General features: G+C 72.0%; 53 protein-coding genes (2 of these 53 cut by a window edge). 27 read left to right on the plus strand and 26 right to left on the minus strand.

The genetic code is table 11. The annotated features are described in order from the left end of the window. A protein-coding gene (locus tag OG948_RS25580) for an SDR family NAD(P)-dependent oxidoreductase (protein WP_406298694.1) crosses the window boundary here: on the minus strand, nt 1–3,101 show its 5' end (the start). It extends 4,078 nt beyond the left edge of the window; 3,101 of the gene's 7,179 nt are visible here — the first part of the coding sequence; its start codon is at nt 3,099–3,101; the stop codon falls past the left edge of the window. 468 nt (nt 3,102–3,569) lie between these two features. Between OG948_RS25580 and OG948_RS25585 the strand changes: the two genes are divergently transcribed. After that, on the plus strand, nt 3,570–4,457 hold the full coding sequence (locus OG948_RS25585; RefSeq protein WP_406298695.1) for a LysR family transcriptional regulator: 888 nt from the start codon (nt 3,570–3,572) through the stop codon (nt 4,455–4,457). Nucleotides 4,458–4,532: 75 nt separating this feature from the next. Here the strand turns inward: OG948_RS25585 and OG948_RS25590 are convergent, their stop codons facing one another. Then, complete coding sequence (locus tag OG948_RS25590) at nt 4,533–6,320, minus strand: beta-galactosidase (RefSeq protein ID WP_406298696.1); 1,788 nt, start codon at nt 6,318–6,320, stop codon at nt 4,533–4,535. Between the two features lie 351 nt (nt 6,321–6,671). On the opposite strand from OG948_RS25590, the gene OG948_RS25595 reads away from it, so the two are divergent. The 4 genes from OG948_RS25595 (at nt 6,672) to OG948_RS25610 (ending at nt 10,920) form a co-directional block, all read left to right on the plus strand. Further along, the gene (locus OG948_RS25595; protein ID WP_406298697.1) at nt 6,672–8,081 is read left to right on the plus strand and encodes an ABC transporter substrate-binding protein; all 1,410 of its coding nucleotides are present in this window, start codon (nt 6,672–6,674) and stop codon (nt 8,079–8,081) included. A 196-nt stretch (nt 8,082–8,277) separates the two neighbouring features. Continuing rightward, a complete protein-coding gene (locus tag OG948_RS25600; protein WP_406300339.1) occupies nt 8,278–9,144 on the plus strand; it encodes a carbohydrate ABC transporter permease in 867 nt (288 codons plus the stop codon). Then, on the plus strand, nt 9,141–10,055 hold the full coding sequence (locus OG948_RS25605; protein ID WP_406298698.1) for a carbohydrate ABC transporter permease: 915 nt from the start codon (nt 9,141–9,143) through the stop codon (nt 10,053–10,055). Before OG948_RS25600 ends, OG948_RS25605 begins: the two co-directional genes overlap by 4 nt. A gap of 46 nt (nt 10,056–10,101) precedes the next feature. Then, entirely contained in the window at nt 10,102–10,920 is an 819-nt protein-coding gene (locus tag OG948_RS25610) for an AraC family transcriptional regulator (protein WP_406298699.1), read from the plus strand. On the opposite strand, the gene OG948_RS25615 is transcribed toward OG948_RS25610, so the two are convergent. Next, nucleotides 10,911–11,756 carry a ribonuclease BN gene (locus OG948_RS25615; RefSeq protein ID WP_406298700.1) on the minus strand — a complete coding sequence of 282 codons (846 nt, stop codon included), beginning with the start codon at nt 11,754–11,756 and terminating at the stop codon, nt 10,911–10,913. The two genes, OG948_RS25610 and OG948_RS25615, sit on opposite strands and share 10 nt — an antisense overlap. Before the next feature lie 26 nt (nt 11,757–11,782). Then, nucleotides 11,783–13,012 (minus strand): hypothetical protein, encoded by a 1,230-nt coding sequence (locus OG948_RS25620; RefSeq protein ID WP_406298701.1) that lies wholly within the window; start codon nt 13,010–13,012, stop codon nt 11,783–11,785. A 255-nt stretch (nt 13,013–13,267) separates the two neighbouring features. Between OG948_RS25620 and OG948_RS25625 the strand changes: the two genes are divergently transcribed. Together OG948_RS25625 and OG948_RS25630 are read left to right on the plus strand one after the other, a co-directional pair. After that, entirely contained in the window at nt 13,268–13,768 is a 501-nt protein-coding gene (locus tag OG948_RS25625) for a hypothetical protein (protein WP_406298702.1), read from the plus strand. 87 nt (nt 13,769–13,855) lie between these two features. Then, nucleotides 13,856–14,341, plus strand: coding sequence for a DUF1269 domain-containing protein (locus tag OG948_RS25630; protein ID WP_406298703.1), 486 nt, complete (start codon nt 13,856–13,858; stop codon nt 14,339–14,341). Between the two features lie 46 nt (nt 14,342–14,387). Here the strand turns inward: OG948_RS25630 and OG948_RS25635 are convergent, their stop codons facing one another. Continuing rightward, on the minus strand, nt 14,388–16,031 hold the full coding sequence (locus tag OG948_RS25635; RefSeq protein ID WP_406298704.1) for a tetratricopeptide repeat protein: 1,644 nt from the start codon (nt 16,029–16,031) through the stop codon (nt 14,388–14,390). A gap of 18 nt (nt 16,032–16,049) precedes the next feature. Beyond that, on the minus strand, nt 16,050–17,012 hold the full coding sequence (locus tag OG948_RS25640) for a DMT family transporter (protein WP_406298705.1): 963 nt from the start codon (nt 17,010–17,012) through the stop codon (nt 16,050–16,052). 207 nt (nt 17,013–17,219) lie between these two features. Between OG948_RS25640 and OG948_RS25645 the strand changes: the two genes are divergently transcribed. Next, nucleotides 17,220–17,987: a rhomboid-like protein gene (locus OG948_RS25645; protein WP_406298706.1), complete on the plus strand. Its 768-nt coding sequence runs from the start codon at nt 17,220–17,222 to the stop codon at nt 17,985–17,987. Here the strand turns inward: OG948_RS25645 and OG948_RS25650 are convergent. Beyond that, nucleotides 17,978–18,454: a hypothetical protein gene (locus tag OG948_RS25650; protein WP_406298707.1), complete on the minus strand. Its 477-nt coding sequence runs from the start codon at nt 18,452–18,454 to the stop codon at nt 17,978–17,980. The genes OG948_RS25645 and OG948_RS25650 overlap by 10 nt on opposite strands. Nucleotides 18,455–18,801: 347 nt before the next feature. Here OG948_RS25650 and OG948_RS25655 point away from each other — a divergent pair, with 347 nt between their 5' ends. The 6 genes from OG948_RS25655 to OG948_RS25680 all read left to right on the plus strand — a co-directional run bounded on the left by OG948_RS25655 (nt 18,802) and on the right by OG948_RS25680 (nt 25,167). Then, nucleotides 18,802–19,005: a cold-shock protein gene (locus OG948_RS25655; RefSeq protein WP_020554660.1), complete on the plus strand. Its 204-nt coding sequence runs from the start codon at nt 18,802–18,804 to the stop codon at nt 19,003–19,005. 379 nt (nt 19,006–19,384) lie between these two features. Next, nucleotides 19,385–20,950 (plus strand): DEAD/DEAH box helicase, encoded by a 1,566-nt coding sequence (locus OG948_RS25660; protein ID WP_406298708.1) that lies wholly within the window; start codon nt 19,385–19,387, stop codon nt 20,948–20,950. A gap of 243 nt (nt 20,951–21,193) precedes the next feature. Next, nucleotides 21,194–22,423 (plus strand): Ig-like domain-containing protein, encoded by a 1,230-nt coding sequence (locus OG948_RS25665; RefSeq protein WP_406298710.1) that lies wholly within the window; start codon nt 21,194–21,196, stop codon nt 22,421–22,423. Nucleotides 22,424–22,843: 420 nt separating this feature from the next. After that, complete coding sequence (locus OG948_RS25670; RefSeq protein ID WP_395869548.1) at nt 22,844–23,299, plus strand: tellurite resistance TerB family protein; 456 nt, start codon at nt 22,844–22,846, stop codon at nt 23,297–23,299. A gap of 117 nt (nt 23,300–23,416) precedes the next feature. Continuing rightward, nucleotides 23,417–24,007 (plus strand): hypothetical protein, encoded by a 591-nt coding sequence (locus OG948_RS25675; RefSeq protein WP_406298711.1) that lies wholly within the window; start codon nt 23,417–23,419, stop codon nt 24,005–24,007. Further along, on the plus strand, nt 24,004–25,167 hold the full coding sequence (locus OG948_RS25680) for a PrsW family intramembrane metalloprotease (protein ID WP_406298712.1): 1,164 nt from the start codon (nt 24,004–24,006) through the stop codon (nt 25,165–25,167). Before OG948_RS25675 ends, OG948_RS25680 begins: the two co-directional genes overlap by 4 nt. 430 nt (nt 25,168–25,597) lie before the next feature. Here the strand turns inward: OG948_RS25680 and trxA are convergent, their stop codons facing one another. After that, the gene (trxA, locus tag OG948_RS25685) at nt 25,598–25,966 is read right to left on the minus strand and encodes a thioredoxin (protein WP_406298713.1); all 369 of its coding nucleotides are present in this window, start codon (nt 25,964–25,966) and stop codon (nt 25,598–25,600) included. Between the two features lie 265 nt (nt 25,967–26,231). Between trxA and OG948_RS25690 the strand changes: the two genes are divergently transcribed. Then, a complete protein-coding gene (locus OG948_RS25690; protein ID WP_020554669.1) occupies nt 26,232–26,492 on the plus strand; it encodes a hypothetical protein in 261 nt (86 codons plus the stop codon). 56 nt (nt 26,493–26,548) lie between these two features. On the opposite strand, the gene OG948_RS25695 is transcribed toward OG948_RS25690, so the two are convergent. From OG948_RS25695 to OG948_RS25715, 5 genes are all read right to left on the minus strand, one after another. Continuing rightward, the gene (locus tag OG948_RS25695; RefSeq protein ID WP_406298715.1) at nt 26,549–27,493 is read right to left on the minus strand and encodes a hypothetical protein; all 945 of its coding nucleotides are present in this window, start codon (nt 27,491–27,493) and stop codon (nt 26,549–26,551) included. Nucleotides 27,494–27,678: 185 nt separating this feature from the next. Further along, entirely contained in the window at nt 27,679–28,491 is an 813-nt protein-coding gene (locus tag OG948_RS25700; protein ID WP_395869538.1) for a serine hydrolase domain-containing protein, read from the minus strand. An 11-nt stretch (nt 28,492–28,502) separates the two neighbouring features. Beyond that, nucleotides 28,503–29,036, minus strand: a complete 534-nt coding sequence (locus OG948_RS25705; protein ID WP_406298716.1) for a hypothetical protein — start codon at nt 29,034–29,036, stop codon at nt 28,503–28,505. A 162-nt stretch (nt 29,037–29,198) separates the two neighbouring features. After that, a complete protein-coding gene (locus OG948_RS25710) occupies nt 29,199–29,684 on the minus strand; it encodes a (4Fe-4S)-binding protein (protein WP_406298717.1) in 486 nt (161 codons plus the stop codon). A 43-nt stretch (nt 29,685–29,727) separates the two neighbouring features. After that, entirely contained in the window at nt 29,728–30,033 is a 306-nt protein-coding gene (locus OG948_RS25715) for a GNAT family N-acetyltransferase (protein WP_402229549.1), read from the minus strand. 229 nt (nt 30,034–30,262) lie between these two features. On the opposite strand from OG948_RS25715, the gene OG948_RS25720 reads away from it, so the two are divergent. Together OG948_RS25720 and OG948_RS25725 are read left to right on the plus strand one after the other, a co-directional pair. After that, nucleotides 30,263–31,084 carry an SDR family NAD(P)-dependent oxidoreductase gene (locus OG948_RS25720; protein ID WP_406298718.1) on the plus strand — a complete coding sequence of 274 codons (822 nt, stop codon included), beginning with the start codon at nt 30,263–30,265 and terminating at the stop codon, nt 31,082–31,084. 179 nt (nt 31,085–31,263) lie between these two features. After that, nucleotides 31,264–31,941 carry a restriction endonuclease gene (locus tag OG948_RS25725; protein WP_395869528.1) on the plus strand — a complete coding sequence of 226 codons (678 nt, stop codon included), beginning with the start codon at nt 31,264–31,266 and terminating at the stop codon, nt 31,939–31,941. A 162-nt stretch (nt 31,942–32,103) separates the two neighbouring features. On the opposite strand, the gene OG948_RS25730 is transcribed toward OG948_RS25725, so the two are convergent. From OG948_RS25730 to OG948_RS25740, 3 genes are all read right to left on the minus strand, one after another. Further along, complete coding sequence (locus OG948_RS25730; RefSeq protein ID WP_406298719.1) at nt 32,104–32,316, minus strand: zinc ribbon domain-containing protein; 213 nt, start codon at nt 32,314–32,316, stop codon at nt 32,104–32,106. Between the two features lie 22 nt (nt 32,317–32,338). Continuing rightward, nucleotides 32,339–32,659, minus strand: a complete 321-nt coding sequence (locus OG948_RS25735; protein WP_395869524.1) for an antibiotic biosynthesis monooxygenase family protein — start codon at nt 32,657–32,659, stop codon at nt 32,339–32,341. Nucleotides 32,660–32,773: 114 nt separating this feature from the next. Continuing rightward, complete coding sequence (locus OG948_RS25740; RefSeq protein ID WP_406298720.1) at nt 32,774–35,068, minus strand: collagenase; 2,295 nt, start codon at nt 35,066–35,068, stop codon at nt 32,774–32,776. 454 nt (nt 35,069–35,522) lie between these two features. On the opposite strand from OG948_RS25740, the gene OG948_RS25745 reads away from it, so the two are divergent. From OG948_RS25745 to OG948_RS25755, 3 genes are all read left to right on the plus strand, one after another. After that, nucleotides 35,523–35,828, plus strand: coding sequence for a hypothetical protein (locus OG948_RS25745; RefSeq protein WP_406298721.1), 306 nt, complete (start codon nt 35,523–35,525; stop codon nt 35,826–35,828). A gap of 247 nt (nt 35,829–36,075) precedes the next feature. Continuing rightward, entirely contained in the window at nt 36,076–37,593 is a 1,518-nt protein-coding gene (gene adh / locus OG948_RS25750) for an aldehyde dehydrogenase (protein WP_406298722.1), read from the plus strand. Further along, nucleotides 37,593–38,033 carry a DUF779 domain-containing protein gene (locus OG948_RS25755; RefSeq protein WP_406298723.1) on the plus strand — a complete coding sequence of 147 codons (441 nt, stop codon included), beginning with the start codon at nt 37,593–37,595 and terminating at the stop codon, nt 38,031–38,033. The genes adh and OG948_RS25755 overlap by 1 nt, the downstream gene beginning before the upstream one ends. Nucleotides 38,034–38,088: 55 nt before the next feature. Here the strand turns inward: OG948_RS25755 and OG948_RS25760 are convergent, their stop codons facing one another. After that, the gene (locus OG948_RS25760; protein WP_406298724.1) at nt 38,089–39,405 is read right to left on the minus strand and encodes a prenyltransferase/squalene oxidase repeat-containing protein; all 1,317 of its coding nucleotides are present in this window, start codon (nt 39,403–39,405) and stop codon (nt 38,089–38,091) included. A 96-nt stretch (nt 39,406–39,501) separates the two neighbouring features. Next, on the minus strand, nt 39,502–40,542 hold the full coding sequence (locus OG948_RS25765) for an MBL fold metallo-hydrolase (RefSeq protein ID WP_406298725.1): 1,041 nt from the start codon (nt 40,540–40,542) through the stop codon (nt 39,502–39,504). 310 nt (nt 40,543–40,852) lie between these two features. Between OG948_RS25765 and OG948_RS25770 the strand changes: the two genes are divergently transcribed. Beyond that, nucleotides 40,853–42,316 (plus strand): aldehyde dehydrogenase, encoded by a 1,464-nt coding sequence (locus OG948_RS25770; RefSeq protein ID WP_395869508.1) that lies wholly within the window; start codon nt 40,853–40,855, stop codon nt 42,314–42,316. Nucleotides 42,317–42,398: 82 nt separating this feature from the next. Continuing rightward, on the plus strand, nt 42,399–42,629 hold the full coding sequence (locus OG948_RS25775) for a ferredoxin (protein ID WP_406298726.1): 231 nt from the start codon (nt 42,399–42,401) through the stop codon (nt 42,627–42,629). Nucleotides 42,630–42,764: 135 nt separating this feature from the next. Here OG948_RS25775 and OG948_RS25780 read toward each other — a convergent pair whose 3' ends face one another. Then, on the minus strand, nt 42,765–43,370 hold the full coding sequence (locus tag OG948_RS25780; RefSeq protein WP_020554687.1) for a TetR family transcriptional regulator: 606 nt from the start codon (nt 43,368–43,370) through the stop codon (nt 42,765–42,767). 197 nt (nt 43,371–43,567) lie between these two features. Between OG948_RS25780 and OG948_RS25785 the strand changes: the two genes are divergently transcribed. The 4 genes from OG948_RS25785 to OG948_RS25800 all read left to right on the plus strand — a co-directional run bounded on the left by OG948_RS25785 (nt 43,568) and on the right by OG948_RS25800 (nt 49,152). Continuing rightward, the gene (locus tag OG948_RS25785; protein WP_406298727.1) at nt 43,568–44,983 is read left to right on the plus strand and encodes a glycosyltransferase family 4 protein; all 1,416 of its coding nucleotides are present in this window, start codon (nt 43,568–43,570) and stop codon (nt 44,981–44,983) included. Between the two features lie 65 nt (nt 44,984–45,048). Beyond that, complete coding sequence (locus OG948_RS25790) at nt 45,049–45,816, plus strand: class I SAM-dependent methyltransferase (protein ID WP_406298728.1); 768 nt, start codon at nt 45,049–45,051, stop codon at nt 45,814–45,816. Then, nucleotides 45,813–46,946, plus strand: coding sequence for a prenyltransferase (locus OG948_RS25795; RefSeq protein ID WP_406298729.1), 1,134 nt, complete (start codon nt 45,813–45,815; stop codon nt 46,944–46,946). The genes OG948_RS25790 and OG948_RS25795 overlap by 4 nt, the downstream gene beginning before the upstream one ends. A 382-nt stretch (nt 46,947–47,328) precedes the next feature. Further along, nucleotides 47,329–49,152, plus strand: coding sequence for a serine/threonine-protein kinase (locus tag OG948_RS25800; RefSeq protein ID WP_406298730.1), 1,824 nt, complete (start codon nt 47,329–47,331; stop codon nt 49,150–49,152). A 69-nt stretch (nt 49,153–49,221) separates the two neighbouring features. Here OG948_RS25800 and OG948_RS25805 read toward each other — a convergent pair whose 3' ends face one another. The 7 genes from OG948_RS25805 to OG948_RS25835 form a co-directional block, all read right to left on the minus strand. Beyond that, complete coding sequence (locus tag OG948_RS25805) at nt 49,222–50,235, minus strand: LLM class F420-dependent oxidoreductase (protein WP_406298731.1); 1,014 nt, start codon at nt 50,233–50,235, stop codon at nt 49,222–49,224. A 258-nt stretch (nt 50,236–50,493) separates the two neighbouring features. Further along, nucleotides 50,494–51,390: a hypothetical protein gene (locus tag OG948_RS25810; RefSeq protein ID WP_406298732.1), complete on the minus strand. Its 897-nt coding sequence runs from the start codon at nt 51,388–51,390 to the stop codon at nt 50,494–50,496. Between the two features lie 180 nt (nt 51,391–51,570). Further along, the gene (locus tag OG948_RS25815; RefSeq protein ID WP_406298733.1) at nt 51,571–52,581 is read right to left on the minus strand and encodes a hypothetical protein; all 1,011 of its coding nucleotides are present in this window, start codon (nt 52,579–52,581) and stop codon (nt 51,571–51,573) included. A 111-nt stretch (nt 52,582–52,692) separates the two neighbouring features. Then, complete coding sequence (locus tag OG948_RS25820) at nt 52,693–53,724, minus strand: hypothetical protein (RefSeq protein ID WP_406298734.1); 1,032 nt, start codon at nt 53,722–53,724, stop codon at nt 52,693–52,695. 240 nt (nt 53,725–53,964) lie between these two features. After that, nucleotides 53,965–55,068: an N-acetylmuramoyl-L-alanine amidase gene (locus OG948_RS25825; RefSeq protein WP_406298735.1), complete on the minus strand. Its 1,104-nt coding sequence runs from the start codon at nt 55,066–55,068 to the stop codon at nt 53,965–53,967. Beyond that, complete coding sequence (locus OG948_RS25830) at nt 55,058–56,350, minus strand: hypothetical protein (RefSeq protein WP_406298736.1); 1,293 nt, start codon at nt 56,348–56,350, stop codon at nt 55,058–55,060. Before OG948_RS25830 ends, OG948_RS25825 begins: the two co-directional genes overlap by 11 nt. 323 nt (nt 56,351–56,673) lie before the next feature. Then, a complete protein-coding gene (locus tag OG948_RS25835) occupies nt 56,674–57,312 on the minus strand; it encodes a class I SAM-dependent methyltransferase (protein ID WP_395869485.1) in 639 nt (212 codons plus the stop codon). Nucleotides 57,313–57,507: 195 nt separating this feature from the next. On the opposite strand from OG948_RS25835, the gene OG948_RS25840 reads away from it, so the two are divergent. Beyond that, nucleotides 57,508–57,671, plus strand: the start of a protein-coding gene (locus OG948_RS25840; protein ID WP_406298737.1) for an acyl-CoA dehydrogenase. The gene runs 2,041 nt beyond the window's last position; 164 of the gene's 2,205 nt are visible here — the first part of the coding sequence; it begins with the start codon at nt 57,508–57,510; its stop codon lies off the right edge, out of view.

Below are 57,671 nucleotides of genomic sequence, written 5' to 3' on the forward strand. Positions count from 1 at the left end.
AGGCCGGCCGCGCACTTGGTGTGCCCGATCTGAGACTTCACCGAGCCCACCGCGCAGGCCCCGGGGGTCGCGCCGTGTTCCGCGAACACCTGGGTGAGCGTGTCCAGTTCGGCGCGGTCGCCGACCACGGTGCCGGTGCCGTGCGCCTCGACCAGGCCGACCTCGGCCGGTGAGACGCCGGCCGCCCGATACGCGCGTTCCAGCGCCCGCCGCTGGCCCTCGGGGCGCGGCGCGGTCAGCCCGAGCGAGCGGCCGTCGCTGGACCCGCCGACGCCCTTGACCACCGCGTACACCCGGTCCCCGTCGCGTTCGGCGTCGGCGAGCCGCTTGAGCAACACGCACACCGCGCCCTCGCCCAGCGCGATCCCGTCCGCGTCGGCGTCGAAGGTCGCACACCGCCCGGACGGCGACAGGGCGCGCACCGAGGCGAACATCAGGAAGTCGTTGATCCCGTTGTGGGTGTCCACGCCACCGCACAACACCAGGTCGCTCGACCCGGTGTTCAGCTCCTTGCAGGCCAGGTCCAGCGCCGCCAACGAGGCCGCGCACGCGGCGTCCACGGTGTAGTTGACGCCGCCCAGGTCGAGCCGATTGGCGATCCGACCGGCGATCACGTTGGCCAGGACACCCGGGAAGGAGTCCTCGGTGGGGGAGGGCAGTTGCCGATCCAGGTCGTCGGGCAGATCGCCGAACCAGCCCGGGAACAGCGCGCGGAAGCCGTACGCGCCGGCCAGATCGGTACCCGCCTCGGCGCCGAAGATCACCGATGTGCGCTCGCGCGCGAAGGTCCGCCCCGGCCCGTAGCCGGCGTCCGCCAGCGCCCCCGACGCGACGTGCAGCGCGAGCAGTTGGGCCGGTTCGATCGAGGCCAGCGAGGCGGGCGGGATGCCGTACCCGGTCGCGTCGAACCCGATCGCGGGCACGAAACCACCCCACTTGGACGGGGTCCGCCCGGCCGGGACCGCTCCGGGGCCGGCGCCCTTGACCGAACCGCGCGCGGTCGCGCCCGGCTCGGAGCTCGGCGCGAAGTAGCGCTCCACGTCCCAGCGTTCGCGCGGCACCTCGGTCACCGCGTCGACGCCGGCCAGGATGTTGCGCCAGTAGCTCGCCAGGTCCGGGGCACCCGGGAGCACACAGGCCATGCCCACGATCGCGACATCCTGCGGCCGGGGTGCGGCCGATCGCGGCGATCCGCCCAGCTCGCGCACCCGGCGGGCCAGCCACTCGGTCGACCCGATGGTGATCTCGTGGTGCAGCGTGGCGACGTCGGTCGGCGCCGATCGCAGCACCGCGGCCTGGCCCAGCATGAACATCCCGTCCCGACGCTGCGCGTCCGCGTCCACCGCGACCAACTCGCCCGCCTCGCGCCGCAGACCCTTGCTGGCGATCCGCAGGCGGCCCAGGTTGAGCTGCTCCAACTCGGCCCAGACCTGCCGAGGCGGCACGCCACGCGCCTCCAACTCACGCCGACTGTCCTCGAACGTGGTCACGAACGGCGTGCCGGCGCAGCGAGTCGCGTGTCCGGGCGCGGTCCGCACCAGCGTGGTCGACGCGCACTCGAGCGCCGCGGCCTGGAAACCGGGCAGGATCGCGCCACCTTCCACCGCCTCGCGGGTGAACAGGTACGCGGTGCCCATCAGCACGCCGACCGAGGCGCCCAGCTCGACCAGCGGGGCCGCCGCCGCGGCGACCATCGCGGCCGAACGCGCGTCGTGGATCCCGCCCGCGAACAGCACGTCGAACCCGGCCGCGCCGCCGTGCCGTTCGGCGTACGACAACAACTCGTCCAGTTGCGCCTCCCACAGCGGGAAGCTCGCGCGCGGCCCGACGTGCCCGCCGCACTCGGTGCCCTCGAAGACGAACCGCCGGGCACCCTCGCGCAGGAACTGCGCCGCCAGTCCGGGGGAGGGCACATGCAGATAGGTGCGGATCCCGGCGGCCTCCAAAGGCGCGGCCTGCCCCGGGCGCCCACCCGCGATCAGCGCGTACGGCGGCCGGGCGGCGAGCACCGCGGCGAGCTGTTCGTCGCGCAGTGCCGGCGGCGCGAAGCCGAGCAGGCCCGCGCCCCACGGCAGGTCGCCGAGGGCCTCGGCGGTCTCGGCGAGCAGCGCGCCCACCTCCGGGCCGCGCAGCAGGGACAGCGCAAGGAAGGGCAACCCGCCCGCCCGGGCGACCGAGTGCGCGAACGCGGCCCGATCGCTGACCCGGGTCATCGGCCCCTGCACCGGCCTGGGACCCACGCCGCGCCGGGCGGCCGAGGCCACGTGGTCCACGATCGCCTCGCGCACCGCGTGCAGCACCCGGCCGGCCGTGCCGTAGCGGTCGGCGAGGCGGCCCGCCAACGCGCCGTCCTGGCCGACCGGGAGCAACTCCCGGCGCAGTCCGCCCGCGCCCGACACGGCGGCCGGATCGCCCGCCTGCCCGGCCAGCCGCGCGATCGGCAGGTCCGGACGCCGATAGACCCGGTGGCCCCGGATCACCACGGTCTCGCTGCCGTCCATCGCGCGCACCGCCGCCGCGACGTCGGCGGGCACCGTACTCTCGGCCACCAGGGCCAGTTGGGTGTCGAGCAGCACCCCGGCGGCCCCGCCCGCGACCGCCGCCGCGGCGGTGTGCGGACCGATGCCCCCGGCCGCCCACACCGGGACCGACACCCGCTCGTCCGCGAGTAACTGCTGGAGCAGCACGAACGTGGTCAGCTCGCCGCACCGTCCACCGCTCTCGGCGCCGCGCGCGATCACCCCCTCGGCCCCGGCCGCGACCGCCGCGTGGGCCTGTTCGGCAGAGGTGACCTCGACCAGGACCCGCCGCCCCGGCCCGATGGTCCCCGGTGCCCACGGCGCATCGGGGGCCAGCAGCACGACGTGCACGTGCGCGGGTAGTTCACCCGGTTCCAGCGGACAGCCCACCGGTACCCGGACCCCGAAGGAGGGGACCGCCGACGCCTCGGCCAACTCGCCGAGCGCCGCGTCGCGATCGCGGCCGAGGTCGAGCACCCCGAGCGAGCCGGCCCGGTGCGCGGCGATCACGAGTCGGGCGTTGGGACGACCAAAGGGGCTCACTGCGAGGACCTGATCGCGACGCGGGGACTGCGACGTCATGGGGGCGTGCCTCCGTTCGGTAACCGTGCGGCAGGATGAACGGTGCGGTGGAAGGAACACGCGAACCCGGCTTCGGGCACGGCGAATCGCGGCGTGCACGCCGATGCCGAAAAAACGCGCCCCGCATCCGAAAGCGGTATGAGGTCGAAAAATCGGCCGTAGCCGAATCACTGCGCCGTATCGTCGGTTTCCGGCAACGAGGAGTCAACGACGGGTCGGCCGCGGCGATTTGCCCGGACAGGCTCCGGCAGGTCCGGCTCGGGACCCCGTTCACCCAAGCGGGACACGGGCCGAGCGCCCCGCCGGACCGACCCGGGCACGGTCTCGGCAAAATCGATCCTTGCCCGCTCGGCATACACCGATGCCCTGGAGATTCACCCGACCCACCCACACCACCGTTCCGTGAACGGGAATTGGCCGGTTTCGCACCCTGCCGGTATGGGTGGTGTGACCGTTATGGTACGGCGCGTGACCCTCCAGCAGCTCCGCTACCTCGTCGCCGTCGCGAACTTCGGCACCATGACCGCCGCCGCCGAAGCCCTCTACGTCGCCCAGTCCGCGCTGTCCCGGGCGCTCAAGGCACTCGAACACGAGTTGGGCGCCGAACTGTTCGTGCGCGAAGGCCGGACGGTGGGACTGACCGCCGAGGGCTCCCGGGTGGTCCGGCTCGCCCGGACCGTGCTCGACACCGTCACCGCGATCGAGGACATCGGCCGGGTGGCCGGCCCGGTCTCCGAGCCGACGCTGACCGTCGCCACCACATCCACGCTCGCGATCGGCCGCGTGGCCCGACTGGTCGCGGCGTTCGCGGGGGAGCACCCCGAGGCGCCGATCGAGGTGACCCGGCACGACGCGCGCGGCGCGGTGCTGGCCGCGGTACGGGCGGGCACCGCCGAGATCGGGGTGGCGGACGCGCCCGGGCCCGGCGACCTGCGCACCTATCGGCTGGCCGACGCCGAGGTGGTGCTCGTCTCGCCGCCGGACACGCGGCTGCCGGACCCGGTGCCGTGGAGCGCGTTGGACGGCCTCCCGATGGTGCTCCCGGAGCGCGGCAGCGAGCGGCGCTCGCAATTCGAGGCGATGTTCGCCGAGATGGGCGTGCGGCCGATCGGCGCCTGCGAGCACAACGACCGGGTCAACTGGGTCGCCGGCGTCCTCAACGGCGAGGGCTCGCTGATCTGGTACCGGGACGTGGCCGAGGACGTGTTCGGCGACTCGGCCGTGATCCGCTCGCTCGACCCGCCGCTGCGCCGCGGCATCATGCTGGTCTGCAAGGAGAACGCCCGCACCCGCTCGGCGCGACTGTTCGTCGACCTGGCCCGCCGAGCCGGCCACAGCGAACCGGACGCGGACTGAGGCCCGCCGCACGATCGGCGGCTCCGGGCCGGCGCGAGCCGCCGGTGGGCCCACCCGGCGGGCGACCGCGTCCGCCTATTCGATCGGCGCCGCCGCGGGTTCGCCGAGGTCGGGCGTGTCCGTGAAGGTGACCTGCGCCCCGCCGGGGCCGTGCAGTTCCAGCACGGTCACCGTGTTCGCCCCCGCGCGCAGCACCGGCGCCGGAACGTACAACGTGCGCTGCGGACCGGCGCTCCAGTAGCGGCCGAGCAGGAAGCCGTTGATCCAGACCAGCCCCTTGGTCCACCCGTCCAGCCGGACGAAGGTGTCCCCGACCGCCTCCACCTCGAAGGTGCCCGAGCGCAGCACCGGTACGCCCGCCGGGATCGGCCCGGCGGCGTCCGGCAACACCGGCCCGCCCGGCGCGTCCAACGGCAGCGGGTACATCTGCCAGCCGAACAGGTTCTGCCGCTCCAACCGCACGCCGCGGGTGATGCCCTTGCGGTCGTGCAGGCCGGGCCCGTAGTTGATCCGCCCGCAGTTCTCCACCAGCAGGTCCAAGCGCGCGCCGCCCGCGGGAATGGCGAGTTCGCACGAGGCCGAGCCGCTCTCGCCGCGGTCGAGCACCGCGATCGGCACCCCGTCCAGGAACACCTGCGCCCGGTCGGCGAGCCCGTCCACGTGCAGCGGCGCCGCCTCGCGCGGGCCGCTGACCCACGTGCGGTACAGGACGAAGCCGTACGCCTGGTCGAGTTCCTCCATGGTCAGCGTGCCGGGCGAGTACACGGGCGTGGACAGGTCCTCGACGTGCGCGAGCAGCGCCGCCACCGAGGGCAACGCGACCTCGCCGAGCTTGATCCGGGGCGGCAGGGCCGGCGGCGGTTCGGCCGGCAGCGGCGCGTAGCGCCCGATCACCTCGCGAAGGGCCCAGTACTTCTCGGTGAGCTCGCCCGCCTCGCCGATCGGCGCGTCGTAGTCGTAGCTGGTCACCGTCGGCTGGTAGACGCCCTCGACCTCGTTGGCGCCGTTCATCAGTCCGAAGTTGGTGCCGCCGTGCGCCATGTACAGGTTGACCGACGCGCCGGCCGCGAGCATCTCGTCCAGGACGCCCGCCGCGTCCGCCGCGTCCCGCACGTGGTGCGGGTCGCGCCAGTGGTCGAACCAGCCGTTCCAGAACTCCATGCACACCGGGGGCCCGTCCGGCGACCAGCGGCGCAGCGTCGCGAACGCCTCGTTCGCGCGCGAGCCGAAGTTCACCGTGGGCAACACGCCGGCCACGGTCCCGCCCTGGAGCATCGGTTCGGTGGGCCCGTCGGAGGTGAACAGCAGCCCGCTCGCGCCGCGCCGGCGCAGCCCCTCGACCAGGTGCCGCAGGTAGGCGACGTCGTTGCCGTAGCTGCCGTACTCGTTCTCCACCTGGAGCGCGATCACCGGGCCGCCGTGCTCGGCGAGCAGCGGCTCCAGCAGCGGCATCACCGCGTCCAGGTAGCGGTCCACCGCGGCCAGGTACGGCGGGTGGGCGCACCGCAGCCGCATCCCCGGATCCTTGAGCAGCCACGCGGGCAGGCCGCCGAACTCCCACTCCGCGCAGATGTAGGGGCCGGGCCGGACGATCGCCTTGAGCCCGTGCCGCTCGGCCGCGCCCAGGAATGCGACCAGGTCCTTGCCGCCGGTGAAGTCGAAGTGCCCCGGGGTGGGTTCGTGCACGTTCCAGGCGACGTAGGTCTCGACCGTGTTCAGGCCCATGCCGCGCAGCCGGGCGAGCCGGTCGTCCCACTGCTCGGGGTGGACACGGAAGTAGTGCAGGGCGCCGGAGAGCATGCGAAACGGCTTGCCGTCGAGGGCGAAGCCGTCTCGAGTCGAGACGAGGCTGGGGGTGGTCAAGACGCTCCTCGGGCAGATCCGTGCGGTGGGTCCGAACCATCCTGCACGAGGCGTGTCACCCGAACTTGAACTCTTCTGCGCGTCGTCGTGGACTTTTCCGCACCCATCGACTCGTCATTGTGAGGCTCTCACCTGGATGAATGCTCTCTGGATTCACGCGCCTTGCCATCCGGTGACCACATACTTGGACTTTTCTTGTTGATCACCTCGACAAAAGCAGGAGTGCGGCGGCAACCCGTTGACGCCTCGTCGAGCAGGGCACATGATCGGCGGCCAGACAGCCTCCACTGCCTCCGACCACGCGCCGGGCTCCGTCGGGCCCTGCTCGTCTCCCGAAGGGACGGCCACCTCATGTGGGGTAGCACCCGCGCTTCGCGCTCCTCGTTGGGCTCCGCTTCGCGCTCTTCGCGCCGAGGCCGTCAGACGGCCCGCCGCGCCGCCATCGCGGTCACCATCGCGGCCCTGACCACGCTCACCGCCTGCGGTTCCGACTCGGACTCCGGCGACAAGACCGACAAGGCGGCACAGGGCGACAAGTCGTCCGGGGGCCAGGGCGGCGGCACCGCCCAGCTCGACTTCTGGGGCTGGAACCCGGCCTACGACAAGGCCGTGACCGCGTTCAACGCCGCACATCCCGACATCCACGTCAACTACAACAAGGTCGAGCCGGGCTCCAAGGGCGGCTACGCCAAGATGCTCGCCGCGGTGAAGGCGAACAACGCGCCGTGCCTGGCGCAGATGGGCTACGAGACGTTGCCCAGCTTCCTGGTCGAGGGCGCCCTCCAGGACGTGGACAAGGAGGCCGCGGCGCTCGAGTCGAAGTACTCGGCCGGCGCCTGGTCGCAGATGAGCGTCGCGGGCAAGACCTACGGGATCCCGGTGGACACCGGCCCGGTGGCGATGTTCTACCGCACCGACGTGTTCGCCAAGCACGGTCTGACCCCGCCCAAGACCTGGGACGAGTTCGCCCGGCAGGCCGACAAGGTGCACGCGGCCGACCCGGCGGTGGCCTACTCGGCGTTCGGCGGCAACGATCCGTGGTGGTACGCGGGCATGGCCTGGCAGAACGGCGGTAGCTGGTTCAAGCCCGAGGGCGAGACCTGGAAGGTCTCGCTCACCGAGCCCGGCACGCAGAAGGTCGCCCAGTACTGGCAGCAGTTGCTGGACAAGAAGGTCGTCTCGTCCGACCCGACCTTCACCCCCGACTGGTACAAGCGGTTCAGCGACGGCAGCGTGGCCGGCTTCGTCGGCCCGGTCTGGTTCACCGCGCTGCTGGAGGAGAACGCCAAGGACGCCGCGGGGAAGTGGGCGGTCGCGCCGATGCCGCAATGGGACGCGTCCGGCAAGGCCACCGGCAACATCGGCGGCTCCGGCACGGCCGTGCTCAAGGGCTGCAAGAACACCAAGGCCGCGGTCGCCTTCGCGGACTGGATGAGCAGCGACACCGCGAGCCTGACCACGCTGGTCAAGGACGCGGGCATCTACCCGGCCGCCACGTCCGGCGCGAGCCTGGACGTGATGCAGCAGCCGTCCGCGTACTTCGGCAACACGAAGATCTACGACATCTTCAAGGAGTCCGCCGCCCAGACCCCGGCCGGCTGGCAGTGGGGGCCCACGATGACCCAGGTCTCCGCCGACCTGACCGACCGGGTCGGCAAGGCCGGTGCGGGCAACGGCAAGATCGCCGACGCGCTGACCAGCGTCCAGGGCAGCACGATCAAGGCCATCCAGGACAAGGGCCTGAAGGCCGCCGCGGGCTGACCCGCCGTCACACCCCGACGTCGCGGGCGGTTCGCACCGTGTCCCGCCGTCCCGCGTCACCTCGCGCCGACGGCGGGCACGCCGCCGTCGGCCCCACGCACCCACCCACCGGTTCCATCCAACCGAAGCATCCACCGGGAGCCCGCCCTTGAGCGCACCGATCCCGCGGCGCAAGCGCCGGCGGTCCGCACCCCTGATCTTCCTCGCGCCGTTCGGCGTGCTGTTCGCCGCGATGTACGCGGTGCCCGTCGGCTACGCGATCGTCGAGAGCCTGCACAAGATGCGGCGCTCCGGCCTGGGCCTGACCCCGCCGAAGCGGGTGTACGCGGGCTTCGAGAACTACACCAAGGCGCTGCACGACGACGCGCTGTGGCGCGGCGTGGGTCGGGTGTTGCTGTTCGGCGTGGTGCAGGTGCCGGTGATGCTCGGCCTCGCGCTGGTGCTCGCGCTGCTCCTGGACGCGAAGTCGGCCCGGCTCAAGGGCTTCTTTCGCACCGCGTACTTCCTGCCCTACGCGATTCCCGGCGTGATCGCCACCATCTTGTGGGCCTTCCTCTACATGCCCCGCTCCAGCCCGGTGGTGAGCATGCTCGACGCGGTCGGCCTGCCGTCCGACTTCCTCGGCGAGGACGCGGTGTTGTGGTCGATCGCCAACGTGGTCACCTGGACCTGGACCGGCTACAACATGCTGGTCATCTACTCCGCGCTCCAGGCGATCCCACAAGAGCTGTACGAGGCGGCCGAGTTGGACGGTTGCGGGCCGTGGCGCACGGCGTGGCGGATCAAGGTGCCGCTGGTGGCCCCGGCGATCGCGCTCACCACCGTGTTCTCGGTGATCGGCACGCTCCAGCTCTACACCGAACCGCGCGTGTTGCGACCGCTGACCTCGTCCGTGGACGCGGACTACACCCCGATCATGTCCGCGTACCACAAGGCCGTCGAGAACAACGACTACGGCCAGGGCGCCGCCGTCTCGGTGCTGCTCGCCCTGGGCACGTGCGTGTTGTCCTTCGCGGTCCTCAAGCTCTCCGCCCGGCTCACGAACGGCAGGTCCTCGCTGTGACGACGCTGACCACCCCGCCCGCGAGCCCGGTTCGCGAACGTACGCCGCGACCCGCGACCAAGGTGGGCAAGGGCCGTACCACGCCCATGCGTTCGCAGGTGCTGACCACCTCGTTCCTGTTCCTGGTGGCCACCTACTTCCTGATGCCGGTGTGGTGGCTGCTGGTCTCCTCGACCAAGTCCTCCAGCGACGTGTTCGGCAGCAACGGCTTCTGGTTCGCCGATTGGAACCTGGGCGCCAACCTGCGCCAACTCTTCACCGAGGACGGCGGCATCTTCCTGCGCTGGATGTTCAACTCGGTGCTGTACGCGGTCGGCGGCGGCGTGGTGGCCACCCTGCTGGCCGCGATGGCCGGCTATGCGCTGGCCAAGTACCGGTTCCGCGGCCGGGGCGCGATCTTCTCGGTGATCCTGGGCGCGGTGCTGATTCCGACCCCGATGCTCGCGTTGCCGATCTACCTGATGCTCTCCAAGGTGCACCTGGTCGACACGATCTGGGCGGTACTGCTGCCCGCCACGGTGAGCCCGTTCGGCGTCTTCCTGGCCAAGACCTACGCCGAGGCGTCGGTGCCGGACGAACTGATCGAGGCGGCCCGCCTGGACGGCGCGAGCGAGTTCCGGATCTTTCGCACCATCGGCCTGCGGATCATGTCGCCCGCACTGGTGACCATCTTCCTGTTCCAACTGGTCGCGGTCTGGAACAACTTCTTCCTGCCCCTGATCACGCTCAACGACCAGCACCTGTGGCCGGTCACACTGGGCCTGAACGCGTGGAACAGCGACCTCACCCAACCGCACGCCAACCTGGTCGTGGTCGGTGCGCTGGTGTCGGTGATCCCGCTGGTCGCCGCCTTCTGGTCGCTCCAGCGGTTCTGGCGCACCGATCTGGTGGCGGGCGGAGTGAAGGCGTGAACAACCCCTTCACGCCCGACATGCGCCGCCGTACGATCGGCGCACCATGATCTTCGAGCGCTACCTCACACCCGCCCGGGAACACCAGCGGCTCGGCCTGGTGTGCCTGGGCGTGGGCTGGCAGCAGGTCACCGCGATGCTGTTCGAGGGCCGGGTGCTGGGCTGCTACCAACTCACCCTGATCACCGGCGGATCGGGCTGGTTCCGCTCGGGCAACCGACACGCGCCGCGGATCCCGGTCCAAGCGCCCGCGGCCTTCCTGCTCTTCCCCGGCGAGTACCACGCGTACAGCCCCGACCCCACCGGCTGGCGCGAGCACTGGGTGCTGTTCGAGGGACCGACCGCCGCGGCGTACGAGGACCTGGGCTTCCTGGACCGGACCGAGCCGGTGATGTCGCTGGGCGGGGTGCGGCCGCTGCGCCAGGGTTTCGACCGCCTGCTGACCGCGGTGGAGCCGGGCGCGCCCAACCGCGAGGTGGTCACCTCGGCGATCGTGCACCAGTTGATCATCGACCTGAAGACGATCCGGGTCGACGAGGACGGCTCGCGGGTGGTCCGCTACTTCGACGAGCACGCCACCGAGCCGCTCACCGTCGGCGAGCACGCCCGCCGACTGGGCCTGGACGAGGCGGGCCTGCGCAGCGAGATGCAGCGCGCGACCGGCACCACCCCCAAGGAGTACATCGTGCGCACCCGGCTGTCCCGGGCCAAACGCCTGCTCCTGGCCACCGACCAGTCCATCCACGAGGTGGCCCGCAACGTCGGCTACGACGATCCGGCCTACTTCGCCCGGCTGTTCTCCCGCCGCGTGCAACAGTCGCCGTCCGAGTTCCGGCGCACGGGACAGACCTCCGGTCAGAATTGAGGGGGGTCGATGTTCGACGGCGGCGCGGGTGCCCCGAGCAGGCCGCGCAGTGGCTCCTCCTCGGCCAGGAACGCGCCGATGGTGATCGCGAAGACCACCACCGCGCAGGCCACGACCAGCCATGACATCAGGGTCAGCATCAGTCCGAACGGACCGAACTCGGCCACGCTGCGGGCCACCGCCCTGGGCATCACCAGATGTGAGCCGTACTGCACGCCGACCGTGCCCAGCGCGGCCAACAGCGAGCTGGGCAACAGCGGCAACCAGCCGATCCGGCCCTCCAGGAACAGGTACTGGGTCCACCACCAGACCAGCATCGAGGCCACGAGCAGCATCACCACGCCGAGCCAGGGCCCGACGCCGAACCCCTCGTGAAACTGCGACTGGAGCAGCAGCGCGACCAGCCACACCGACATACACAGCAGCCAGCGCAGGATCAGCCGCAGACTGAAGCCGGTCGCGCGCACGAACCACGCGCGTCGGCACAACCGTTGCAACGACCGGGCCACCTGGACCGCCATCAGGAGGGTGAACAGCGCACTGGCCGCACCGGTCTGTTGGCGCAGGTGCGCGCCCGCGTCGTGGACCCGGGCGACCTCGTCCAGGGAGCCGGCCGGCAGGCCGAGCACGGCACGCAGCGAGTCGCGCAACTCCTCGCGCAACGCTTCCGGTGCGAACGCGGCGAACACGAACAGCGCCGGGACGCCGGCCAGGAACATCTTCGCGGCCAGCGTGGTGGCCGCCTCGATGCTGTTGACCACCAGGAACCTGGTGGTCAGCCGACCCACGAAGGCCATCACCGGCAGGTCCTTGACCCGGCCCCGCAGTCGCGGCACGAATCCCCGGGCCGGTGCCCGCACACTCACCGGTCGGCCGCGACCGGCTCCCGCGCCCCGGCCGCCGCGATCACCTCCAGTACGGCCACGACGGCCACGACCACGCCCAGGACCAGCAGGATCGAGCCCACCGTCGGGTGGTCCCACACCACCAGCCAGATCCCGCCGAGCACGCCCACCAGGGCGTACAGCGGGCCTCGTCGTGTGGCCACGAACCGGCCCACCGACCCGGTGCCCGCACCGGTCCGGGCCAGCGCGCCGCCCGCCGCGTCGGGTCCGGCGGCCAGCCCGCGCCGGACCTTCCCGGCCGACCGCGCCGGGCCGACCAGGAACGCCGCGATCGCGACCGCGGCCGCGGCGATCGCCAGCGTGAGGGTGGTATCGCGGAGGAATCGGATCAGCGCGTCGAAGATCGCCGCCGCGGCGTCCCGGGAGATGTCCCGGGGCAAATCGTCCAGGTAGATCCGGCGGGAGACGACGAGCGTGATGGCGAGCACGATCATCGCGAGCACGGTGCCCACACCCGCCCACATGATCACCCGGCGACGCCGGGGTGCCACGCACACGCCCGCGACGAAGAGCAGCACCACGGCGATCGGCAGCCAGGTCCCGGCCTCGTCGACGACGCGGAACACGTCCTGGCCCTTGCGCAGGCCCTCGCGGTGCAGCAGCACGAACCGGCGATCGGTGTCCGGGACGACGGTCGCGAGCGGGATGCCCCCGGCCGCCAGATTCTTGCGGACCCCGTCGACCACCGGTCCCAGATCCAGCACCACCTCACCGCCGGTCGAGGTCACCGCGCCCTCGTCCTCGCCCTTGAGCGCGGCCAGCGCGGACGCGTGCGCGGTGCGGAGCGCCTCGCGCCACACGACGGCGAACGCGTCGCTGGTGACGAAGGCCTGCGCGGCCTGACCGACCGCCTCGTTCAACAGGCCCCGGATCGATCCGGACACCGGCCCCGACCCGTTGTTCGCGTCCAGACCGAGGGCCTGGCGCAGCGCGTTGCTCAGGCCGGACACGTCCACCGCCCGCACAGCGGCGGCGGTGCCCCGGTCGGCGACGGCGTCCTGCACGGCCTCGTTCGAGGACAGCGGCGCCATCGTGGCGACGAAACGATCGGTGTTGCCGATCTCGTCGTCGGCCCACACGGCGACCACCGCGACCGGGGTGAGGACGCACGCGAGGACCAGCAGCAGACACGCCGCCGCGAGCCGCAATCGATGCCGGCTCCGGCCCTGCTCGGCTGACTGGGACATCGGGCGCGCCCTCCCGCTCGTGACCGTTCATGACCATTCGTGACCCTGCGTCCCGAGCCAGTTCCATGAAAAACGGACGTCTACTCACGGCGGACGAATGGTGTACGGAGGGGAGGGGGATCATAAAGGTGCAAATTGCCCAATTACGTGTCAAAGTGCGAGAAGCCGCGTTGCAAGGTCGTGGACCCCCACGACGGCAGGCAAGCGGTACGAGGCAACACCGCCCGGCTGCCCGGCCGGGGTTGGGAGTAGGCCATGAACAGCAAAATGGGCAGGTCGAGCGCTTGGTCCGGATGGGTGGCATTCGCCGCCTGCACGCTGCTCGTCCTGGGTGTGCTCAACCTCTTCCAAGGGTTCGCGGCACTTTTCGAGGACGGGTACTTCGTCACCGCTTCCGGTCAGCTCCTGGTGTGGAGCTATGACACGTGGGGCGTGATCCTGCTGATCTTCGGTGGGCTCCAACTGTTCGTCGGTATGGGACTGCTCACCGGCGCGACCTGGGCCCGGGTGGTCGGTACGGCGCTGGCGATGCTGAACATCATCGGCCAGATCGGCTTCCTGGCCGCACACCCGGTCTGGTCCGTCGTCGTGATCGCACTCGACGTGGTGGTCCTGTTCGCGCTGACCGTCCGCTGGGGCGCCGCGCAGGGCTACTCGGACGAGAGCGTCTCCGAATGGCGCGCCCGGGACGAGGCCCAGCGGACCGGGACCGGCGCGCACCGCAGGGACATCGATCGGGACGAACCGATGGCCTGACCCCTCACCGTCCGCACCATCCGCCACGCACGGACCCGCCCGGGCTCCCGTGCGTGGCGGATTCCTGTCGATACCGGAGGTTGTCCCGTGTCCACGCTCACCGTCTGGAAGTTCCCCACCGCGCACGGCGCCGCCGACGCCGAACAGACCTTGCTCGCGCTCCAGAAGCAGGAACTCGTACAGGTACACGACGCGGCCGTGGTGTCGTGGCCCGAGGGAGCGAAGAAGCCCAGGACGAAGCAGCTCAACAGCCTCACCGGGATCGGCGCGCTGTCCGGCACCTTCTGGGGGATGCTCTTCGGTCTGATCTTCTTCGTGCCGCTGCTCGGCGCGGCGATCGGCGCGGCGGCGGGCGCGCTCGGCGGCAGCATGAGCGACGTCGGCATCGACGACGACTTCGTCGCCGAGGTGCGGCAGCAGATCACCCCCGGCACCTCCGCGCTGTTCGTGATGACCTCGAACGCCGTGGTGGACCGGGTGCACGAGGCGTTCGGCGGGGCCCAGGCCGAACTGGTGCGCAGCAACCTGTCCGGCGACCAGGAGGCCAAGCTCCGTGAGGTCTTCGCGGACTGACGCCGACGATCCGGCGGCGGGCGGGGCCCGGCGCCGGGCGCGGGTGCTACGAGCGCAGCCACATCGCTTCCCGGCCGCGCCCGAGGAGGTCGAGGAAGCGGGCGAACTGCCCGGCCGCCGCCGGATGCCCCTCGGCCAGGGCACGGCGGTACATCTCCTCCGCCTCGCGGTTGCGGCCCCGGCGCTCCAGGAGCCCGGCGAAGCCGAGCGCGGCGTCCGGGTGGCCCTCGGCGAACGCACGGCGGTAGAGCTTCTCCGCCTCCTTGAACCGGCCGCCCGCGCCCAGCAGCCCGGCCAGGTTGATCGCCGCGTCCGGGTGGCCCTGCGCGTACACGTGCCGGAACAACCGCTCGGCCTCGTCGAGGCGGCCGGAGCCGGCGAGCAGCAGGCCCAGGTTGTTCGCCGCGTCGTCGTGACCGTGCGCCGAGGCGTGCCGGAAGAGCATCTCCGCCTCCGGCGCCCGGCCGAGCCGGACCAGCAACAGGCCGAGGTTGTTCGCGGCGTCCGGATGGCCCTGGGCGAGCGCGTGGCGGTACAACTCCTCGGCCTCGGCGGCGCGATCCTGCGCGGCGAGCAGGTCGGCGAGGTCGTTCGCGGCCTCCGGGTGGTTGCGGGCCAGCGCCTCGCGGTACAGCGCCTCGGCCTCGCTCTGCCGGCCGGTGTCCGCGAGGTGGAAGGCGAGTTGCACGGCGGCGTCCGGATCGCCGGCCGCCGCCGCCCTGCGGAGCTGCGGCTCGTCCTCCTCGGCGGGCGCCTCGACGGCCGCCGGGAGGGGTTTCGCCAAGGAGATGCGGTCGGCGGGGAGCGGTGGGCCGGGCGGAGGCGGGGGCGGCATCATCGGCGGTGCGGCGGGCGGTCGGGGGCGATCGGCGGGGGCGGGCGGCGGTGCCTGGGTCAGCCGCGCGGAGACCGCGGCCGCGTCGGCGGGGCGGTGCGCGCGGTCCTTCGCCAGCAGGTCCAGGACCAGCCGGCTCACGTGCGGCGGCAGTTCGGGGCGGCGCCGCTCCGGCGGTTCGGGGACCCGATCGAGCTGGGCGTACACCGTGGCGGCCACGTCACCGGTGCCGAACGGCGGGGTCCCGGTGAGCAGTTCGTAGAGCACGCAGCCCAGCGCGTACAGATCCGAGCCGGGATCGGCGGCCTGTCCACGCAGGCGCTCGGGCGCGGTGTAGGCGAGGGTCCCGAGCAGGTGTGTGCCGGTCGCGGCGACCGCCGCGAGGCGACCGGCCAAGCCGAGGTCGAGCACCCGCACCCGGCCGTCGTCGGACACGAACAGGTCGGCGGGCTTGAGATCGCCGTGCACCAGGCCGGCCCCGTGCGCGTGTTCGAGCGCGGCGCAGATCTGCGTCGCCCACGCGAGCACGCTCGACACCTCGGGCAGCCCCGCGCGCAGCGTCGCCCGCAGGTCGCGACCGGTGAGCAACTCGGTGACCAGGAACGGCGTGCCGTCGGTGTCCTTCCCGACGTCGGACACCGGGACCAGGTTGGGGTGCGTCAGCGCCGCCGCGGCCCGTGCCTCGCGCACGAACACCTCCGCGGCCTCGTCGTCCGGCGGGCCGTGCAGCAGCTTGACCGCGACGTCGCGGGATTCGGTCAGATCCCGCGCCGCCCACACCCGGCCGAGGCCGCCGCGACCGCGCTGCTCGACGAGTTCGTACCGATCCGTCAGGACCCGGCCCACCACTGTCACGACATCTCCCTCGTCCCGTCACCGTCCGGGAAGATCCTGCCCCACCGGCGGCGAATCGGCGGCCTCGCGGTCGGACCCGGCGACCGGCCGCCGGGCACCGCCGCGCGAGACCGCGACGCCGGCCAGGCACAACGCGCCGCCGACGAACGTCAGCGGGCCGGGCACCTCGCTCAGGAACACCCAGGCCAGCAGGACCACGACGGCCGGCACCGCGTAGGTGGTGCTGCCCATCCGGCCCGCGCTGGTGCGGGCCAGCGCGTACGCCCACGTGGTGAAGCCCAGCGCGGTCGGGAAGATGCCCAGGTAGATCACGTTGAGCGTGGCCGCCGGTGGGGCGTCGGTGGTCTGCGTGACCAGTTGTCCCGCGAACGGCAGGCAGCACGCCATGCCGACGAAGCACCCGTACGCGGTGACCTGGAGCGCGGAGGCGTGGCGCAGCGCGGGCTTCTGCGCGACCACGCCGGCCGCGTAGGACAGCGCGGCCAGCACGCACAGGCCCACCCCCAGCAGCGGCGCCCCGCCGCCGTCGGACATCGAGACGCCGACCACGACCGCGCCCGCGAACGAGACGCCGATGCCCGCCAGCAGTCGCGGCGCGAACCCCTCCCGGAGCAGCCATCCGCCGAGCAGCGCGATGGCGATCGGGCCGATGTTGACCACCATCGCCGCGGTACCCGCGTCCACCTTGCGCTCGCCCCAGTTCAGCACCGCCATGTACAGGCCGAACCACAACACCCCGGAGAGCAGGATGCCGGGCCACGCGGCGCGCGGCGGCAGGCCCTCGCGGCGCACGAGCAGGATCACCCCGAGCACGAGCGAACCGCAGAGCATGCGCCCCAGAGCCAGCGCCCCGGGCGCGAAGTGCTCGCCCGCGCTGCGGATGGACACGAACGCGGACGCCCAGAACAAGACGGTGACCCCGGCCGCCGCGAGGGCGCGCCGATCGGGACCGGTCGACGGGCGAAGACGTACATCCGACATCGTGTGGACCCCTCTGCGGTGCCGGTGCGCGGCGTGCGCGCCGGCGGCGGACTCGGTTGCGGGCACGACGGTAGGCGCGGGTCGTTTCGGCGCCCACCGAATCGTCGGCCGCCCGGATCCGGGGGCCGGGCCACGCCGGCCCGTCCTGGTGATGCAGCATGGTGGTTTCCCGCCGCGTCCCCGCGCCGGCACAAGGAGAGTCGCACCGTGAGTCGGAACCCCGCGAGCCATGTGCGCGGTCTCGTCGGATACCCGCGCCGCAGCCCGGCGACGTTCGCCGTGCTGGTCCTGCTCGCGATCGACGGGATCGTGGTCGGCCGGCTCATGTCCGACGCGGCCGCGGACCGCCTCCTGGCGGACATCAGCACCAACCTCGACAACCTCGGCCACCGTCCGCTGCGCGCGATGGCGGGCAGCCTGATGCTGGCGGACATCCACGGCACGCTGATGGGCAACCTGCTGACCATCGGGTTCGGGATCGGGGTGTGCATGGCGTTCCTGGAGCACCGGATCGGCACGCTGCGGGCGGTGGGGATCACGGTGCTCGGGCACGTGGGTGCGACGCTCGTCACAGCGGTGGTGCTGATCGCGGCGATCCACCACGGGACCTATCCGGAGGACACCCGGCACACGCTCGACTACGGGGTGAGCTACGCCTCGATGGCGGCCATAGCGGCGATCACGCCGCTGCTGCCCGTGCGGCTGCGGCCGTGGTGGGCGCTCGCGTGCCTGCTGTACCCGTTCTCGTCCGCGCAGTGGTACGGCGATCTCCCGGACTTCACCACGATCGGCCACTTCTCGGCGGCGCTGATCGGCCTCGGGTCCGGATTCCTGTTCTCGGGCCGGTTGCGGCCCGCGTCCGAGCGCGCGCCGCGCGCCGCCGAAGCCGTGCTCCCGCCGGCCGCGGAGCCGCTCCCGGAGGCGGCCGGGAACGGCTCCGCGCCGGCCCGCGGGACGCGTTCGGGTCAGGCCTGAACCGGCGGCACCCGCCACTCGATGAGCACCCGGTCCTCCAGCGGCAGTTCCTCCGGGCCGAGTGCGACGTGGTCGATCACGTAGCGGAAGAGCAGCACCACGGCGTCCGACTCCATGTCCGGCAGGGTCTGCCGGGTGGCCCCGAGCACGTCCAGCAGGAGCACCGGGTCGGACTCCAACTCCTCGATCTCCTCGGCCAGTTCGGCGTCCAGATCGTCGGTCGCGGCGAGTGCCGCGATGGACCGGGCGACGAAGGCCGGCTCGGATTCGAGGCGGACGAGCACCTGCTCGGTGACGAACGCGTCGAGCAGATCGGCGTCGATGTCGACACCACCGCCGGCGCACCCGCACCCGTCGCCGCAGCCGCCGACCGCGCTCACGTCCTCCAGGCTCAGGGGAGTGCCGACGGTGGGCAGGGGGATCGGCTGGGCGAAGTCGTCGGACGCGGGGAAGTCGGAGGAGGACACGCGAACCCTTCGGGGAAGCTTGCGCCGGGAGGCCGGCGGGGCGGAGGAGCGTCCATGGTCGCACCCGGCGTGCGATCGCGGGATCGGCGCCGGATCGGCGCGGCATCGCGCGGCTCGGGGCCGGATTCGCCGGCCGGCACAAGATCGAGATATCCCGCCGGCCCGGTCGCCTGGCGTGCTAACGTTAATTGCTGCTGTGGTTCCCATGGAATTTTCTGTGCGCCTGCTGGTTGTAGCCAACAGGTGCACTTTTGTTTTTCCGGTGTCCAACTCCGGGCGGGGTAATCAGCAACGATTCGGGTCTCGCAGGGTGCGAGATCCCGGTACTGCCCCGAAGGGGAAGATACGTGGCTACTGGCACCGTGAAGTGGTTCAACGGCGAAAAGGGCTTCGGCTTCATCGAGCAGGACGGTGGCGGCCCCGACGTCTTCGCCCACTACTCGAACATCAACGCTCAGGGCTTCCGTGAGCTGCAGGAGGGCCAGAAGGTCTCCTTCGACGTCACGCAGGGCCAGAAGGGCCCGCAGGCGGAGAACATCAACATCGTCTGAACCCGCTCATGGGCGCGGCTTCGGCCGTGCAGCGAGGGCCCGCGCCGCACGGTGCGGGCCCTTCCCGTGGCCCGCAGCCCCATCCGGGTCGACGGTTCTTGGACCGAGAAGGCCACGGTGCAACACTCCAGGCGGATGTCCGACATCCGCCGATCAGGACCCTGCCCGACGCGACCTCGTCGCCTCGGCCCCGCACGGTCCGGCACATCGGCCGCCGCTCTTCGGCAGGCGCCCGACCGTTGCGCACTATCTCGACGCGAGTGACCCGAGTCACCACGTCGGTTCTTTTTCAGCTAGTTCGGCTCGTTCTTGCGACTCCTTGTGCGGCGTCATGCCGCGGAGACGTCCTCGATACGCGCCGCATCGAGGAAGGTTCTCCATGAATCGCACCCCCCGCTCCAACGACCGATACAGCCGCAGCGGCGGCAGCAGCAGCGCCGGCCGCAGTGGCGGCTACGGCGGTGGTGGCGGCCGCGGCCGCGGTGGCGCCCCGTCGGGCAACCGGCGCAAGCCGATGACCGCCGGCCCCGTGGCCGAGTTCGCGCTGCCGGTCAGCACGACCCCCTCGCTGCCCGCGGTGGGCTCGTTCGCCGAGCTGGACATGCCCAAGCCGATGCTGGCCGCGCTCACCCGCCAGGGTGTCACCGAGCCGTTCCCGATCCAGGCGGCCACGCTGCCCAACGCGCTGGTCGGGCGGGACGTGCTCGGTCGCGGTCGGACCGGCTCGGGCAAGACGCTCGCGTTCGGCCTCGCGCTGCTGGCCCGGATCGCCGGCCGTCGGGCCGAGAGCAAGCAGCCGCTCGCCCTGGTCCTGGTGCCCACCCGCGAGCTCGCGCAGCAGGTCACCGACGCGCTGATGCCGTACGCCAACTCGGTCCAGTTGCGGATGACCACGGTCGTCGGCGGCATGTCGATCGGTCGCCAGGCCAGCTCGCTGCGCAACGGCGCCGAGGTCGTGGTGGCCACCCCGGGCCGGCTCAAGGACCTGATCGACCGCGGCGACGCGCGGCTGGACGCGGTCGGCATCACGGTGCTCGACGAGGCCGACCAGATGGCTGACATGGGCTTCATGCCGCAGGTCACCGCGCTGCTCGACCAGGTGCAGCCGGACGGCCAGCGGATGTTGTTCTCGGCCACGCTCGACCGCAACGTCGACCGCCTGGTCAAGCGCTTCCTGTCCGACCCGGTGGTGCACTCGGTCGACCCCTCGCAGGGCGCGGTCACCACGATGGAGCACCACGTGCTGCACGTGACCGAGGCCGACAAGCACACCGCCGCGACGCACATCGCGGCGCGTGAGGGCCGGGTCATCATGTTCATGGACACCAAGCACGCGGTGGACCGGCTCACCCGGCAGATGTTGCAGAGCGGTGTCCGAGCCGCCGCGCTGCACGGCGGCAAGTCGCAGCCGCAGCGCACCCGCACCCTGGAGCAGTTCAAGAGCGGACACGTCACCGCGCTGATCGCGACCAACGTCGCGGCCCGCGGCATCCACGTGGACGGTCTGGACCTGGTGGTCAACATCGACCCGCCGACCGACCACAAGGACTACCTGCACCGCGGTGGTCGTACCGCGCGCGCCGGCGAGTCGGGCAGCGTCGTGACGCTGGTCACGCCGAACCAGCGCCGCGAGATGGCCCGGCTGATGATGATCGCCGGCATCGAGGCGTCGACCATCCAGGTCCGTTCGGGCGACGAGGAACTCACCCGCGTCACCGGCGCCCAGGTGCCCTCGGGCGTCCCGGTCGTGATCTCCTCGCCGGTCTCCGAGGCGCCGCGTCGCGGTGGCTCGGCCGGTGGGCGCGGTCGCGGCCGTCGTCCCGGCCAGGGTGGCGGCAGCGGTACGGGCCGTCGTCCGTCCGCCGCGGCCTCCGGTGCCTCCTCGGGCCGCTCCGGCGGTTCCACCGGCGGCGGCGCCCCGCGCCGGCGCACCGCCGCCGCGTAGCGACGGTCGGGCTCGCCGGCGGCGGGTGGGCCGCGGTTCTCGACCGCGGTTCTCGACCGTCGCGCGAGCCTTCGAGAACTCCGAAGCCGCGTCCGGGATTTCCTCCGGGCGCGGCTTCGTGCCGGGCCGGACGGTTGCGCCCCAAGGGTGTCGAAACCGTCACACCCCGGACGGGCATGGGGAATTGATCCGCATTGTTACTGTTGAACGATCCCCGGTCGTCCAAGTTCGTGAGGTCAGCACGTGCGCAAGCCCCTGATATCCGGCTCCCGCAAGGGACTTCGCATGGTCGCGCTGCCCCTGGCGGCGGCCGCCGTCCTGCTCGCGGGATGCGGTTCGGGAGGGGCGGGGAAGTCGGAGGCGGCGCAGGCGAAACCGGGCTCGGACGGGAATGAGGCCAAGGACACACCGGCACGGGTGAGCGTGGATCCGATCGACGGGACCCAGGGCGTCGCGCCGGGCAAGCCGATCACGGTGACCGCCGACTCGGGCACGCTGGCCTCGGTGCGCGTGGTGGACGCGCAGAACCGGGCGATCGAGGGCACGGTGGGGGCGGACGGCCGCACCTGGACCTCGACCACGCGGACCATACCGGGCGCCGCCTACACGGTGACCGCCACCACGCGCGGCAAGAAGGGCGCGGAGACCTCCGTCACCAGCAAGTTCGGCACGCTCAAGGCCGACACCGTGAACAAGGTCACGCTGCGTCCGGCCAACGGCGGCACGTTCGGCGTCGGCCAGCCGGTGTCGATCATGTTCGACCACGCGGTCAAGGACAAGGCCGAGGTCGAGCGCAACCTCAAGGTCACCACCGCGCCCAACGTCGAGGGCTCGTGGGGCTGGACCAAGGACCAGTCCGGCAAGGACCGGGTCGACTGGCGGCCACGGGAGTTCTGGCCGAGTGGTACCAGGGTCACCCTCAACGCGAACCTGGCGGGTGTGGCCGGCGGTCCGGGCGCCTACTTCACCCGCGACTACGAGAGCACCTTCACGGTCGGCACGAACCGGGTCGTCGAGGTGGACGTCCCCAAGAAGCGGCTGACCGTGATCGAGGACGGCACGGCGGTCAAGACGATCAAGATGTCGGCCGGCTCGAACGAGTTCCCCACGCGCGGCGGCACGCACGTGATCCTGAACAAGAACGCCACCGAGACCCTCGACTCGACCACGGTCGGCCTGGGCGACAGCTACAACCTCCCGGACGTCCCGTGGGTGGTGCACTTCACCTCCTCCGGCACCTTCTTCCACTCGGCCGCGTGGAACACCGCCAACATCGGCGTCGCCAACACCAGCCACGGCTGCGTCGGGATGACCGTCCCGGACGCCGAGTGGTTCTACAACCGCGTCCAGGTCGGCGACCCGGTCGTGGTCAAGGGCTCGAACAACACCGAGGCCACCGAGCCGGGCAACGGCTTCGGCAACTGGCAGCTCACCTACGACCAGTGGAAGGCCAAGAGCGCCCTCGCGAGCTGAGCCGGTACGCCCGGGGCCCGGCCGAACCGGTCGGGCCCCGGGTCGGTTCTCGTGCCGGGACGCGGCACCCGGGCCGGGGCTGGGCGATCCGCCGGCCCGCCCGACCGCGCCGCTGCGCTCGGGCAGCGACGGCATGGCCGCACCCCCCGACGTCCTGCGCGCCCCGGCGCACATTGCGGCAGCAGCCCTCTCCGCCCGACGCCCGCAGCGTCCGGTCGGCCCACCGCACGGCCGACCCATACCGCGTGCCCGCCTCGGTCCCGGGGCGGGCACGCGCCGTTGCGGCGCCGTGTCCGCGGGGTGCCTCGCCGCGTCGGACGGTTGGCGAATGGATTCTGCGGGTGGTGTGCAGGACATGTATCTTCTACGAGTCTGTAGATCAAGGTCCGAGCGCGTGTGTGCGAGAGGCAGGGGATCCCGATGGCTCTGTGGGACAAGTTCAAGCAGTCGGCCCAGACGATGCAGGGGCAGCTGGAGGCGAAGAAGAACGAGCTCAAGAGCGGCGGCTTCCGGGACGCGAGCATGGCGATCTGCGCTCTGGTGGCCGCGGCCGACGGCTCGATCGATCCGGCCGAGCGGCAGCGGGTCACCACGCTGATCACCACCAACGACGTGCTGCGCAACTTCGCCGCGAGCGACCTGGAGCAGCGCTTCGAGGCCTATCTGGCCAAGCTCACCGCCGACTTCGAGCTGGGCAAGGTATCCCTGCTCCAGGACATCGGCAAGGTCAAGAAGAAGCCGACCGAGGCGCGCGCGGTGATCCAGATCGGCATCGTCATCGGCGGCGCGGACGGCCACTTCGACAAGACCGAGCAGGCCGTCGTGCGCGACGCGTGCTTCGCCCTCGACCTGGCCCCCGTCGAGTTCGGGCTCTGACCGCACGGATCCGCGTCAATCACCGGGGCGGGTCCGCCAACCCTTTCGAGGGACCGATTCCGCCCGACGGCCGATGCTCGTCGGGCGGAATCCCCCGCTTCGTCGGACGTTGGTGACATGACCGACGCCCGCTTCCGCACCGGGCCGCGGCGGGCTCGCTGGTGGGGGCCGCTCGCGGTCGCCGCCATCGTGGTGCTCCTCGCCGGCGGGTGGCCGCTGATCGGCTCGTGGATCGCCGGCGACAAGCGAGTCCAGGCGGGCACGGTCTTTCGGGTCGGACCGGACGAAGACCATCGCGCGTGGTTCCGGGTCGGCTCCGGCTGGACGTTGGACCAGGCGGCGACCACACCCTCGCGGGTGTTCGTGCTGCGACACGGCGCCGTGGACCTGTCGATCGCGTACATCTCGCTGCCTCGGGCCGAGGACGCGGACGCGTTGTGGACCGGGCTGCGGGACACGGTCCGGGTCGGCGACCGGCACGCGCGGCTGGGCGCGCCGGGGCCGCTGACCGCCGACGCCGGGGCCCAGGGCATGGTCGGCACGCTGGACCGGGGCGACGACACCGGACGGGCGGTGATCTATCCCGGCCCCGAGGACGCGTTCGCGATCCGGCTGATCGCGCTCGCGCCGCCGGATACCGCCGATCCGGACTGGCTGCCGGTACGGGACGTGATGCGCTCGCTGACGTTCACCGAGGAGGCCGCGTGAGCGCTGTCGCGGTCCGACCGTCCGGCGAGCGTCCCGCACCGATCGCCCTGACGGTGGGACTGCTCACGTGCCTGTTCGGCCTCGGCGTGATCGGCTACGAATACCGGGACACGGTACGGGTGTTCCCGGCCGCCGCGGCGCTCGCCGGCTTCCTGCTCGTGCTCACCCTGGGCGTGGGCTATCTGCTGCCCCGCCGGATCCGGCCGGTGGTGGCGCCCCCGCACGCGACCTCGCTCGCGTGTGTCGGGTGGGGGATGACCGCCGCGACCGGTTGCGCGATCCTGGCCAACACCGGTCTGGGCGGGATCTGGGCGAAGACCCGGGGGGTCGACTTCGCGGACAGGTGGGGCGCCGCGGTGACCGCGCCGTTGAACGAGGAGACGCTCAAGCTGTGCGGCGTGCTGCTGCTCGCGTTCGCCGCGTCGCGCGCGATCCGCGCGCCGATCGACGGCTGGGTGTACGGAGCCCTGGTCGGCCTGGGCTTCCAGGTGGTGGAGAACCTGCTGTACGCGCTGAACACCATCCTGCTGGACGGCGCGACCGATCCGGGCGCGTCCGTGGACGCGTCGTTCGCGGCCCGGGTCGGGATCACCGGGTGGGGTTCGCACTGGGCGATGAGCGCGGTGGCGGGCACCGGCATCGGCTACCTGGTCGCGCGCGACGGTCGATCGCTCGCCCGGCGACTGGCGGTCGCGCTCGGCTGCTGGCTGCTCGCGATGGGAATGCACGTGTCGTTCAACGCGCCGACGGTGTTCGGATGGCGTGGCACGTTGGTGAAGGTGGTGGCGAACCTGGTGATCGCGCTGCTGGTCTACCGGGCCGCGCGCCGGCACTACCTGGCCAGGTTCCGGCAGGTGGCCGCCGAGGAGGCCGCGAGCGGCGCGATCCGGCCGGAGGAGGCCGCGTTGTTGCCGCGCCGCCACGGTCGGCGACAGGCTCGCTCCGGTCCGCGCCCGCGGCCGACGCGGGTGCTGATCGGGGAGATCGAGGAGGCCCAACTGGCGCTCGTGGCCGCGCGGATCCCGCGTGCGGACCCGGAGGCGCCGGCCCGTGCCGAGCGGCTGCGCGCGGAGATCGCGACGCTGCGGGCGCACCTGCGGGCGAGGCCGGTCGCGGATGCGTCGGGATGGCCGGGGCGGACACCGGCGCCGCCTTCGTGATCGGGAGGTCGGCACCGGTCTCGCCTCCCGTGCCCGGCCCCTCTCGTGGCGCGCGCCGGGCCCCTCTTGCGTCTCACGAGCCCCTCTGGTGTGCCGAGTTCGATGCCGCCCCGGATTCGCACCCGCCGGCGGGGGATCTTTTGCAACTTCGCGGCGGTGGAGTTCTACTTGATGGAGCGAGAGGGGTCCGACGGAGATAGACGCGGAGAAGCGATCGAAGTCGGACCGCGCACCGCGCAATCAGGATCCGCGAGAAGTGGATGGGCCCCTCTCGGCCGCGTCATCGCGGTCGGCACACCGCGGCAACCCCGGTCACCGCCACCCCGGTTGCCTGGAGCAGGCGACACGAACGCCCGCCGGATTCGATCCGGCGGGCTTTCGGGCGTCGGCCGCGCCCGCGGGCCGCGCCGGCCGTGGGCGCGGGCGTCGGTCAGCCGTTGGCGATCTTGCGCCTGACCTCGTCCATGTCCAGCCCCTGCGCCTGCTTGATCAGGTCGACGAGCGCGGCCTCGGGCAGCGCGCCCGGCTGCGAGAACACCACGACGCCGTCCCGGACCAGCATCACGGTCGGGATCGACTGGATCGAGAACGCCTGCGCGAGGTCGGTCTCCGCCTCGGTGTCCACCTTGGCGAACACCACGTCCGGGGTCGCCTCGGAGACCTTCTCGAAGGTCGGTGCGAACGATCGGCAGGGTCCACACCAGGACGCCCAGAAGTCGAGCACGGTCAGTCCGTCGCCGGATACGACCTCTTCGAAGTTCTCCTTGGTCAGTGCGACCGTGGCCATGCGTCCTCCCAAACGTTCGTGCCCCGTGGTTTGCGCCTACGTGGCTGTCAACAGGCGCGGGGGCGAGGGCATTCCTGGGCTTGTCTCGAGCCCGTCCGCGGGACTCCGCGACGACCGCGCGGGGCGTCGACGGGGTCCTGCGGGCGCGTTCCGCGAACACCTACCCAGCCGACCGCCGCACTGCACACGCCCCGTGACCCCAACCGTCACACCCGCACCATAGGCTTGTTCGAACCGGCGCCGACCGCCGGTTACCGTGCAGCCGAGGAGTCCCGCCATGCGCTACACCCGCCGCAGCGTCGTCAGTCTCGCCCCGGCCGAACCCGGGTGGGACGTCGAGGTGACCAAGGCCGGTGAAGAGGCCGTTCTGTGCCCCGTCATCGGCTGGGCCATCGTCGTGCTCGACACCAGCGCCGAGGGGCTGACCGAGACCGCGATCGAGCCCGCGTTCGTCTACGACGGTGCCGTGTACACCCCGGCCGAACTGGCGCACTCGATCGGTGAGCTGGACTACCAGATCATCGAACCGGAGGAGTGAGCGGACCGCGATCGGGCCCGGCCCGGTCGTGGCAGTTCACCTCGCATCGGCTCCCGTCACGCGCTCGGCGGGAGCCGTCGGCATTCCCGGGTCCCGCCCTGCTCGTCGGTCGGATCCGGGGCGGCCGGACCCGCCTTCGTCGCGCGGGTGTCCGGGTCGGGCGTACCGGCCGGCCCGGGCTCGACCTCGGCGAAGCGGGAGAGGGCGATCGCGCCGGCCACGGCCAGCACGAAGCCGATCAGCGCGAGCGGGACGTACGGCCCCGGGCGGCTGTGGTCGCCGAGGAAGACGATGCCGACGGCGGCGGGCAGTACGGTCTCGCCGACCACCAGGGCGGCGGCGACCGCGGTGACCACGCCGCCCTGGAGCGCGACCGTGTACAGCAGGAAGGTCAACGCGGCGCCGGCGAGCAGCGCGTAGCACGCGGGGTCGCGGACCAGGGCGGACGGGGACAGGTCGGTGATCACGCGCGTGGCCAGCGCGATCAGGCCGAAGCCGAGCCCGGAGAGCAGGCCGAGCAGGCGCGAGCGCCACGGCTCGGTCAGGCGCGCGCAGCGCCGGCCGGCCAGGCCGAGCAGGGCGACGCCGCCCAGGAGCGACCAGCGGAACGCGGCGTGGGTGTGCGCCGGGCCCTCCTGCCCCGCGGAGACGCCGAGCAGGGCCAGGCCGGCGCACACGGCCGCGACCGCGCCCCATTCGCGACTGTGCAGGCGAGCGCCCAGGACCGGGACCGCCAGCACCGCGGTGACCGCGAGGTTGGCCGACTGGGCGGCCTCGACGGCGAAGATCGGCAGTTGCCGCAGTGCGACGAACTGGCAGACGTACCCGGCCAGATCGAGTCCGGTGCCGAGGACGAAGGGCCATTGCCCCAGGGCCCGGACCAGCACCCTGGGGTCGAGCCCGCTCGTGCTCGCGGTGCGCCGCGCGCCCAGCGCCTGGAGCACGGTCGCGACGCCGTAACAGAGCGCGGCGGCCAGGGCCGCGAGCACGGAGAACACCACGGCTCGACGGTATGCGTCGTTCCGGCTCGCGCGGCGCAGGACGGGCGGTGCGAAGGGGTGACCGGGAATGGTGCCCGGCGCGGCCGGCCGGTGTGGCCTTCCGGTGCGACCTCTCGGGATGGGCCTCCCGGTGTGGGCCCCCGGGGTGCGCCGAACTGCCGGACCGGGCGGCCCGATTCGCCGGCTCAGCGCAGTTCGGCGACCACCGCGTCGTTCAGCACCGGCCATACCTGGGCCGCCCACGGCCCGAACTCGCGGTCGGTCAGACACACGCAGGCCGCGTCCAGCTCCGGGTCCACCCACAGGAAGGTGCCGCACGCGCCGAAGTGGCCGTACGTCGCGGGCGAGTTGGTGGTCCCGGTCCAGTGCGGCGACTTGGTGCCGCGGATCTCGAAGCCGAGCCCCCAGTCGTTGGGCCGTCGGGTGCCGTAGCCCGGCAGTACGCCGTCCAGGCCGGGGAAGACCACGGTGGTGGCCTCGCGCACCGTCTCCGGCGCGAGCAGGCGCGGCGCGAGCAACTCGGCCGCGAACCGGCTCAGGTCGCGCACGGTGGACACGCCGCCGGCCGCGGGGGAGTCGCCGATCGTGGTCTCGGTCATGCCCAGCGGCTCGAAGACCGCCTGGCGGACGTACTCGTCGAACGGGATGTCGCAGGCCTTCTCGATGGTGGCCCCGAGCAGGTTGAAGCCGGTGTTCGAGTAGATCCGCTTGCGGCCCGGGCCGGCCAGCACACGGTCCTCGTCGAAGGCCAGACCCGATGTGTGCGCCTGGAGGTGCCGGATCGTGGACCCGGGCGGTCCGGCCGCGTCCCCGGGCTCGATCGCGCCCTCCTCGATCGCGGCGAGCGCCGCGTACGCGGTGAGCAACTTGGTCACCGAGGCGAGTCGGAACGGCTCGTCCACCGGGCCGTGCTCGCCCTTGACCACCCCGTCCCGGGTGATCACGGCCGCAGCGGCTTTCCCGACGGGCCACGTGTCGATCATGCGCAGGCTGTTCACGGGAGTCGAGCCTACGGCGAGGGTACGCGCTCGCCCAACCGAGGGATCAGATCCGCCATCAGCGCGGCCAGTTCGTGCGCACACGCGACGAAATCGGCCTCTTCGCCGCCGCCGGGGTCGACCACGTCCTCCCAGTCCGGTTCGAGCTCGACCGAGGCGAGGTCGAGCGCGGCGAGCCGGTGCGCCAGGGGTTCGCCGGCCGGGCCGGTGGCGGGCAGGTCGCGGACGAGGCGCCGCAGGGTCGCGGTGCGCGCGGCGCCCTCCGGGTGGTGCCGGCGGATGTACTGCACGTGCTGGTACTCCTGCGTGATCAGCAGGTCGGCCGCGGTCACGTGCGCGTCGGTGAGCTGGGTGCTGCGGTGGCCTGCGGCGTTCAGACCGAGCCGCTCCAGCGCGGCGCGGGTGCGCCAACTGATCTGTAGACCCTCGACGACGAAGGTGCCGGCGGTGGCCACGCGCCAATCGGGCCGGGCCGCGCGGGCCAGTTCACCGGCGATCACCGAGCGGGTGGCGTTGCCGGTGCACACGAAGAGCAGCGAGGTCATCCGTACATCATGGGGGCCGGTCATCGGGGCGGGTCGGGGCGGGGCGCGGTCGGTTCGGGGCGGGCGGGTGCCGGGCTCGGCGGTGCCGGGTCGGGCGGTGCCGGGCCGGGTGGGTGTGGGCTCGGTGGTACCGGGGCGCGGTGGGCGGCCCGGTCGGGTGGGTCAGGTTCCGGGTGGTTCGGGGGCCGGGCGGCCGGGTGGGTCCGATTGGCCCCAGTCGCGGCCGGTCAGCGTGCACCCGGCGCTGCGGTCGCAGAACGGCACGTTGCCGGTCGAGCCGCAGCGACACAGTGCCGCCCGCGTCTCGTGGCGGTGCGTGCCGTCGGGCATGGTCACCTGGATATGACCGCGCAGCACCAGCGGGCCGCCGTCGACGACGTACACCCGGGTGGGGTGGGTCGGCATCTCCGGCGCCCCGCCGGTGGGCGTGTAGTGCAGCGCGCCGCTGGGGCAGCGCCGGATCACCTCCGCGACCTGCTCGGCCGGAGCCAGCGCCGGGTCGATCCAGGGCCGCCGATCGGTGTCGAAGACCTCGGGCAGGCCGCGTACGCACTCGCCGGAGTGCAGGCAACGCTTGGCGTCGAAGGTGACGACGATGTCCTCGGCCGGATACTCCTTGCCTCGGTCGGGACCTGGGGCGGTGCTCATCTGAATCAACTCGGATCGGTCGGAGCGGGGACCGTCGGACGGGTCAGTCCGTGACCGTGCTCGGCGGGGCGTCGTATACGAGGTCGAAGTAGTCGGGGTGCTTGCCGATCCACGCCTTGACGAACGGGCACAGCGGCAGCACCTTGCGGTCGCCGCCACGCACCAGGTCGAGCGCGCCGCGCACGAGCGCACCGCCGACGCCCTTGCCCTCGAACCTCGGGTCCACCTCGGTGTGGGTGAACACGATCAGGGCGTCGGTGGTCATGTACTCGGCGTAGCCGGCCAAGTCGCCGTCGGCCCGGGCCTCGAAGCGGTTCTGTGCGGGAACGTCCTCGACCGCGATGTCCATGTGATCCCCTCGATGTGGTGCGGATAAGCGGATGCCGACCCGACACTCTCTCTCGAATCCATTCGAACGCATACCCGGGTGTGGTGCGACCCAGGGCGATCGTCGCGGTGGCCGGAGTACTTGATCGTCTCCCTCGTTCCGGTCGGTGGTCCGCCGTTGACCTCGCACGCGACCTGGGAGAGCATGCGCAGATCTGACGCATCGTCATATTTGCTGGGAGGCACCACTCATGCTCGATCCCGAACCCCTCGCCGGTCAGGTCGCGGTCGTCACCGGCGGAGCCGCGGGCATCGGCGGCGGGGTCTCCCGGCTGTTGGCCCGGGCGGGCGCGCTGGTGCTGCTGAACGACATCGACGCGGACTGGGCCGAGCAGGCCCGGGTGGACATCGAGGCGGCCGGCGGGCGGGTGGAGGTGGTGCTCGGCGACATCCGCGAGCCGGCCGCGGTGGCCAGGCTGCGCGATGCCGCGCTGGCGGCGGGTGGCGCGGACGTACTCGTGAACAACGTCGGCGACTATCGGCCCTCGACCACGTTCCTGCGCAGCACGGAGGAGGAGTGGTGGGCGCTGCACGCGATCAACTTCGAACATGTGTTGCGCGTCACGCACGCGGTCTTGCCGCAGATGATCGAGCGCGGCTCCGGCAGCATCGTGAACGTGTCCACGGTCGAGGCGCTGCGCGGCATTCCGGGTTGCCCGGTCTACTCCGCGTACAACGCCGCGATCATCGCGTTCACCAAGAGTCTCGCGGTCGACGTGGCGCGCAAGGGGGTGCGGGTCAACGCGATCGCGCCGGACATGGCGAATACGCCGCAGACGACATACGAGGCGAAATTGCGCGATCGTGACCCCGCGCTGATCGGTTCGTGGGTGCCGATGGCGCGGTTCGGCGAACCCGAGGACTACGCGAAGGTTGTGCTCTTCCTGGCGAGTGCCGCATCGTCGTATGTGACGGGTCACCTGATCCCGGTGGACGGCGGTACGACCGCCGCGAGCGGGTGGTACGGGCGGGCGGACGGTCGCGGTTGGACCAACCTGCCCGATGGCGCGTGAGCGGCATTTCGTAGGGTGTCCGGTTGTTGTTCGGGCCGGGAACCGGGCAGGTGTCCCATACGTCGGGACAGCAAGAGGGAACGATGGCGTGGCCGCGGAGTCGGTGACGCCGATCGGATCGGGACAGCGTGAACGACACGAGTACGACCGGCCACAGCGTCACCGGGGGGACGACGGACATGGCACGTACGACGGTGAGGGCCTACCTCAATCTGGCCATCCTGGTGGCCGGGCTCGAACTCCTCGCCATCGGCATCTGGTTCGTCCTCGAGGGCATCCGGGTCGACCAGGCGGACAGCATGATGGTGGTCTACGTCTGCGCCGCGGCGGTGCTCGGCTCGGCGATCTGGCTGGGCGGATATCGGCCCCGGGCCGACGAGTTCGTCGAACGCTGCGACGACACCGCGCTGCGGGACGCGAAGGCGCGGCTGGACCGGATGGACCCGGCCCGGCTGGCCGAACACGTGGCCGACCTGTGCGAGCGGGACGGGCTGGCCGAGGTGGAGACGGTGCGGGTCGTCGAGGACGCGTACGCGGTGGACATCCACGCGAGGCGCGTCGACGGGACGTCGGCGGTGTTGCGGTGTCGCAGCGCGGAGGGGCCGGGGCCGGTGGCGGGGGGCGTGGTCCAGGACTTCGTGAGTGCGCTCGCCGCTCACGCGGGTGGGGATGGGGCTGCTGCGGGGGCCGGCGCGGGCGGGGATGGGTCCGGGGCGTTGTTGCTCGCTACGACGGCCGGGTGCTTTTCGGCCAAGGCGGCGGCGGTGGCGGCGTCTGCGGGGGTGGTGCTTTTGGATCGCGCGGCGTTGGCGCACTGGGAGTGTGACAAAGAGGTGCCGGCGCCTTTGGCCGCGTAGCGGGCTTTTGGCCTCAAGCGCCGGCCGGGCTGGTGTGGCCTCAAGCGCCGGCCGGGCTGATTGGGTTCGTCTGGCCTTGGGTAGTTGGCTCCGCTGGGTTGGCCTCAAGCGCCGGCCGGGCTGATTGGTGCGCCGGTTGGGGTGGGTTGGGCCTGGGTGGGGTCAGTTGCAGCAGCCGCCTCCGCAGCAGCCGCCTCCGGTGTTGCCGGTGGGGCGGGGGGTGGAGGCGGTGCCGGTTACGGCGACTGTGGACAGGAGTTTTGTGGTGTCGCCGTGGCCTTGGGGGCAGGTGGCCGGGTCGTTGGCGGCGGACATCGGGCGGTTGAGCTCGAAGGTGATGTCGCAGGCGCGGCAGCGGTAGTCGTAGCGTGGCATGGCGCCAAGGCTAGTGCCGCGGTCAGGCCTTCGGGCCGGTGCTCTGGACGACCTCGAAGGACCACAGCGCCGAGTCGGTGGAAGCCGGCTTCGGCCGTTCGCCGCCGTCGCCCTGCCCGTGCGCGGCCTTCATGGTCCCGGCCATCCACGCCTGGAAGTCCTCCTCGCTGCGCCAGCGCGTGTACACGAGGTACTGGTCGGTCCCCTCGACCGGCCGCAGCAGTTCGAACCACTCGAACCCGTCCTGCGAGTCCACCATCCCCGCACGCGACGCGAATCGCTGCTCCAGGGTCTCCCGCATCTCGGCGGGCACGGTCAGCGCGTTGATCTTCACCACAGACATGCCCCCAGTCTGCCGGACGATCGGGCCTCGCCTCGCACCGGAGCGGGCGGAGGGGACGGCCCCCGGGCGCGGGGTGGGCAGCGCTCGGGGGCCGTCGTTGGTGGGGGTGGTGGATCAGGGGCGGAGGGGGCCTTCGCAGGTGTAGGTGGAGGTGGCGGCCCGGGCGTTGGTCCAGGCGACGGGTGCGGTGAAGTGGCAGTTCATATCGGCGAGGTTGTCGAGGGCCGTGCCGGCGCGGGTGAGGATGAAGTAGTCGACCGTGGCCGCCATGGCGGTGTGCATGCGGCCCGGATCGGTCGAGTCGATGTTCGCGGTGATCGCGCCGGTGCAGGTGAAGCGGGGGAGCCTGTCGCGGGTCGCGGTGCACGACGTCGGGTTGTTGGAGGTGGCCCGACGGAAGGCCCGGCGGACCTGGTCGGCGCCGGTCGCGGTGAGTTTCCCGGGCGCGGTGTACTTCGCCACCGGCACGATCAGGTTGTCCACGTCGGCGATTCGGCGGTCGAGGTAGGTGTCGAACTCGACCTGGAAGGTCGGGCCGCTCACCCGGTCGAGGAAGGCGTCGAACGCGGCGACGTCATTGTTCCGCAGGTGGGTGTACATCTCGGCGAGCAGGTCCGGGTGGTCCCGGCCGAGCATCGAGAAGAACGAGCCGGCGTAGGCGTAGTAGCGGAAGAAGTAGCCGTCGTCGTCGTACTTGAAGTGCAGCGTCTCGCGGACGGACGGCCGACTGCCGTACTTCCGCACGTCCGAGATCACCTTGGTGACGAGCGACTTGCGTAGCTGCACGCCCTGGTCGCGGGTCGCGCCCGCCAGGTACTCGGCCATGCCCTCGTCGAAGGCGGTGGTCCGGTTCTCCGCGTACCAGGGACCCTCGCCGAACGAACCGGGCACCGCCCAGCGGCCGTTGAGGTAGTGGGTGTACTCGTGGCGGAACAACTCCTCCAGCTGGAGGAGGGAATCGCGCGGCACGACGCGTTGGTAGGTGTAGAAGGTGGCGCCCGCTTCGATGTACAACCCGCCGTTGTTCGTCGAGTAGCCGTACAGGAACGGCTGGTACGTGTGGTAGTCGGCCATGCTCGCGTACAGCCGGACGGTCAGCTTGTGGTTCGGGTCGCCCGTGAGCGGCTGGTCGGTGCCCACCGTGCGGAAGAACTGCTCCTTGACCTGCTTGGAGGCGTAGTACAACTGCTCGACGGTGGCCCGGTCGAGGGACGTGTGCACCTCGATGTCGCCTTGGTCGAAGGTGTACGTGTTCGGGAACACGGCCGCCTCCACGTCGGCCCGACAGACCCCCGCCGCGTGACAGCGGCCGTAGGTCTCCAGCCAGTGCGCGACCTCGCTCCACGGCACCGAGAAGCGGCCGTACCAGCCCTCGGTGTCGGTGAGCATCGTGCTCAGCCCGGTCATCGTCTCGGCGGTCAGACTCGGGATCTGCCCGAGTCGGCCGTACTCGTAGACGCCGTTGCGGAGCAGTCCGGAGGTGCTCGGCGTGTTCAGGTGCCGGTAGCCGACGAACGCCTTCAGGCCGGCGCGGTAGGTCGGATCGGCCTGTACGGCGGCGATGAAGCCCGCGTCACCGTTGTAGATGCCGTGGTAGGCGAGGGTTTGTGCGGAGAGCACCGCGTTCCGCCGAGCCGCGTCCTGCCACGCCGCCGTACTGCCGTCCATGTCGCGGAACATCCGGGTCAGCAGCGGCAGTTGTCGCCCGCGTACGCCGTCGATGTCGGCGCTGATCAGCACTTCGCGCAGCAGTGCGCCCGAGGTGGGTGTGAGGTCGAACGCGTGCGATGCGGCGCGGAAGGCGTCCGCCGCCGCGTTGATCGCGGCCACCACGGCCGGCCCGCGCAGGTCGATCGCCGGGTTGTCCCAGTCGAGGTAGAGCGCGGCGTGGGTGAAGTACCAGAGTTCGTACAGGTGCGACGCGTTCGTGCCGTCGTAGCCGGGGGCCAGCGCGGTGATCCGGGCCAGCACCGCCTGGAGGTGAGCCGGCGTCAGCACCCGACCCAACTCGGGGGTGTAGGTCCACAGGAAGCCGCGCAGGCAGTCGGGTCCGACGTCGGCGCGGGTGAGGAAGTCGGCCAGGGCCTGCGGGGACAGCGCGGAGAACTCGGCGAGCGTGCAGCCGGCCGGCAGGGCGGCGGCCTGGGCTCGCAGGTGCGCCGGCGGGCCGATCGGGAGGTCCGCCGGGGAGGGGCCTCGGCCGGGCGGCTTCGCGTTGCTCCCGTCGACCGGACCCGGACCCCGGTCGGGACCGAGCGAGAGTGGCGAACCGATCCGGTCGACCTCGTCGCCCGGATCGGCCGCCGTCGCCGTGTTCGCTTGCCCGACCCGCGAATTCGTGCTCGCGATGGGGCCGGCCGAGGCCGTCGGCGGAGCTGCGATCGGCAGCACACCGACGGCCAGTGCCAAGAGGGGAACGCTTGTGGCAAACCACTTCCTGTGGCGTGCGTGATTGCTCATGTACGGCCCTTCGGGCACGGGCGGACCACGGTCGGTGGTCCACAGTGAGAACACGACGCTGAGTACAATGGCATATGTCACACGTGACATCCAGATGGATCCACGTTGAATCGTTCCCGACGGGGATCGGAAGTCGGTTCGGAGGTCGGTGCCGTGCTCGCGGAGCTCGGCGGTCATGTCGGCTACCGGGCGGCGAGCTCGGCGTTCGCCTTGGCGGTGACATGGGCGAGCGCGCGGGCGGCGATCTCCCGGTCGGCGGTCGGAAGGTCGCCGTACAGCCGCTCGGCCACGCCTCTACGCGCTGATCGAGGACAACGAGACCCGCTTCCAGGAGGCCTTCGCGCGACACTGCGCGGACGGACTCCCGCCGGCCCGCGACCGGCTGCGCGCCTTCCTGTACGGCATGGCGGAACTCGTGCACGATCACCGGGAGTTGCTGCTGCTCGCAGAGGGGAGCGCGCCGGCGGGGCGCTATCGCAGCGCCCCGTTCCGCCGGCACCACGAGCAGATCGCCGGCATGGTCGCGGAGCTCGCCCCCGACGTGGACGCCGCCTATGTCGCCGATCTGCTCCTGATGGCGTTCACGCCGGGCCTGTTCGACTTCCAGCGCACCGAGCGCGGCTGGGACGTGAACCGCATCAAGCGCGGCCTCGACACGCTGATCGCCGGTATCGGGGCCGCCGAAGGGGCCGACGAGCAGCCGTCGTGACCACCACCGCGAACCGTGGGACAGGAACACGACAGGGTCAGGACACGGACGGCACGGGGACAGGCGGCCCACGAGCGACCCGGCCCGCGGCGACCCCCGGAGCCGGCATTTCCCGGCGATGAACCCGTGACCTTCGGCCCGCCGGCGACTAGCGTCGGCCGCAGGCGCCCCGAGCCGCGACCCGGTCGGGTGTGTGCCGCTGATGGTCCGTCATGCCCAGTGCACGGCAAGGGAAGCGGAGGCTCGTGTGGTCTACAGTCAGCCCGGCCAACCGGACAGCATCGTCAATTTCGAACCTCGGTACGACAACTACATCGGGGGCAAGTGGGTACCGCCCGTGCAGGGCCGGTACTTCGACGACATCACCCCCGTGACCGGACAGCCGTTCTGCGAGGTGGCCCGCTCCACCGCCGAGGACGTCGAACTCGCGCTGGACGCCGCGCACGCGGCCGCCGACGCGTGGGGGCGGACCAGCGTCACCGAGCGGTCGCTGATCCTGCTGAAGATCGCCGATCGCATCGAGCAGAACCTCGAACGCCTCGCGGTCACCGAGACGTGGGAGAACGGCAAGCCGGTCCGCGAGTGCCTGGCCGCCGATCTGCCGCTGGCCGTCGACCACTTCCGCTACTTCGCCGGGGTGATCCGGGCCCAGGAAGGGTCCATCTCGCAACTCGACGAGGACACCGTCGCGTACCACTTCCACGAGCCCCTCGGCGTGGTCGCGCAGATCATCCCGTGGAACTTCCCGCTGTTGATGGCCACCTGGAAGCTCGCGCCGGCGCTCGCCGCCGGGAACTGCGTCGTGCTCAAGCCCGCCGAGCAGACCCCGGTGAGCATCCTGGTGCTGATCGAACTGATCGCCGACCTGCTGCCGCCCGGTGTGGTCAACGTGGTCAACGGATTCGGCTTCGAGGCCGGCAAGCCGCTGGCGAGCAGCAACCGGGTGGCGAAGGTGGCCTTCACCGGCGAGACGACCACCGGGCGGCTGATCCTCCAGTACGCGTCGCAGAACATCATCCCGGTGACCGTCGAACTCGGCGGCAAGAGCCCGAACATCTTCTTCGCCGACGTGGCCGACGAGGACGACGACTTCTTCGACAAGGCGGTCGAGGGTTTCGTGATGTTCGCGCTCAACCAGGGCGAGGTCTGTACGTGTCCGTCCCGGGCGCTGATCCACGAGTCGATCTACGACCGGTTCATCGAGCGCGCGTTGGAGCGCACCCGGGCGATCGTGCAGGGCAACCCGCTCGACCCGGCGACCATGGTCGGCGCGCAGGCGTCCAACGACCAGTTGGAGAAGATCCTGTCCTACCTCGACATCGGCCGGCAGGAGGGAGCCGAGGTCCTGATCGGCGGCGCGCGCAAGGTGGTCGAGGGCTTCGAGGACGGCTACTACGTCGAGCCGACCATCTTCAAGGGCACCAACGACATGCGGATCTTCCAGGAGGAGATCTTCGGCCCGGTGGTCTCGGTGACCACGTTCGGCGACGACGCCGAAGCGCTGCGGATCGCCAACGACACGCTGTACGGGCTGGGCGCGGGCGTGTGGACCCGGGACGCGACGCGGGCCTACCGGTTCGGTCGGGAGATCAAGGCCGGCCGGGTGTGGACCAACTGCTACCACGCCTACCCCGCGCACGCGGCGTTCGGCGGGTACAAGGCCTCCGGGATGGGCCGGGAGAACCACCGGATGATGCTCGGCCACTACCAGAACACCAAGAACATGCTGGTCAGTTACTCGGCGAAGAAGCTCGGATTCTTCTGATGACCGAGTCGCCGCAGGCGCCGAGCGTGTCCGACCCGCCCGCCCGGCCGGGGACTTCGGTCGAGAAGGTCGCGATCACCGCGGCCGCCGCCGAGCTGGTGGTCGAACTCGCGGCCGAGCACGGGCCGTTGTTGTTCCACCAGTCGGGCGGTTGTTGTGACGGGTCCTCGCCGATGTGCTACCCGAGGGGGGAGTTCCTGGTCGGCGACGCGGACGTGTTGCTCGGCTGGGTCGCCGAGCAGCCGTTCTACATGTCCGCGGCGCAGTACGAGTACTGGCGGCACACCCACCTGACCGTGGACGTGGTGCCCGGTCGCGGCGGCGGGTTCTCGGTCGAGGCGCCGACCGGCAGGCGATTCCTGATCCGCTCCCGGGTGTTCACCGACGACGAGGCGCACCGGCTGGAGAGCGACCAGGCGCCGCCGGGCCGGCGGCACTGAACGGTCGGGCCCGGGACGGGATCGCTCCCGTCCCGGGCCCACCGGCGCGATCGGCTCAGTCCTCGCGGCGGCTGCGTCGCATGCCCAGGATCAGGGTGGCCGCCAGCAGTACCGCGATCACCGCGGCCAGCGTGTCCCGCAGGGTGTGGTCCGCCGGGCCGTCGATCAGGTTGCTCTGGTTGGTCATGTCCGGGGTCGGCGTCGCGGCCGGCCCGGTGGCCTGGAGCAGCTTCGGCAGGTCCAGGCCGCCGAACGTGGTCACCGTGCGGTTGGTCGCCTCGGCCGCCAGGATCAGCGAGGCGAGCCGGACCGGGTCGCTGCCCGCCATGGTCTTGGCGCCCGAGGCCAGCCAGTCGACCGCCGCGCCCGCCTCGGCCGGGTGGCCGGTCGCGGACAGCGCCTGGACGGCGGCCACCGTGGCGTCGAAGTCGCTCGGCCCGCCGAAGTGATTGCCGCCCGCCTTCAGCTTCGCGATCAGCCACGCCGCGCCGCCCTGCGCGGCCAACGCCCGGCCCGGCTCGGCGCCGGGGCAGATCAGCGGGGTGACCGCGATGGAGGGGGCCGGTACGGCGGGCTGGGTGCCGTATCCGAGCGCGAGCACCGAGCGTGCGGTCACCGTCGGATCGACCGGACCGCCCGGCCGCGCGGCGAACGCGCCCCGATCCGGCTCGGGCGCGGCGCAGCGCGACTGGGTCGCCTTGAGCGCGTCGGTCGGCGTACGCCCCTGCGGCGACCTGAGCAGTTCCGGCGAGCGGCCGGCGGTGACGATCGCGCTGATCGCGGCCGCCGTCGCGGCGGGGTCACCGGTCGCGTCGGGCGCGGGTACGGTCGCGAACGAGCCGTCCGCGAGCTGCTTGGACCGCAGCCAGTCGACCCCGCGCGCGACCCGAGTGTCGTAGGTGCGCAGCGCGTGCAGCGCCTCGATCGCGGTCGCGGTCGCGACGGTGTCCTCCCGAGCGGCGTCGCACGGCGCGGCGGGATCGGCTCGATACGCGGTGAAGCCGCCGTCCGCGCACTGCTGTCCGAGCAGCCACTCGATCGCGGTCGGGGCCGGTTGGCTGTCCGTGGAGGCCAGGGCCATGATCGCCAGCGACTGCCGGTAGACCCCGTCCGAGGTCGGATCACTCCTGCCGTACAGCGCGAGCGGCACCGGTCCGGACTGGGCCTTGTCGACCGAGACGCGTTGGACGGCCGACACGGAGGTGGTGATGGTGCGCGGCACCGAGTCGCCCACGGCCGCCCCGAGCGAGCCGCCGGGAGGCGGCGGTGTCGGCGCGGCGGCGGCCACACCCCCCGTCCAGAGCGAGCACAACAGCGCCGTCGTGAGCACGGAGGCCGCCGCGGCACGCCCGCGGCGTCGGGGGGAGGGCATGCAGTGCCTTTCGCTGAACGCTGAGCGGATCGGACCGCGAAACCGACGGTCGACGGTCCCGGCCACCCTACCCGTGCGCCCCCGCGGACCCGAGGGTCACAGGGCCGTATAGCGCACGGGGTCGCCGCCGGGCTCCGCGCCCGCACGTCCGCGCTTGACCAGGTGGCGCAGGTGCGCGGCGGCCTCGCTGAGGGCCAGTTGCCGGTTCTGCGCGCCCAACTGCGCCCACGGCCGGTTCCAGTCCATGCCCTCGGCGATCTGCCACAGGGTCAGCGACGCCGCGCACAGGCGCGCGTGCAGCGCCGCGAGCCGGTCCTCGTGCAGCCGGGTCACCTCGGCCGCCCGACCCGCCGCGTCCTCGAAGGCGTGCTCGTGGGCGGGCAGCACGCCGGTGATCGGCAGCCGCGCGACACGTGTCAGCGAGGCCAGGAAGTCACCGAGCGGGTCGGCCTCCTCGGCCTCGTCGTACAGCCCGATGTGCGGCGTGATCGAGGGCAGCAGGTGGTCGCCGGAGAGCAACCGGCCGTCGCCGCCCTCCAGGTGCAGGCAGACGTGGCCGGGCGTGTGCCCGGGCGTCCACACCGTGCGTACCGTGCGACCGGGCGCGGGCGCGAGTTCGCCGTGCACCAACTCGCGGTCGGGCACCGCGTAGTGCAGACGTGGGCGGCTGCCGGCCGTCGCGGCGCGCAGGCCGGTGAGCGCGTCCAGCGCCTCCTGCGGCGCGCCCGCGAGGGCGAGCACCTCCAGGTGGTGGCGCAGCCAGGCGGAGCGCGGCGCGTTGTTGATCAGTTCGACCTGCTCGGCGTCCGCCGCGTGCAGCGCGACCCACGCGCCGGAGGCCTCGCGCACCTTCTCGGAGAGCCCGTGGTGGTCGGGGTGCGCGTGGGTGACCAGTACGCCGTGCACCTGCTCGATCGAGGTGCCGACCTCGACCAGGCCGTCGACCAGCGCCCGATAGGAGACCGGGTCGTCCCAGCCCGAGTCGACCAGGACCGGTCCGGCGTCGGTCTCCAGCACATAGACGAGGGTGCAACCGAGCGGATTGTTCGGGATCGGAACCGGGACGGTCCACACACCGTTGCCCAGATCGGCGACCCGAGGCGTCGGTGGGGTGGGGCGGCTGGATGCGGTGGTCACGGGCGGCCTCCTTCTCGATGTACTCGAAGTGGCGCCAGTCGAACGCCGGGTGCGCGCCCGACTTCGATGATCACCATAGAACACGTTCTCTCATACACCACCGCGCCGATGACTTGAGGGGTCGTCAGATCGAGATCCGGCACGTACGATCCTTACCTGTCAGCCGATGAGACTCCAGTCTCATTCGAGCCGCGAATGCGTTGTTCCCTCATCGGCAAACTGATATCTGTTCTAGTCAGAGTTCTGCTCATAGCCCGCAAGCCCCTGTATCGCGCAGCGTGTGTGCACGCCCGCACCGAGGAGGACCGTGATGACGGATATCGTGGAGCACAGCCAACTGGTCATCGGCGGAGAGCTGGTCGACCCCATTGGCAAGGACACGATCGAGGTCGTCTCGCCCCACACCGAAGAGGTCATCGCGCGCGTTCCGCACGCCTCGACCGCGGACGTGGACGCCGCGGTCGCCGCCGCGCGCAAGGCGTTCGAAGAGGGCCCGTGGCCGCGCATGTCGTTGGACGAGCGGATCGCCATCCTGGAGAAGATCCGCGACGGCTTCATGACGCGGTCGCAGGAGATCGCCGAGGTGGTCGCCTCGCAGAACGGATCGCCGGTCGGCTGGGGTCTGTTCGCGCAGGCCATCGGCGCCGGGATGATCTACGACACGGTGGCCAAGATCGCCCGCGACTACCAGTGGGAGGAGAAGCGGACCGGGCTGCTCAACCCGCTGCTGATCCGCCGCGAGGCGGTCGGCGTGGTGGCCGCCGTGGTGCCGTGGAACGTCCCGCAGTTCGTCACCGCCGCCAAGCTGGCGCCGGCGATCGCGGCCGGCTGCACGATCGTGCTCAAGCCGTCCCCGGAGACCCCGCTCGACTCGTACATCCTGGCCGAGATCTGTCGCGAGGCCGGCCTGCCCGACGGCGTGCTGAGCATCGTCGCCGCCGACCGCGAGGTCAGCGAGTACCTGGTCGCCCACCCCGGCATCGACAAGGTCGCGTTCACCGGCTCGGTCGGCGCGGGCAAGCGCATCATGGAGGTCGCCGCGCGCAACCTCACCCGGGTCACCCTGGAACTCGGCGGCAAGTCGGCGGCGATCATCCTGCCCGACGCCGACCTGGAGCACACCGCCACGACGCTGCTGCCCAACTCGTACATGAACAACGGCCAGGCGTGCGTCGCGCAGACCCGGATCCTGGCGCCGCGCGCCCGCTACGACGAGATCGCCGAGCGCTTCACCGCGTGGGTCGGCGAGCTCAAGGTCGGCGACCCGATGGCGGCCGACACCCAGGTCGGCCCGCTGGTGGCCAAGCGCCAGCAGCAGCGCTCGTTCGACTACATCCGGATCGGCCAGGAGGAGGGCGCCAAGCTGCTCGCCGGCGGCGGCCGTCCCGAGGCGCTGGAGAAGGGCTGGTACGTCGAGCCCACCCTGTTCGGCGACGTGGACAACTCGATGCGGATCGCGCAGGAGGAGATCTTCGGCCCGGTCGTCGCGCTGATCCCCTACGACGACGAGGAGCAGGCGATCGCGCTGGCCAACGACTCGGACTTCGGGCTGTCCGGCAGCGTGTGGACCACCGACATCGAGAAGGGCATCGACGTCGCCCGCCGGATCCGCACCGGCACCTACTCGGTGAACACGTTCGGCCTGGACTTCTTCGGCCCGTTCGGCGGCTTCAAGAACTCGGGCATCGGCCGCGAGTTCGGCATCGAGGGCCTGGGCGCGTACACCGAGGCCAAGTCGATCGCGTTGCCCGCGGGCTACGACGCGCAGATTTGACCGTCGCCGCCGGCTCGCCTCCACGCGGGGCGGGCCCGGCGGTTCCAGGCCCTGCCGGGCCGAGCGAAGAAGAGGTGTTCTGATGGGTGATCGCTGGCGCGTCGAGGTCGACAGAAGCGTCTGCATCGGTTCGGGCATGTGCATCGGCAGCGCCCCGGCCGACTTCAAGCTGGACGCGGGCCGGCAATCGCATCCCAGGGCCGAGGAGATGGACGCCTCGGACGCGATCCTGGAGGCGGCCGAGAGCTGCCCGGTCGAGGCGATCTCGATCGTCGAGGTCGGCTCGGGGAAGACGGTGTTCCCGCCGGACTAGGGCACGGCCCGCGGCGATGTCGGCGCGCCGCGGCATCGCGTCGGTCCGACGTCGCCGCGGACGAGCCGGCACGGAAGCCGCGGGTCCCCGGTCCTCGACCGGGGCCGTGCGGCGTCACTACGGCGACGGGCGCGCTCAGTCCTCGGGGATCAGCCGGCAGACGGTCTCGATGTCGGTGCGGACCTGGGCGATGGAGGCGCGGCCGTTCAGCCACGCGATCAGCGACGAGTGCCACGTGTGGGTGATCACCCGGATCACCGCGAGGTCCTCGGCGGTCGGCTCCCCGGCCGGCTCGTCGCCGCTGATCGCCTCCAGGATCATCGTGGTGGTCTCCCGGCTGACCGTGTCCACCTCGGCGCCGACCGAACGGTCCGCGAACTGGAGCGCGCGCATCATCGCCTCGGTCAGGTGCGGCTCGCGCTGCATGCCCTTGAACGCGCGCAGCAGCGTGTCCACCACCCGCTCGCGCGAGCCGGCGCTCCGGGGTGGGCGCCGGCGGAGCTGGGCGTGGAGCTGATCGAGCTGGTCGTACATGGTGGCCACCAGCAGGTGCACCTTGGACGGGAAGTAGCGGTACAGCGTGCCGAGCGCCACCTCGGACAGCTCGGCGACCTCGCGCATCTGGACGGACTCGTAGCCGCCCCGGGCGGCCAACTGGGTGGTCGCGCGCAGGATCCGGCGGCGGCGCGCCTCCTGCCGCTCGGTCAGCGGCGCCCGGTCGGCCTTCGTGTACGTGGTCATGTCAGCCCCTCGGTGCGCGGCGGTTCGCCGGCTGGTGTGTTACGGGTCACGCGGTGCTCGTCGCAGTGGGTACCCGGCGGTATCTTGGCTGCTCTCCGACGAGCAGATACTGAAACTTGTTCTAGATTACGCGACTACTATGCTCCGACGAGGGCAGCGATAGGGGGCCATTCGTGATACGGGAGACCGCAACCGCTGTGGATGCCCAGGTGGACCCGGCGCGGACCTCCCCGGAGCGACCCTTGCGAATCGCCCTGCTGGCGTACCGAGGCGATCCGTACTGCGGCGGACAGGGAGTCTACGTCCGCCACCTGTCCCGCGAACTCACCCGGCTCGGTCACCACGTCGAGGTGATCTCCGGCCCCCCGTACGCGGTCGTGGACGAGGGCGTGAAGCTCACCACACTGCCCAGCCTGGACCTGTACCGCGACCCGGACCCGTTCCGGTTGCCCCGGCTCGGCGAGTACCGGGACTGGATCGACGTGCTCGAGGTCGGCGGCATGCTGACCGCCGGCTTCCCCGAGCCGCTGACCTTCTCGCTGCGCGCGTGGCGGCACCTGGCGGCCCGGCGCGGCGAGTTCGACGTCGTGCACGACAACCAGACGCTGGGCTACGGCCAACTCGCGCTGCCCCGACTCGGCTTCCCGCTGGTGACCACGATCCACCACCCGATCACGGTCGACCGCGCGCTGGAGATCGGCGAGGCCACCACGCTGCGCCGCAAGGCCACGCTGCACCGCTGGTACGGGTTCACCACCATGCAAAAGCGGGTCTCCGCGCGGCTGAGCGAGGTGCTCACCGTGTCCGGCTCGTCCAAGGCCGAGATCATCGACCACCTCGGCGTCTCGCCGAGCCGGGTCACCGTGGTGCCGGTGGGCGCCGACACCGACCGCTTCGCGCCGGACGCCTCGGTCCCGAAGGTGCCCGGTCGGATCGTCACCACCGCGAGCGCGGACGTGCCGCTCAAGGGCCTGATCCACCTGGTCGAGGCACTCGCCAAGCTGCGCGCCGACCACGACCACGTCGAACTCGTGGTCGTGGGCCGACCCAAGGGCGACGGGCCGGTGCTGCGCGCGATCGACCGGCTGGGACTGACCTCGGCGATCCGCTTCGTGTCCAATCTCAGCGACGACGAACTCGTCGATGTGATCCGCAGCGCCGAGATCGCCTGCGTGCCCTCGCTCTACGAGGGCTTCTCGCTGCCCGCCGCCGAGGCGATGGCCTGCGGGACCGCGCTCGTGGCCACCACGGGCGGCGCGATCCCGGAGGTCGCCGGGCCGGACGGGGAGACCTGCCTGGCGGTGCCGCCGGGCGACCCGGAGGCGCTGCGCGCCGCGCTCACCCGACTGCTGGAAGACCCCGAACTGCGGGCCCGACTGGCCCAGGCGGGCCGCGCCCGGGTGCTCGAGCGGTTCACCTGGCGCAACACCGCGGTCCGGACCGCGGAGCGCTACCGGGCCGCGATCGAGGCCGGCCCCACCGCGCCGACCACGGCCGGCGCCGGTAGACGCGGGCTCACCGAGCGCGCGAGCGACGTCCTGCTCGGCCGCTCGCCGTTCGGCCGCCGGCTGCCCCCGCCCGCGTCGCACGGCGCCGGCCCCGGAAACCGCTGACCACACCCCACCCTCGCCGGCCGCCCCCGCAACCGGTTCGCGCAATACGAGACGGAGTCGCCGACTTGCTCACCGTGGATTTCTCCCGCTTTCCCCTGGCCCCGGGGGATCGGGTCCTGGACATGGGTTGTGGTGGCGGCCGGCACGCCTTCGAGGCATACCGGCGTGGCGCCGACGTGGTCGCGCTCGACCAGAACGCGAAGGACATCGCCGAGGTGGACGCGATGTTCGCCTCGATGCTGGCCGCCGGTGAGGTTCCCGAGGGCGCGCGTGCCGAGGCGCTCGTCGGGGACGCGCTGGCGCTGCCGTTCCCGGACGACAGCTTCGACCGGGTGATCATCTCCGAGGTGCTCGAACACATCCCGGACGACAAGGGTGTCCTGGGCGAGCTGTTCCGGGTGCTCAAGCCCGGCGGCCTGGCCGCGATGACCGTGCCGCGCTACGGGCCGGAGAAGATCTGCTGGGCGCTGTCGGACGCGTACCACGAGGTCGAGGGCGGGCACATCCGGATCTACAAGGGCGACGAGTTCCAGGACCGGATCCGCGAGTCCGGGCTCCGGCCGTACGGGACCCACCACACGCACGCGCTGCACTCGCCGTACTGGTGGATCAAGTGCGCGGTGGGCGTGGACAACGACAAGGCGCTCCCGGTCCGGGCCTGGCACAAGCTCCTGGTCTGGGACATCATGAAGCGCCCGCTGGCCACCCGCCTCGCGGAGAAGGCGCTGGATCCGCTGATCGGCAAGAGCCTGGTGGTCTACGCGACCAAGCCCCGGCCGCACGGCGACACCGCGGCAGGCGCCGACGGCGACCTCGCCGGAGCCCGCGCATGAGCCTCGCGGGTCGCCGTCGCGGCCCCGAGTCGGCGCTCGAACTGCTGGCGCTGGAAGGCGTGTTGACCGTCGGGCAGGTGGCCGAGACGATCGACGGGATCGCCGCCGTGCAACGGCCGGACGGGTCGATCCCGTGGTTCGTCGGCGGGCACTTGGACCCGTGGGACCACACCGAGGCCGCGATGGCGCTCGACGTGGCCGGCCGGCACGACGAGGCCGAGCGGGCGTACCGCTGGCTGGCGAGCCGGCAGGAGCCGGACGGCTCGTGGTACGCGGCCTACGTGGACGGCGTGGTCACCGATCGCAACAAGGAGGCCAACTTCACGGCCTACCTCGCGGTCGGCCTGTGGCACCACCATCTGCTCACCGGGGACGAGGAGTTCCTGGTCCGGATGTGGCCGAAGCTGCGTGCGGCGATGGGCTTCATCCTGGACCTCCAGGCGCCCGGCGGCGAGATCCGCTGGAAGCGCGACGAACACGGCGTGCCGGTGCCGGACGCGCTGCTCACCGGCTCGGCGAGCATGTACCAGGCGCTGCGCTGCGCGCTGGCGATCGCCGAGCACCTCGGCGAGCCCCAGCCGGACTGGGAGTTGGCCGCGGGACGGCTGGGCCACGCGGTGTTGTCGCACCCCGAGCGGTTCCTGGACAAGAACCGCTACTCGATGGACTGGTACTACCCGATCCTGGGCACGGCGCTGCGGGGGCCTGCGGCGAACGAGCGGATCAAGGACGGCTGGGACACCTTCGTGGTGCCGGACCTGGGCGTGCGGTGCGTCTCCGACCGGCCCTGGGTGACCGGTGCGGAGAGCTGCGAACTGGCCATCGCGCTCTGGGCGTTGGGCGAGAGCGACCGTGCGGTGGAGATCGTGTCGTGGATCCAGCGGTTGCGGCACGAGGACGGGTTGTACTGGACCGGGTACGTGTTCGAGGACGACGCGATCTGGCCCGTGGAGCGCACGGCGTGGACGGCGGGGGCGATGATCCTGGCCACGGCCGTGCTGGGGGGTGAGCCGGCGACCACCGCGGTGTTCGGTGGTGGGGGCTCGGCGTTCGCGGGCGACGGGTTGCCGGTGGGGCTGGCGCCCGAGCAGGTGCGGTGTGGCTCGGAGCTGTGCGTGGATGGGGTTTGAGGCCGGGGGTCCTCAATCGCCGGACGGGCTTGTCCTCAAGCGCCGGACGGGCTGGGAGGGTTGTCCTCAAGCGCCGGACGGGCTGAAGGGTTTGGTTGGCTCGGGTGTGGGTGTGGCGGAGCTTGTGCTCGGACGCCGGACGGGCTGGACCGGTTCTCCTCAAGCGCCGGACGGGCCGAAGGGGTCGGTCGGGTCGGGCGTGGGTGTGGTGGGGCTTGTGCTTGGGCGCCTGATGGGTTGGTAGTCGGCGTGGGTGTACTCGGTTGTTGGGCTTGGTTGGGGCGGCAATAGGGTTCGCGTGGGGGGCTGGGCGACTCGCGTGACGAGGGTGGGCATGGCGGCTGGGTTGGGGCCGGGGGACCGGATAGGTCCTTATACGGTGGTGGGATTGCTGGGCGCCGGCAGCCCCGGGTGGGTGTATCTCGCGCGGACCGGTGCCGGGCGGCCGATGGCCGTGCGGATGTTGTACGGCGAGCAGCGTGGCATCAAGCGGGCCCAGAAGGTGCGCGGGCCCGGTGTGATCGAGGTGATCGGCAGCGGCGGCGCGACCCGCAATCCGTGGGTGGCGTCGGTGTACGTGCCGGCGCCGTCGCTGGGGGATCTGGTGATCTCGTGCGGCCCGCTGCCGCCGGACGCGGTGCGTTGGCTCGCGGCCGGGATCGCCGAGGGTCTGGTGACGATCCATCAGGCCTCGCTCACGCACGGCGATCTGCGACCCGCGCAGATAGTGGTGGCCTCGGACGGACCGAGGGTGACCGGATTCGGGATCGAGGGCGCGGGCAGCCCGCTGACCGCGCCCGGGTACCTCGCGCCGGAGCAGGCCCGAGGCGAGGAGCCGGGGCCGGCGTCCGACGTCTACGCGCTGGGCGCGTTGTTGTGCTTCGCGGCGACCGGACGGCCGCCGCACACCGGCGAGGGCGAGGCGGCGATCCGGCGCAGTGTGGCCGGCGGCGAGCCGGAACTGGCCGATGTGCCGGAGGAATTGGCCGAGCTGATCCGGTCCTGCCTGGCCCGGGATCCGGAGGATCGGCCCACCCCGCGCGCGCTGTTGGAGGAGTCGGCCGCGGAACTGGCGGATCGTCAGGGGGCGTACGGTGCCGCGTCGTGGTTGCCGGGACCCGCGGTGGAGCTGATCGACGCGTACCACCGGCGTGGGCGTCTGGTCGGCGATCCGCCGACCGTGCCGCTCGGCGATCGATTCGGCGGCGGACCGAAGGGCGGTTCCGCACACGGCGGTTCGGTCGGGGACAAGGTCGGCCCGAGTAAGGCCGTCCAGCCCGCCGAGCCCGCCGAGTCGAGCGCTCCGGTCGAGGACGCCGAGTCGGCCCGGGAGGGTGCGGCCGTGTCGGCTCCGGCCGCCGCGGCGAAGAAGGATCCGGCGAAGAGCGAGGCCGTGCCGAGCGGGGCCGCGAAGGCCGATGCGGCCAGGGCCGGGGAAGGCGCGCCCGAGCCGGCGGAGGCCGCCGCCGAGACGATGCAACTCGCCCGGATCGTCGACGCGATGGTGCCGCGGATCGACGACAGCGACGACCGCCAGGACCCCTACGACCTGCCCGTTCCGCCCGAGCCGCACGAGGGCGGCGGGGCCGGGTGGCTCCTGGTCGCCGCGCTCGTGGCGATCGCGCTCGTGGGCGGCCTGCTCGCGGGTGTCGCCTACGAGCGCGGGCGCGGGGATCGTGATCGGGGCAAGGCGGGCGCGGCCGATGCCCGCCCCTCGATTCGGCCCGGCGACCCGGTCGCGGCCTTCGTGGCGAGCGTACCGGTGGGCGGCTGTGTGGACTTCGCGAGCGACGGCACGCCCGGGTGGCGACCCGCCGCGCCCCGCGCGCTGCCCTGTGAGGACCCGGCGGCCCGGCAGCGGGTGCTGGCGCGTACCTCGGCCGGCGGCGGCGCGAGCGACTGCATGGGTACCGACGGGCGCAGTCGCTGGCCGGCGGCGTCCGGCGTGCCCGCGCTGTGCCTGGAGCGGATCTTCCGCCCGGGCGAGTGTGTCCCTGCCGAGACGCGCGACGGGCGGCAATGGGCCTTCCTGGCCTCGCTGGTGCCGTGCCAGGGGCCGCTTCCGCAGGACCGCCCGGCGCGCCTGCGGATCGACGAGGTGCACCCGATGACCACGTCGAACGCCACCAGTTGCCCGGGCCGCTCGCCGGTCTACTATCCGTTGCCGTCCCGCGGCCAGGAACTGTGCATGGCCCCGCTGCCCTGATCTCGGGCCCGGGACCCGACCGCCGCTCCCGTGCCCGCGGGCCGCGGGGCGGCGACGGCCGGGCGGCGGTCAGCTCGCGAGTTCGGCGAGGAGCTTGAGGGCCGTGGGGTTGCGGGTGGTGACGATCATGTCGGTGACGTGCGGGTCGGCCGCCCACGCGGCGTAGCGCTCGCGGATGCGGTCGGCCGGGCCGACCAGGGCGATCTCGTCGACGAAGCCGCTCGGGACGGCGGCGATCGCCTCGTCGCGTCTGCCGGCCATGAACAGCTCCTGGATCCGGTCCGCCTCCTCGGCGTAGCCGAACCGGCGCATCAGGTCGGCGTGGAAGTTCTTGTTCTTCGCGCCCATCCCGCCGACGTAGAAGCCCATCGCCGCCTTGATCGGGAACATCGCCTGTTCGACGTCGTCGCCGAGCGCGACCTGCACCATCGGCGCGATCCGGAAGCCGTCCGGCTTGTCGCGCAGCGCGTCCGCGTACACCTCGGGCCGGGTCGGCGCCCAGTGCAACGGCAGCCATCCGTCCGCGATCCGCGTGGTCAGGTGTATGTTCTTGGGCCCTTCGGCGCCGAGGAAGATCGGCAGGTCCGCGCGCAACGGATGGGTGATCGACTTGAGCGACTTGCCGAGCCCGCTGCCGTCCTCGCCGGTGTACGGGTGCCGGGCGTAGCGTCCTTCGGCGACCACCGGTCCCTCGCGGCGCAGCACCTGGCGGATCACGTCGACGTATTCGCGGGTGAAGGTCAGCGGGCTCTTCGGGAACGGCCGCCCGTACCAGCCCTCGACCACCTGCGGCCCGGAGAGGCCGAGGCCGAGGATCACCCGCCCGCCGGAGAGGTGGTCCAGGGTCAGCGCGTGCATCGCGGTCGCGGTGGGCGTACGCGCGGTCATCTGGGTCACCGCGGTGCCCAGCTTGATCCGCGACGTGTGCGCGGCGATCCAGGTCAGCGGCGTGAACGCGTCCGAGCCCCACGACTCGGCGGTCCACACCGCGTCGAACCCGAGTCGTTCGGCCTCCCGCGCCAGTTCGACGAAGTCGGCGGACGGGCCTCGGCCCCAGTACCCGAACGTCAGACCCAGCCTCATGGCGTTACCTCCACGGAGTTGCACGGCGAATCGCCCCCGCAGACTAGAACACGTTTTAGTTCGTGGGGAGACCGACTCCCCTCGCGCGGACTTCCGGCCGCTGCCGGACGGGCGCGCGGACTCGCGTCCCGGACAGGCGCTCGGACTCCCGTACCCCGGACAGGCGAAAGGGCGCCGTCCGGTGTGGACGACGCCCTTGCCTTGTTGTCGAGTCGCGGTTCGTGTCTCGGTACTACCGGTTCCTCGGGAGCACCGGAGTCACGAGCGCTGGATGCCGATCGTGTTCTGGAGCACGCCGCGCACGTTGTCGACCTCGACGAGCAGGCCGTTGGGGTGCTCGGCCACCGCCAGGTACCAGACGCCCGTGTTCAGGACGCCCTTCTCCTGGTTGGTGTGCTCGTCCAGCATCGGCCGCGAGTCCGGCACCGAGAACCAGAAGGGCTGGAACGGCGCGCCGCCGGGTGCCGCGGCCGGGTTGGGCTGCTGCGCGCCGGGACCCTGCGGCCCGGGAGCGCCGAAGCCACCCTGCGGACCCTGCGGACCCTGGGGGCCCTGCGGCGCCGGGCCGCCGAAGCCGCCGGGCTGCGGGGCGCCGCCGTACGGCTGCTGACCCTGGGGGCCGGGCTGGCCGCCGTAGGGCGCGCCGCCGTACTGCTGCTGACCCTGCGGGCCGCCGAACTGACCCGGCTGACCGGCCGAGGGGCGGGCGGCACCGAGCAGCGGTGCCTGGAGGGCGGGCACCAGCGTGGTGGCGATCAGGGTCCCGCTGAGCACGAGGACCAGCAGGATGATGATGATGCCGCCGAACTTCATCTCCAGGCCGTCGTCGGCGCCGCCGATCGACCACAGCGCGTTGATCGGCGAGATCGCCGCGAGCGGCAGCGCCCACTGGCGCGCGGTCAGACCGAGGATCTGACGGTCGCGCAGTTGCGGGAGCAGCCCGCCGAGGATGAACAGCACGCCGGCGATGATCGGGGTCAGGACGACCGCCGAGATGGTCGGGGCCAGGAACCCGGACCAGGCGTTCCAGGTGAAGTCGGACGAACGGCCGAGGCCGTCCTTGGCACCGATGTAATCCAGGAACGAGAAGATGAAGATGAGCACGGCGGCGACCCCGATGACCGCGTCGCCACGCGAAAGCTTTCTGACGTCCACTAATACTCCTCCCGAGGGGGATGGGCGCCGACAGCGTACGGGGGCGACCCAAGTCGTGCCACCGACGTCGCCCCCGCGCGTCCCCGGTGCATTGGTCCGGGGACACTGTGCCAGACGGGGGAACGATCTGTACCCCGACCCCACGCGACGCGCCGTATGGGGGCATTTTTTCAAAGATGTCTATTCGCCCCGCTGAATGCCCGTCAGATCGGTCAACACGCCCTGTAGGCCGTCGATATCGATGACGATGCCGCCGTCTCGCACGCCCACCGCGAGATACCACACGCCGGGGTGCAGCGTGGCCACCGCGTCACCGGGGTGGTCGAGCGGCCGGAGCGGCCTTTGTTCGGGCACGGCCAGCCAGTACTGCTCGAACGTGCCCGGATCGCCCGATTCCGGCCCCGGGGTGTGGACCGGGTTCGCGACCGGGGCGGGCTCCGGTTCGTCCGACTTGTACAGCAGTACCGGCGGTTGCACGGCGGGCGGCTGCATCGGCGGCGTCAGCGGCGGGGGAGTGTTGCCGGACGACCCGTAGACCGGCGGCGCGACGGGCGGCGGGACCGGGAAGCCGCCGGTGCCGGGCGGGCCGGGCGGATACCCGCCGGGAGCGCCGGGGAAGCCGCCGCCGGGGTAGCCCTGCCAGTTGTTCTCGCGCGGACGCACCAATGGGACGTTGAGCCCGCCGACCCGGTCGACGGTCAGCAGCAGCAGCGCCTGGAGCACGGCGAAGCCCGCCAGCCCCCACGCGCCCCAGCCGTGGCCGGCGTCCACGGTCGCCTGCGCGTCGCCGTTGGAGCGGGCGATCCGCTCGGCGGCGTGCGCCAACTTCTCGTAGCCGCCGTCCGCGCCGAACACGGCCCACACCGCGCTCCACGCCGACGCGACGCCCAACGCGATGCCCCACTGGCGAAACGCCAGGCCGCCGAACTGGATCTCGGTCGGCTGCGGCGATCCCGGCCGGATCGTGTACCGGCCGATCAGCAGCAGCACCAGCGAGATCGAGGACAACAGTACGACGGCGGGCGCGAGCGGCCAGAAGTCGCCGATCCACGCCGAATAGTCGGTGGTCCCCTCGGTGATGCGTTTGCCCTTGGTGGTCACCGTGTACCAGGGGAGAAACGAGAAGACCAGAACTCCGATCGCCGCCACCGCGACGATCAGATCACCTCGGGTGACGCCTTTGCGTGGCATCGTGCTCCTCCCTGACGGGGCTTTTCGTACTGCTCGGAATTGCCGTGCGTCTGCTGCGCCGATCCGGTGCCGGTGCGGGTGACCGCACCGGCACCGGCACCTGACGTACCGTCATTCTCCGCGCTGGATCCCGGAGACGTCGCCGAGGACCCCTCGGACGCCGTCGACCTCGACCAGGACGCCGCCCGGGTGCGGGGCGACCGCGAGGTACCACTGGCCGGTCTGGAGGGTGGCCACCGGCGTCTTGGACAGACCCTCGGTGGGTGCCAGCGGGCGGGCCTCCGGTACGGCGAACCAGAACTGCGCGAACTCGCGCGCGTCCTGGCCGGCCGCGGCCGGGGCGGGCTGCCCGGTGGCGGCCGGCGTGAGGCCGGATCCGCCGGCGACCGCGGTGCCCGTGCCGGTGCCGGCGTCCGGCGGCGGCATGTGGGCCGGTACGCCGGCCATCGGCGCGCCGGCGCCCGTGGCGCCCGGTGCCGGGTAGGCGGGCGGCGGGTAGCCGCCGGTGGCGTTCGGCAGCGGGTAGCCGGTGTTCGGGTCGACCGGAGCCGGGTAGCCGCCGGTCCCGTTCGGCGGGGGATAGCCCCACGGCTGCTGCGGCACCGGGCTGAACAGCGGCGCGGCCAGGCTGGGGATGCGATCCCCGATGATCAGGAAGAGCGCCGCGACGAGCCCGGCCACCATCATCAACCACGCGAAGACGGTGGGTCCGGTGTCGATCGAGTAGCGGGAGGAACCGGAGCCCTCGTACATGTCGCCGAGCATGCCGCCCGCCCCGAAGGGGGCGAAGAAGCCGCTGATCGCGCCGGTGACGCCGAACGCGATCGCCCACTGGCGCGGGGCCAGTCCGAGCACCGGCTTGTCCGGTTGGGCCGCGAAGCGGCCGATCACCATGAGCAGGACCGCCAGCAGCGGCACCAGTACCACGGCCGGCATCAACGGATAGAAGTTGACCGTCCAGGCGTTCCAGCCCTTGCTCTGACTACGGCCGCTGCCCAGCGGGTCGTCGTCGTCGCTGCTGCTGCTGCTGCCGCCGCCGAAGGACGCGCTGATTTCGTAGTATTTGAAGAACGAGAAGATGAAGATCAGGACGATCGCGAGAATGACGATCGCATCGCCCCTCGTGATCCCTTTCCGGTTCAACGTTTCTCCTTAGAGGTACGGAGGGGGACGTGACGCCGACGGCGCGGACGCGCCGTAGGACGTGCGGTGCGTGGACGGCTCGTGCCGGGCCCGAGCGTGCGGCTCGCGGCGGTCGGTTGGCCCGACCCGGAACCGTCCGGTGGTGCACGGCGCGCGTGGACGCCGCGAAGCGGGGACCGTCACCGTCGCGTGCGCGGCGAGAACGGTCGGGAAGACCCTAGGGGACGAGTGACTCGCGGCTCACGTCCCCTTCAGGAGATAGGCCGTGATCCCGGTCGCGATCCCGGACGCGGCGCGTTCGCGCCAGTTCGGGTCGGTGAACTGCGCGGCGTCCGAGGCGTTGCGCATGTTGCCGCATTCGATGAACACCTTGGGTCGGGTGGACAGGTTCAACCCGCCGAGATCGGTGCGGGTGACCAGACCGTCGTCGGTGCCGAGGTAGGTCGCCGGGCTCGTGGCGGTCGCGGCCCGGAAGGCGGCGGCCAGGGTGCCGCCCAAGGCGCGCGAGGGGGCCAGGATCGCGGTGGTGTCGACGTTCTTGTCCTTGACCGGGGCGGGCAGGATGACATGGAAACCGCGCCCGCTCGCCGGTCCGCCGTCGGCGTGGATGGACACGATCGCGTCCGCCCGGGCCGCGTTGCCGCGCGCCGCCCGCTCGTCCACGCACGGACCCCAGGCCTCGGTCTCCCAGGTGAAGAGCACGGTCGCGCCCTGGGCCTCCAGGAGCCGCTTGGTGCGATGTGCCACGTCCAGGGTGAACTCGGCCTCGGTGTAGCCCTTGTCGGTCTCGGTGCCGGTGGTGTCGCACTCCTTGGACAACCCGCCCGCGTACACCTGCTTGTTGATCTCGCGGGAATGGCCGCCATTGCCCGGATTGTGGCCCGGGTCGATCATCACCACGCGGCCGGACAGCGGCAGTCCGGTGGTCCCGGCGCGCGGAGGCGGGCCGGCCGAGGTCGCCGGCGCGCCGATCGGCGGTGCGTCGGACGGCTGTTGCCCGCCCGGCGAGGAGGTCGCCATCGGGGCCGGCGCGCCGCCGGAGGTCGCCGGGTCGGTGGAGTCGGCCGGCGCGCCGGGGGTGACGGCGGTCGGGATCGGCCGCCCGACGTCGGCGCGGGCCTTGTCGTGTCCGTCCGGCCAGGCCACCGCGATCGTGGTGCCGGTCGCGGCGAGCGCGAGCGCGAGCACGGTCAGGGTGATCCGGCGACGCCGGCGCAACCGGTCGCGCGCTGCCTCGAGTCGGGCCTCGTCCGACGCGGAGTGGCCGAAGAAGCCGTCTCCTCGGCGGTACGGAAAGCCGGGGTCGTCGGGCCGACCGCGGTCGTCACGGCGGTCAGAGGTCAAGTTCACTCCTGGACGTGAGGCCGTACCGCGACGCGAGCGAGTTCCAGGTCTCGACGAACGACTTCTTCGCGGTGGACGCCTCGGCGCTGATCGTGGCGCCGTCGTCGTAGAGCGATCGGGTACCCGGACAACCCGAGTCGGCGGCCGACTGCGCCCATGCGGCGAAAGCCCGGTCGGCGCGCGCCGACGCGGTCCACGCGGTGCGCAACGTCGGTGCGGCGGACTGGAGTTCCGGGACGCCGTCGAAGCGCATCGCGTCCAGTTGGGTGACCAGTTGATCGCGTTGCGCGGCGGCGTCGAGCAGCGCGGAGCGGGACGCGGCCAGCGCCGAGCACGAGCCGACGTTGTTCACCGCGTCGATCACCGCCTGCCGCGACGAACCGCTGCGCGAGAGCAGCGAGTCCAGCGCCGCGGCCTGGGTGCGGCCGTCCGGCGGGGCGGTGGTCGGCGGCTGGGTGGTCACCACCGCGCTCTGCGTCGGGGGCGGGGCGGGGGGCAGGCCCGACCGGTCGCCCGAGGGAGTCGGGGAGGCCGCCGCGGATTGTCCGGCACTCTGCGAGCCGTGCGCGGCCGGTTCCTTCTTGTCGTCCTCCCACGGCCGCAGCGCGAACAGCGTGCCCAGCGCGGCGACGAAGACGACGGCGACCACGACGAGCAGCAGCGTGCGCTCGAAGGATGGGCCGGGCGGGGTCGGGGACAGCGGTCCCGGCGGCGGCGGGCCGGCCGCGCGATACCAGTCCGGCGCGGCCGGTACGTCCCGCGCCGGCGGCACGCCGAAGCCGTGCACGGGAGTGTGCGCCGCGTCGGCGAAGGTGCCGCCCGGGGGCATCGGCGAGGGGCCGCGCTCGTGCTGGAACCAATCGGCGGTCGGGGCCGGTTCGCCCGGCGGCGCGGACGGGCGGGGCGGCGGCGGGGCGGGAACCGGCCATGCGGGCGGCGGCGGCCCGGCCGGCAGACCGCGCGCGGCGGGGTTGTCCACCGTGTCCTGGTCCTCGAGCGAGCGAGGCGCACCGGGTGGAGGGGGTGGCCCGAGTGGTACGGGAGGCGCGGGTGGTGTGGGCGGTGCGGCCGGCCCCGGAGGCGCGGCCGGCAGGTGTGCCGTCGGCTGGTGGTGCGGTCGCGGCGGCGTGTCCGGGTTCACCACGGTCGGCGGTGCGGCCGGTCGGCGGCGGACCCAACCGCCCACACCGCCGTTGGCCGAACGGTCCCAGACGGTCTCGAACCGCTCGCCGTCCGCCTCGGGTTCGCCGGGCCGGTCGTCGTGCTGTTGTTGATCGGACATCAAGATCCCCCCGCGTCCTTCCCGGAACGGCATTGTCCCAGCAAACGGGACCCGCGCGGGACCGGATCCGATTGCTTTCGGAAATCGAATCAGGCTCGATTCTCTCTTGACCGGGTCCGCGGGGCGTGTGTGGGGGCGACGGGGCAGACCGCCGACCCGGCGGGTTCGGGGCGGGTCGGTGGTGGGTCCCGGTCGCCGCGGACCTGGTCGGATGGGGCCGATCTGCCCGGGTGTGAGGCGTCTGGGGGCCGAGTTGCCTCGGATCCGGGTCGCCTCGGGTTCGGTCCGTCCTGAGTCCGCGCCGCTTCCGTCCCCGGGCCCGCTCAGATGCCCGGCGCGATCCGCCGCAGCACCCGCAGCGACCCGTCGCCGGGCAGTTCCTCGAACGCGCCCGACGCCAGCGCGCGCAGGTAGACCCGGTACGGCGCCTGACCGCCGTCGGCCGGATCCGGGAACACGTCGTGGATCAGCAGCAGCCCGCCGACCGCGACATGCGGCGCCCAGCCCTCGTAGTCGCCCTGCGCGTGCTCGTCGGTGTGCCCGCCGTCGATGAACACCAGGCCCACCGGGGTGTTCCACAGCGGGGCGATCACCCGGCTGTGCCCGACCAGGGCCACCACGTACGGCTCCAGGCCACTGCGGTACAGCGTGCGCCGAAAGCGCGGCAGCGTGTCCATCACGCCGACCTCGGGGTCGACCAGGGTCGGGTCGTGGTACTCCCAGCCGGGTTGCTGCTCCTCGGAGCCCCGGTGGTGGTCGAGGGTGACCACCACGGTGCCGGCGTCGCGGGCGACCGCGGCGAGCAGGATCGTCGAGCGACCGCAGTAGGTGCCGAGTTCGACCAGCGGGCCGACCTTGGCGGCCTCGGTCGCCGCCGCGTACAGCGCGTCGCCCTCGTTCGCCGGCATGAATCCGGTGGCGGCCTCGAACGCGGCCCGCACGGCGGGGTCGATGGTGCTCATCCTGGGGTTCTCCTTGATCGAGCCGCGCGCGGCGCACCGGGTCGGTGCGACCCCGGGGCCGCCATGCTGCCGCAGCCGCGCCCGCGGCACCGTGTCGGGGGCCACATCGGGCCCCTCGACGGCACTTCGGTCTCCCGAATAATTGAAACGGGTTCTACTATCGCAAGTACTGGACCGAGTCACGGAAGGCGCGATATGGCCATCGGCATCACGGAGGAGCACCGCTCCCTGGCGGAATCGGTACACGGGTGGGTGCAACGTGTTGCACCCATCGGAGAGGTGCGCCGGGTGCTGGAGGCGGCGGCCGAGGAACGGCCCGGTCACTGGGCCGGCCTGGCCGAACAGGGCCTGCTCGGCAT

The sequence above is a fragment of the Embleya sp. NBC_00888 genome (genome assembly GCF_045207655.1).
GTDB lineage: Bacteria > Actinomycetota > Actinomycetes > Streptomycetales > Streptomycetaceae > Embleya.

Excerpts from the sequence above, each read along its gene's own strand:
- OG948_RS25595 (WP_406298697.1), top strand. The coding sequence starts at position 6,672 with ATGTGGGGTAGCACCCGCGCTTCGCGCTCCTCGTTGGGCTCCGCTTCG.
- OG948_RS25755 (WP_406298723.1), top strand. The coding sequence starts at position 37,593 with ATGACCGAGTCGCCGCAGGCGCCGAGCGTGTCCGACCCGCCCGCCCGG.
- OG948_RS25675 (WP_406298711.1), top strand. The coding sequence starts at position 23,417 with ATGACCGACGCCCGCTTCCGCACCGGGCCGCGGCGGGCTCGCTGGTGG.
- OG948_RS25610 (WP_406298699.1), top strand. The coding sequence starts at position 10,102 with ATGATCTTCGAGCGCTACCTCACACCCGCCCGGGAACACCAGCGGCTC.
- OG948_RS25715 (WP_402229549.1), bottom strand. The coding sequence starts at position 30,033 with ATGGACATCGCGGTCGAGGACGTTCCCGCACAGAACCGCTTCGAGGCC.
- OG948_RS25775 (WP_406298726.1), top strand. The coding sequence starts at position 42,399 with ATGGGTGATCGCTGGCGCGTCGAGGTCGACAGAAGCGTCTGCATCGGT.
- OG948_RS25620 (WP_406298701.1), bottom strand. The coding sequence starts at position 13,012 with ATGTCCCAGTCAGCCGAGCAGGGCCGGAGCCGGCATCGATTGCGGCTC.
- OG948_RS25690 (WP_020554669.1), top strand. The coding sequence starts at position 26,232 with ATGCGCTACACCCGCCGCAGCGTCGTCAGTCTCGCCCCGGCCGAACCC.
- OG948_RS25745 (WP_406298721.1), top strand. The coding sequence starts at position 35,523 with ATGGCGGAACTCGTGCACGATCACCGGGAGTTGCTGCTGCTCGCAGAG.
- OG948_RS25670 (WP_395869548.1), top strand. The coding sequence starts at position 22,844 with ATGGCTCTGTGGGACAAGTTCAAGCAGTCGGCCCAGACGATGCAGGGG.
- OG948_RS25660 (WP_406298708.1), top strand. The coding sequence starts at position 19,385 with ATGAATCGCACCCCCCGCTCCAACGACCGATACAGCCGCAGCGGCGGC.
- OG948_RS25625 (WP_406298702.1), top strand. The coding sequence starts at position 13,268 with ATGAACAGCAAAATGGGCAGGTCGAGCGCTTGGTCCGGATGGGTGGCA.
- OG948_RS25725 (WP_395869528.1), top strand. The coding sequence starts at position 31,264 with ATGGCACGTACGACGGTGAGGGCCTACCTCAATCTGGCCATCCTGGTG.
- OG948_RS25760 (WP_406298724.1), bottom strand. The coding sequence starts at position 39,405 with ATGCCCTCCCCCCGACGCCGCGGGCGTGCCGCGGCGGCCTCCGTGCTC.
- OG948_RS25720 (WP_406298718.1), top strand. The coding sequence starts at position 30,263 with ATGCTCGATCCCGAACCCCTCGCCGGTCAGGTCGCGGTCGTCACCGGC.
- OG948_RS25705 (WP_406298716.1), bottom strand. The coding sequence starts at position 29,036 with ATGACCTCGCTGCTCTTCGTGTGCACCGGCAACGCCACCCGCTCGGTG.
- OG948_RS25710 (WP_406298717.1), bottom strand. The coding sequence starts at position 29,684 with ATGAGCACCGCCCCAGGTCCCGACCGAGGCAAGGAGTATCCGGCCGAG.
- OG948_RS25730 (WP_406298719.1), bottom strand. The coding sequence starts at position 32,316 with ATGCCACGCTACGACTACCGCTGCCGCGCCTGCGACATCACCTTCGAG.
- OG948_RS25735 (WP_395869524.1), bottom strand. The coding sequence starts at position 32,659 with ATGTCTGTGGTGAAGATCAACGCGCTGACCGTGCCCGCCGAGATGCGG.
- OG948_RS25770 (WP_395869508.1), top strand. The coding sequence starts at position 40,853 with ATGACGGATATCGTGGAGCACAGCCAACTGGTCATCGGCGGAGAGCTG.
- OG948_RS25795 (WP_406298729.1), top strand. The coding sequence starts at position 45,813 with ATGAGCCTCGCGGGTCGCCGTCGCGGCCCCGAGTCGGCGCTCGAACTG.
- OG948_RS25835 (WP_395869485.1), bottom strand. The coding sequence starts at position 57,312 with ATGAGCACCATCGACCCCGCCGTGCGGGCCGCGTTCGAGGCCGCCACC.
- OG948_RS25805 (WP_406298731.1), bottom strand. The coding sequence starts at position 50,235 with ATGAGGCTGGGTCTGACGTTCGGGTACTGGGGCCGAGGCCCGTCCGCC.
- OG948_RS25640 (WP_406298705.1), bottom strand. The coding sequence starts at position 17,012 with ATGTCGGATGTACGTCTTCGCCCGTCGACCGGTCCCGATCGGCGCGCC.
- OG948_RS25780 (WP_020554687.1), bottom strand. The coding sequence starts at position 43,370 with ATGACCACGTACACGAAGGCCGACCGGGCGCCGCTGACCGAGCGGCAG.
- OG948_RS25815 (WP_406298733.1), bottom strand. The coding sequence starts at position 52,581 with ATGCCACGCAAAGGCGTCACCCGAGGTGATCTGATCGTCGCGGTGGCG.
- OG948_RS25830 (WP_406298736.1), bottom strand. The coding sequence starts at position 56,350 with ATGTCCGATCAACAACAGCACGACGACCGGCCCGGCGAACCCGAGGCG.